Here is a 54793-nt window from a genome sequence, read left to right as displayed (position 1 = left end):
GCGCGGGGTGCTCGTGCGGGCGGCCGCGGCGGCGGTGAAGACGGGCGTCTCGGTGGTGCGCAGCCGCACCCACAGCCCGACCCCGATCAGCAGCGCGCTGAGCACGAACGGCACCCGCCAGCCCCAGCTGACGAACGCCTGGCTCGTCTCGCCGATCCCCAGGTCGACGGCCAGGAAGGTGGCGGCGGCCAGGGCGAACGCGAGGGTCGCGCCGACCTGTGGGTAGAGGGCGAACCGCCCGCGCCGTCCGTCGGGGGCGTTCTCGGAGGCGAACAGGGCGGCCCCGGCCCACTCCCCGCCCACGGCCAACCCCTGCACGGCACGCAGGACGACCAGCAGGATCGGGGCGGCGACGCCGATCGTCGCGGCGCCGGGCAACAGTCCGACCGCGACGGTGCACGAACCCATCATCATCAGGGTGAGGATCAGTGTGCGCTTGCGGCCGAGGCGGTCGCCGATGTGGCCGAACAGGACGGACCCGACGGGCCGGAACACGAACACGACGGCGAAGGTCCCGAACGCCGCGAGCGCGCCGACGACGCCGCCCATGTTCGGGAAGAAGACCTTGCCGAACACGAGTGCGGCGGCCGTGCCGTAGATGAAGTAGTCGTAGTACTCGATCGTGGTGCCCGCCATGCTGGCCAGGTTGATCCGGCGGACGGCGGCCCGGTCCGGGATCCCGGCCGGGCCGGCGGGGGAGGGTGGAGTGAGGACTTCGGTGGACATGGTGCCTTCTTCCGGTTCGCTGAGGTGGTGTGGCCTCAGCGTCGACCGGGGGAGGGGGCACCGGGATCGACCGGCCGGCCCGCCCCCCGGGTGACACCGCGCTCGGGTGATCGGGGGACGGGACCGTCCGTCGGAGGGGGCGGACGTGGAGCGGGGGCTCAGCCGAAGGTCGCCTCGCGCCCGGCGGCGGGCCGCGACCCGTTGCCCGCCCGCTTCGCCGCCCACTCGGCCTCGTGCTTGTCGAACATCGCCCGCGCCGCGGCGGTGCGCTTCTCCGTGAGCTCCGCCTGGTGGTGCGTGACCCAGCGGTACGAGTCCTGGCGGGGGGCGTTGGACCGCTCGAAGTGGGGGATGACGTAGCGGGCGTAGAGCTCGTACGAGCGCTTCGTGTTCTCCCAGGTGGCCCAGTCGTGCGCGTTGAGCAGGACGGCGCCGAACCCGGGCATCTTCTCCTGCAGGCGCTCGATGCGGGCGATGGCGTCGTCCGGGGTGCCGATCACCCCCGCACCCTGCTCGACGTACCACTCCACGGGGTCGACGCCGTCCGGGAGGAACAGCCGCGGCATGTTGTTGTTCAGGTAGTCGATCTGCGCCTCGAGCCCGTGCCGGGCCTGGGCCATGGCCTCCTCGCGGGTCTCCGCGAGGTGCATCCCGACCACCAGCCGCAGCCGGCCCGGGTCCATGGTGCGGCCGTGCTCGGCGGCCACCTCCTCGGCGACCCGCCAGTTGACGTCGAGCGCGTCGAACCCGGCGTTCTCGCCGGCCGCGACGCACAGCATCCCGAGGTCGTACCGCCCGGCGAGCCGCCCGCCCGAGGGGGTCACCGCGCTCGCCACGCACACCTCGGGGTGCGGGTGCGAGTACGGCGGCAGGTGCAGGCGGGCCTCGACCAGCTCGTACCAGTCGGTCTTCTCGGTGACGACCTCGCCGCGGAACAGGCGCAGGATCACGTCCAGCGCCTCGGCCATCCGGTCGCGCTGCACCGACGGGTCGATGCCGAGCATCAGGGCGTCGGAGGCGAGCAGGCCGGGTCCGGCGCCGAACATCACCCGGCCCCGGGTCATGTGGTCGAGCTGCACGATCCGCTCGGCCACCATGAACGGGTTGTGGTACGGCAGCGACACCACGCCCGTGCCGAACCGCAGGTGGCGGGTCCGCTCGGCCGCGGCCGCGATGAACAGCTCCGGCGAGGCGATGGTCTCCATGCCCGCGGAGTGGTGCTCGCCGATCCAGGCCTCGTGGAAGCCCAGGTCGTCGAGCAGGTCCATGAGCTGCAGGTCCTGCCGGAGCAGCAGGGTCGGGTTCTCGTCGGTCTGGTGGAACGGGGCCATGAACACGCCGTGGCGGAGCTTGACCGCCATCACCTCACCTCCAGGTCGGTCGGGTCCGGATGCCGCAGGCGCTCCCAGATCTCCGTCCCCTCGAACGGACAGTTGGAGGCCGAGCGGCCGTGCGCGTTGCGGTAGTAGTTGTCGGCGCGCGGGTCGCTCCACGTCCGGAGCGCCTCCCGTTCGTCGAGCTCGCGGTTGTAGCGGCGGTAGGCCTCGGGAGTGACCGCCACGGAGCGCCGGTCGCCGAGGACCAGCTCGGCGATCCGCTCCAGGGCGAATCGGGTCGTGATCTCGGAGAACGTGACGACCCCCAGGCTGAACGGGTTGGTGTTGGGGCCGTAGAGGAGGAAGAGGTTGGGGAAGCCGGGCAGCATCGTGCCGACCCAGGCCCGGGCGCCGTCCTCCGCCCAGAGGTCCGCCAGGCTCCGCCCGTCCCGGCCGCGGATCTCCATCGGCCACAGGAAGTCGTTGGCGCGGAAGCCGGTCGCGTAGACGACGACGTCCGCCGGGTGTTCCTCCCCGTCCACCGTCTCGATGCCCCGTTCGGTCAGCCCGGCGATGCCCTCGGTGACGAGGGTGACGTCGTCGCGCAGCAGGGCGTCGTAGATCCCGTAACCGGAGTCGACGGCGACGGGGCGCGCCGACATCGGCGGGTGCGGCGGCAGCATCCGCTCCAGCAGGTCCGGCCGGGAGCCGAGCTTGCGCCGCATGAACTCCAGCCGGCCCTCGCGGATCCGCGCGTTCATCGCGCTGCGGCTCAGCGGGTCCGTCCACTCCGGGTCGACGTCGAAGGCCCGGCTCTGCACGTGCGGTCCGGTCAGCCAGCTGGTGCGGAAGCGCAGGAAGTGCGGGTACCAGGGGAGGTTGCGGTCCAGCCAGGCGACCTGCCCGGGGTAGCGGCTGCGGTACCCGGGACGGTCGAAGACCCACTGCGGCGTCCGCTGGTACAGCTCCACGTGTCCCGCGAGGTCGGCCAGCTCCGGGACCATCTGGTAGCTGGTGCAGCCCGACCCGATCACGGCCACGCGCTTCCCGGTGAGGTCCAGGTCGGCGGGCCAGCGGGCGGTGTGGAACGCGGGCCCGGTGAAGCGCTCCGCGCCCGGCAGCTCCGGGACGTTCGGCCGCGACAGGAACCCGACGGCGCTGATGACCGCCCGCGGCCGCAGCGTCCGTTCCCCCTCGGGGTCCCGGACCCGCACCACCCAGCAGGCGCCCGGCTCGTCCCACTCCGCGGAGACGACCTCGGTGTCGAAGGCGATGTCGCCGCGCAGGTCGAAGGTGTCCGCGACCCAGTTGAAGTACTTCTCGTTCTCCGCCTGCTCGCAGAAGGGGCCGGCGTACTCGTAGCCCAGCCCGTAGAGGTGCGTGTAGGCCCGGCTGGGGGTGTCGACCCGCGCCCCGGGGTAGCGGTTCTCGTGCCAGGTGCCGCCCACGCCCGGGTTCTTCTCGACCACCGTGAACGGGATCCCGGCCCGTTCGAGCTGCACAGCGGCGTTGAGCCCGCCCAGGCCGGCCCCGATGACCAGCACGGAGAACCCGGCCAGCCGCTCGGCCGGCGGTTCCTCGGGCCAGCGCAGCGACCGCGCCCAGGGATCGAGGGCGAGCTCCTCGAGCCACAGCTCCAGCTCGGACTCCGGGACCTCCTGCCCGGCGGCGAGGCTCATGCTGCGGCGCAGCCGTTCCGGCGGTCCGATCGGCAGGTCGCCCGCCCCCGCGTCCCGGTAGGAGCGCAGGAAGGCCGCCGCCTTCGCCCGCAGCAGGGCGGCGTCCCGGCGGTCCGCCAGGCCCATGGCCTCGGCGACCCCCGCGTGGAACGGCGCGACCGGGATCGCCGCCACCTCCTCGTCCCCGGTCAGCTGGTACAGCCATCCCCGCAGCGCCATCGGGTCGGCGTGCTCGAGTGCGTCGTCGAGCGTCTCGTCGGTGGCCGTGCGCAGTTCGGTCCGGATCGTCGTCGACCCGTGCATCCGTGTCGCCCCCTTCCGCGGCAGCCGTCGGGATGCGATGGTAGCTGAACGATCGTTTAGCTGGACGACTTTCTCGCCCGGCCGGACGAGACCCGTTCCGCCCCGCGCGCCGGCCGACGTCGGCCACGAAGGAGGTCGGTATGAGGATCCACGACGTGGTGGCCTTCACCGCCGCCCGCACCCCGCAGGCCGTCGCCCTGCACTTCGAGGGGGAGGCCTGGACCTACGAGCGGCTCGACGACGGCGCCCGCAGGCTCGCCCGCGGACTGCGGGGCATCGCGGAGCCCGGCGACCGGATCGCGATGCTCACCGAGAACACCCCCGAGTACGTCCTCGCCTACTACGGGGTGCCGCTGGCCGGGATGGCGCTGGTGTTCGTGAACTACCGGCTCACGCCCCGCGAGGTCACGGCCAACCTGTCCGACTCGACCCCATCGGTGCTGATCACCGAGCGGAAGTTCCTCGACACGGCGCGGGCCGCGGCCGCCGCCGTGCCGTCGGTCCGCACGCTCGTGTGCGTCGACGACCCGGGCCCGGACGAGGGTGGCGGCGCACCCGAGCCCCTCCCGTTCGCCGCGCTCGTCGCCGAGCCGCCGGTCCCGCTGCCGGAGCCCGACGAGGACGCCCCGGCCTGGCTGATCTACACCTCCGGCACCACCGGCCGGGCCAAGGGCGCGGTGCTGACCCACCGCAACGTCACCGCGGCCGTGCTCAACTCGGTCGCCAGCTGGGAGTTCGACGACGCCCCGGGGATCTCGCTCATGCCGTGGCCGCTGTGCCACATCGCCGGCTACGGCGTGCTGGTCTCGCACCTGCGCGGCGAGACCGTCGCGGTGCTGCGCCGGTACGACCCCGTCGTGTTCCTCGAGACCCTGCAGGAGCTCCGTGCGACGAGCACGACCATGGCCCCGACCATGCTGGCGATGCTGCTGCGGCACCCGGACTTCCCGCGCTACGACACCACGTCGATCACCAGGATCGGCTACGGCTCGGCCCCGATGCCCGCCCAGGTGCTGCGCGAGGGCATGGCGGCCTTCCCCCGCGCCCGGTTCCAGACCGGGTTCGGGATGACGGAGCTGGCCGGAAACGTGCTCGTGCACGGCTCGGCCGACCACCTGCGCGCCGCGCAGGACCGGCCGGACCTGCTCACCTCGGTCGGGAAGCCGATGCTGCTGTCCGCCGTCCGGGTCGTCGACGAGAAGGGCGAGGACACCGCGCCCGACGAGGTCGGGGAGCTCGTGATCCGCGGGGACCAGGTGTGCGCCGGGTACTGGCAGCGGCCGGACGCGACCGCCGAGGCCTTCCGCGACGGCTGGTTCCACAGCGGCGACCTCGCCAGACGGGACGCCGAGGGCTACTTCTCCATCGTCGACCGGAAGAAGGACATGATCCTCACGGGTGGCGAGAACGTGTACTCGCGGGAGGTGGAGGAGGTCCTCCACCAGCACCCGGACGTGGCCGCCGCGGCCGTCGTCGGGCAGCCGGACGAGGTGTGGGGCGAGCTGGTCGTCGCCGTGATCGAACCCCGCGCGGGCTGCACGCCCACGACCGAGAGCATCCGCGAGTTCTGCACCGGGCGGCTCGCGGGCTACAAGCGGCCGCGCCGGGTGCTGGTCGTGCCGGAACTGCCGCGCAACACCGTCGGCAAGGTGCTCAAGCGCGAGCTGCGCGCGCAGGTGGCCGCGGAGGCGGACGACGCCGGGTCCCGGGCCACGGGATGACCCGCCCCGCCGGGGTGATCGGCTCCGCCGGGGTGGGCGTCCCCGGTGGAGCGGGTAGGTCTCCGGGCATGTGCACCGCCCGCCCGAGCTCGATCCTGCTGTGGGACGCGGAGGAGCTGCGCGACCCGCCCACCGCGCCCTGCTGCCTGCGCTCCACCCGGCTCGGGGAGCGGGCCGTGGTGTACCGGACGGGGCCGGGCGGGGGTGCGGTCGCGTTCGTCGACTTCACCTCCGACGCCGAGCCGCGCCCGGGCGGGGGCTGGCACGCCACCGCGGTCGTGCGGCCGTTCCGGCGTCCCCTGCCCCGCGCCGAGCTCCTCGTCGACGACCTCCTCGCGCCGGTGTTCCGCCACCTCCGCGGCCGGCGGCGGCTGCCGGAGGCGGCGGCGGAGCGGCTCGGGGCGCTGGTGGACCCGGAGGAGGCCGGGTAGGGCTCGGGACCGACATCTCACGGTTCCGCGAGGAGGACCCCGAGCCCGAACCGTGGTCAGCCGTCGTGCCCGGCCTGATCGCGCGCCCCGCCGTCCGGAGGCAGCTGGGAGCGGGGGCTTCAGACCGCTTCGCGGGCGTCGGCCGCGGTCCGGGTGTCGGCCTTCGCCGTGTGGTCGGCGAGCTCCCGCATCAGGGCCCGGCGGATCTTCGGTTGCTGGGACAGGGCGACCGCGAACACGGTGAGCAGGAACCACATGGCGAGGCTGCTCAGCACGATGAGCAGGATCGGGACGATCTCTCCGCCCATCCGCGCGGCGAGCCCCTGGGCGGCGAGGACGCGCCACAGGAGCATGAGGTTGACCAGGTAGCCGATCGCGTAGGCGACCACGAACGCGATCGCGAACTGCTTGAGGCTGCCGGACTGGCGGCGCCGGCGGATCGGCTCGTCCCGGACGGGCAGGAGCACCGACAGGACGTTGCCGACCCCGAGCCACAGCAAGGTGAAGCAGACGACCAGCGCGCAGGCCTTGCCGAAGGCGCCCACCTCACCGGCCCGCCAGGCGAGCAGGCCGCTGAGCAGGAAGCCGACCGGCGCGACGAGCGTGGCGACCGCCAGGTTCTTGATCACGAGCAGGTGCCACAGGCGGGCGCCGCTCCCCAGCGCGGCGCGGACCCGCTCGGCGTCGAAGCACATCGCGTTGATGCACACCGCCCCGCCCAGCATCACCGAGATCACCCAGAGCCCGAGGTAGGGCAGCCACCTCTGGTCCCGGTCCCACTCGAACACCCGGATGAAGCCGAGGTAGAGCAGGCCCAGGGCCAGGCTGACGGCCAGGCTCTTGACCGCGGTGTGCGGCCGGCGCCGCAGGACGTACGCGATCTCGCCGCGCAGGCCGTGGGCCAGCGCGGGCCCGTGTCGGGCGAGGGCGTTGCGCCCCTGCAGCGGGGCGTGCCCGTCGACGGCCGCGGCACCGGACTCGTCCTCGCCGGCGTCGAGGCGGGCGAGCCGCGCGTCGAGGACGGCGAGGTGGGCCTCGAGCAGCGCCAGCCGCGCGACGGCCACGGCGGCCGCGGCGTCGGCCTCGGCGCGGGCCGCGTCGGCGTGGGAGACCGGGGCCGGAGCGCCGTCGGCCGCCGACGTCCCGTCGACCGGCTCCGCCCGAAGGGCGTCGTCCGGAAGGGGGTCGTCGGGCAGGGGGTGGTCGGGCAGGGGGTGGTCGGGGAGCGGCGCGCCGCCGCGGGGGTCGTCGAGGAAGGCCTGCCGCAGGCCCGCCCGGCGCGGGTCGAGGCCGGCGGCCCGGCCGGACCGCCGCTCGGCCTCGCGGTGCTCGGCCAGCACCCGGCGGACCTTCTCGCGGAGGGCGGCGACCTCCGCCCGGCCCTGCCACGTCGAGGCGAAGGCGGCCCGCTCGGCCGCGCCCGCGCGCTCCACGAGCTCGGTCAGGTCGTCCACCGCGGACATCGATCACCCCTGCACCTCGGCCACCCCGGCGGGGCGTGTTCGGTGTCGACCGTCGGCGAGTCGGGGCCGACCGGCACCGCCCGCCGTGGGTGAGTCCGACGAGGCGCCGGCCGCGTGCTGTCGGCAGGTAGTCTGTCGACAGTCGGAGGGAGTCCCGTGTCCGTCGAGCCGTTGCCGAACATCGACCGCAGCACCTTGCGGGAGCGCGTGTTGAAGGCGCTGCGCTCGGCGATCACCTCGGGTGCCTACCGGCCGGGGGACCACCTCGGCGAGGTCGAGCTGGCCGGCCGGCTGGGGGTGAGCCGGGGGACCGTGCGGGAGGCGCTGCGGCACCTCCAGCAGGAGGGCCTGGTGACCGCCGGCAACCGCGGGATGCTGCGCGTCAACGTCCTGTCCCCCGAGGAGATCCGGGGGCTGTTCCGGGTGCGGGCGGCGCTGGAGGGGCTGGCGGTCCGCGAGATCGTCGCCCGGCCGGACCGGTCCGCGGCGGTGGCCGCACTCCGGGCCGCGGTGGGGGAGCTGGCCGGGGCGGGGGAGGACTTCGCCGCGAAGGTCGAGGCCGACCTGGGCTTCCACGTGCGGCTCTGCGAGCTGTCGGGCAACCCGATGCTGGTGGAGTCCTGGCGGCACCTCGAGGGCCGGATCCGCGTGACGATCATGAACCGGGACCCGGAGGAGGCTCCGGCGATGATGACGCCGGGCCGTCACGCGCCGATCATCGACGCCGTCGAGCGGGGCGACCTCGATGCGGCGATCGCGGTGGTGGAGGAGCACATGGCCGCCGCCGCGGACCACTTCACCGGCACCGCCGCGCCCTGAGACCGGTCTGAGTCCGCCCCGATCCCGCGCACCGCGGCGTCGTCATCCCTGAGGTTTCTCTCCGGTAACCGTTGACAGCGGGCCGACGGCCCTTCATGGTTCTCCCATCACTGCCGAGTGTTAACAGTCGGACTGTCGGGAGTCGGGAGTCCCGCACTCGGTGTCGACGGATCAGCGGAGATCACATGTCAGCAGAGCACGTGCCGCCGGGGGCGACGGTGCAGGGGACGCCGGCCCGCAAGCGGGTCGCCCTCGGCTCGTCGATCGGGGCGACGATCGAGACCTACGACTTCATCGGCTTCGGCACGGCCGCGGCCCTGTACTTCAACCACGTCTTCTTCCCCTCGACCGACCCGTTGTCGGGGACGCTGCTGTCCTTCGCGACGCTCGGGATCGGGTTCGCGGTCCGGCCGCTGGGCGGGATCGTCGGCGGCTACCTCGGCGACCGCATCGGGCGCAAGCCCGTGCTGGTGGGCTCGCTGCTGCTGATGGGCATCGCGACGGTCCTGATCGGCCTGCTGCCGACGTACCAGCAGGTCGGCGTCTGGGCCGGCATCCTGCTCGTCGCGGTCCGGGTCGTGCAGGGGCTGGCGTTCGGCGCCGAGTGGGGCGGCGCGATCCTGATGACCTTCGAGCACGCGCCGTGGCGCAAGCGCGGGCTCTACACCGGGATCACGCAGGCCGGGTTCCCGGTCGGGCTGCTGCTGGCCAACGCCGCCTTCCTGTTGTCGGTCCCGCTGGGTGACCAGTGGGCGTGGCGGGTGCCGTTCCTGCTGTCCGCGGTGCTGATCGTGGTGGGCATCGTGATCCGACTGAAGGTCGAGGAGTCCCCGGAGTTCGAGACGCTCAGGTCCGAGGGCGAGGTCGCGAAGAACCCGCTGCTCGAGGTCCTGCGTGACGACTGGCGCAACGTCCTGCGGGCCTTCTGCCTGCGGATCACCGAGACCGCCGGGTACGCCATCTCGGTCACCTTCGTGCTGTCCTACCTGGCGAGCGAGAAGCTCGCGGACCGCTCGGTGACGCTGTTCGCGCTGATGCTCGCGGCCGGGCTCGGCATCGTCGCGACCACGCTGTGGGGCGCGTTGACCGACCGGATCGGGCGCCGCCCGGTCTACCTGCTCGGCACCGCGCTCACCCTGGTCTGGGGCCTGCCGCTCTTCCTGCTGCTCAACACCGGCCGCGCGACAGCCATCGTGCTGGCGTTCGTCGTGAGCTACGCGGTCTGCCAGAACTGCCTGGCCGGGGTGCAGGGCGCCTGGTTCTCCGAGCTCTTCAACGCCCGCACCCGCACCAGCGGCGCGTCGCTGGCCTACCAGCTGTCCGCGGTCGTCTCCGGGTTCACCCCGCTGATCGCGACCGCGCTGTTCGCCCGCACCGGCTGGCTCGGCCCGGCCCTGCTGTTCAGCGCCTACGGCCTGCTCGGCCTGGTCGCGACGCTGCTGACCCGCGAGACCTGGGGCCGCGCCGAGCGGGCCGAGGTGGCCGCGCTGGAGCGTGCCCTCACCGACCCGCCGGCCGCCGGGCCGTCCCTGACCACCACGGCGTCCACGAAGGAGACCCGATGACGACGACCGCACTCCCGACGCGCGTCGAGAAGATCGCCCGGCTGGAGGCGGCCGCGGCCCGGATCCGCCGGTACGCCCTGACCATGGGGGAGGTGCAGGGGCAGGGCTACATCGGCCAGGCCCTCGGCGTCGCCGACGTCCTCGCGGTGTTCTACGCCAAGGGTGACGGCGAGCTGCGGCTGCGCCCCGAGGACCCGGAGTGGGAGGGCCGGGACCGGTTCCTGCTCTCGATCGGCCACTACGCGATCGCGCTGTACGCGGCACTGGCCGAGGCCGGCACCATCCCGCTGGAGGAGATCGAGACCTACGGGTCCGACGACTCCCGGCTGCCGATGTCCGGCATGGCCTCGTACACCCCCGGCATGGAGATCTCGGGCGGTTCGCTGGGCCACGGTCTGGGCGTGGCCTGCGGGATGGGCCTGGGGCTGCGGCACCGCGGCAACCCGGCGCGGGTCGTCAACCTGCTCTCCGACGGCGAGCTCGACGAGGGCTCGACCTGGGAGGCCGCGCTGGCCTGTGCCCACCACGGGCTGGCCAACGTCACCGCGGTCGTCGACGTCAACGGCCTGCAGGCCGACGGCCCGACCCCGGGTGTGCTGCGCACCGAGCCGGTCACCGAGAAGTGGCGGGCCTTCGGCTGGCACGCGGTGCGCGTCGACGGCAACGACGTCGGTGCCCTGCTCGCCGGGCTCGACGAGGTCCGGGACCACACGGGCGGCCCGTCCGTGCTGATCTGCGACACCCGCACGGGCCGCGGCGTGCCGTTCCTGGAGACCCGCGAGAAGGCCCACTTCATGCCCGTCGCCGCGCACGAGTGGCAGGCGGCCCGGGACGCGCTGGAGGGATCCCGCTGATGACCGCACCCACCGCTCCGAAGAAGAAGCTCACCACCTCGGCGATGATCGCGTCGTTCGCCGACCCCGGGCAGCGCACCACCCCGGCCCCGTTCGGGCACGCGCTGAACCGGCTGGCCGAGGAGCGGCCCGATATCGTCGGGCTGTCGGCGGACCTGGCGAAGTACACGGACATGCACGTCTTCCGGGACGCACACCCGGACCGGTTCTTCCAGATGGGCATGGCCGAACAGGCCATGCTCGGCGCCGCCGCCGGGCTGGCCGAGGTCGGGCTCGTCCCGTTCGCCTCGACCTACTCGGTGTTCGCGACGCGGCGCGCCTACGACTTCCTCTGCCTCGACATCGCCGAGCCCGGGCTCAACGTCAACGTCGTCGGGGCGCTGCCCGGCCTGACCACCGGCTACGGCCCGAGCCACCAGGCCACCGAGGACCTCGCGATCCTGCGGGCCTGCCCGAACCTCACGATCGTCGACCCCTGCGACTCGGTCGACATCGAGCAGGCCGTGCCGCAGCTGGCCGACCACGGCGGGCCCACCTACCTGCGGCTGCTGCGCGGCAAGGTCCCCACCGTGCTCGACGAGTACGACTACCGCTTCGAGCTCGGGAAGGCCGCGCTGCTGCGCGGCGGGCGGGACGTCCTCTTCGTCTCCACCGGCCTGATGACCATGCGCACTGTGCAGGCCGCGGCCCGGCTGGAGGCCGACCACGTCGACGCCGCCGTGCTGCACGTCCCGACGATCAAACCGCTGGACACGGCGGCGATCCTGCGCGAGCTGCGCACCGACCGGCTGGTGATCACCGCGGAGAACCACACGGTCGTCGGTGGGCTGTCCGAGGCCGTCGCCGCGACCGCCGCGTACGCCGGCATCGCCACCCGCATCCGGCCCGCCGCGCTGCCGGACGAGTTCCTCGCCGCCGGCGCCCTGCCCACCCTGCACGACCGCTACGGCCTGTCCACCGACGCGCTCTGCGCGCGCGTCAAGGCCGCTCTCTGACCCTCGAGGAGACCCCATGACCGTCACCGACCTCACCGCCGTGGTCACCGGCGCCGCCTCGCGGCGCGGGATCGGCCGCGCCACCGCCCACGCGCTCGCCGCCACGGGCTGGAACGTCGCCGTGCTCGACCTCGACGAGGCCGCCGCCAAGGACACCGCCGACGGGATCGCCGCCGCGCACGGCGTGCGGGCCGTCGGCCTGGCCTGCGACGTGACCGACGAGACCTCGGTCGCCACCGCCGTCGACACCCTCACCGCCGACGCCCCGCCGGTCGGAGCACTGATCAACAACGCCGGGATCACCTCGCCCACCCGCTTCCTCGACGTCGCCGGCGCCGAGTGGGACCGGATCTTCGCGGTGAACGTCCGCGGCGCCTACAACATCACCCGCCGGCTCGCCCCGGGCATGGCCGAGCGCGGCTTCGGCCGCATCGTGTTCCTCTCGTCGGTCTCGGCCGAGCGCGGCGGCGGGGTGTTCGGCGGCGTCGCCTACTCGGCCGCCAAGGCCGCCCAGCTCGGGTTCGCCCGCGCGCTGGCCCGCGAGCTGGGTCCGCAGGGTGTCACCGTCAACAGCGTGGCCCCCGGCCTGATCGACACCGACATCACCGGCGGCGCGCTGGAGGGCGAGCGCAAGGAGGCGCTCCTCGCCGGGATCCCGGTCGGCCGCAACGGCCGGGTCGCCGACGTCGCCGACCTGATCACCTACCTGTGCCGCCCGGAGTCCGGCTACATCACCGGCGCCACCTACGACGTCAACGGCGGCTCGCACATCCACTGAGCGCATCCACCGAGCGCATTCACCGAGCGCATCCACCGAGCGCATCCACCGAGCGCATCCACCCGAGCACATCCATCGAGCACGACCACCGAGTCACTCGCTGCCACCGAGCCGGTCCGGCCCGCGCCGGGCCGGCTCCGTGGTCAGCTGCCGGTGCGGCGGCGTTGCGACCACATCTGCGTGGCCCGCTCGAACTCGACGGCGGCGTCCCACCCGATCGCGGGTGGGCCCAGCTCGGTGCGGAAGGACCGGACGGCCTCGCGGGCCAGCGCGGGGTCCTGCGCCGGTCCGGCGGCGAGCCGGTGGGCCGTGTCCTCGACCTCGTCGTCGGGGACGGCGGCCCAGGCGAGGCCGATCTCGACGGCCCGCCGGCCGTCGATCTCCTGGCCGAACAGGCCCATCGCGGCGGTCGCCTCCCGGCCGGCGGTGCGTCCGGCGAGGGTGAAGAACCCCCCGCCGGGGTGCAGGCCGATGCGCAGGAACCCGGCGAGGAGCCGGGCGTCCTCGGCGACGACCCGCAGGTCGGCGGCCAGCATCAGGTTCATGCCGGCTCCGACGGCGGCGCCGCGGACCGCCGCGATCGTGGGCACGGCCAGCTTCCCCACCCGCACGAAGGACTGGTAGACCGCGCCGGTGTCCCGGTAGGTCGAGTCCTCGGCCTGGTCGGCACCGGGCCGCCAGCGCCGCCGGTCGGCGCCCGAGCAGAACGTCCCGGCCGCGCCCCGCACCACCGCCGCGCCGATCGCCGGGTCGGCGTCGATCTCCTCGCACGCCGCGACCAGCTCCCGGCCCATGTCCGGGGTCAGCCCGTTGCGCACCTCGGGGGAGTCGACGGTGAGCGTCGCGACCCCCTCCGCCTTCTCCAGCACGATCCGGCCCATCAGCGCGCCTCCCGGTCCTGCGTCGTCCTGCGGACGAGGACGTCGACCGCCGTCACGCCCTCGCGCCCGACGATCAGCGGATTGATCTCCAGTTCGGCGATCGCCGGGTCCGTGGCCGCACGGGACACGGCGACGACCGCCTCGACGGCGGCCTCGACGTCGAGCGGGTCCGCGCCCCGGTGCCCCGCGAGCAGCGGCCAGCTGCGGAGGTTCCGCAGCAGGTCGCGGGCGGCGGCGCGGTCGAGCGGGGCGAGCGCGGTCGCGAGGTCCCGGTGGATCTCCGTCGCGACCCCGCCGAGCCCGACGGTCACGACCGGCGGCCAGCCGTCGCCGCCCGAGGTCGCAGCCACGAGCAGCTCGAGGCCCGCCGGCGCGCGGCGTTGGACGAGCACGGACGGCGCCAGCCGGAGCAGCTCGGCGGTCACGTCGCCGACCTCGTCGAGCGGCACGCCGACCCGCACGGCGCCGAGCTCGGACTTGTGCGCCGGGCCCTCGGCCTTGAGCACCACCGGCCCGCCCAGCTCGCGGGCGATCGCCGCGGCCTCCGCCGACGTGCCGGCGGAGCGACCCTCGGGACGGGGCACGCCGATCGCGTCGAGCAGCTCCCAGCCGTCGCCCGGCAGGGGACCCGGTGGTGCGGGGGCGGGCCCGTCGGCGTCGGGCCCCGGGTCCCGGACCACCTCCGCCAGCACCCGGGAGGCCACCGCCACGGAGGCGAACACCGGGATCCCGGCCGCCGTGAGCAGGGCGCGGGCCTCGGCCGTCCGGTCCGGGCCGGCGAGCCAGGCGACCGCGCACGGCACCGTGCCGCCCTGCATCGCGGCGGCGAGGTCCTCGGCGAGGGCGACCGCCTCCCGCCCGGTGACCATGGTGACCAGCACCAGCAGCGACTCCACGGACGGGTCGGCGCAGACGATCGCGCACACCTCGCCGAACGCGCGGTCGCCCCGGTTGAACAGCTGGGCGGTCACGTCGACCGGGTTGGCCAGGGCGCCGAACTCCGGCACCAGGCGGGAGAGCTTCTCCTGGGTCTCCGGGGCGAGCTCGGGCAGGTGCAGGCCGAGGGCCTCGCAGCGGTCCGCGGCGAGGATGCCCGCGCCGCCCGAGGTCGTCACCGCCGCGACCCCGCGCCCGGACGGCCGGGGCTGGCCCCGCAGCATCGTGGCGGCCGCGAGGAGCTCCTCCACGTCGTCGACGAGCACCACGCCGTGCCGGCGGGAGACCAGCCGGAAGGCGGTGTCGTCGCCCACCATCGCGCCGGTGTGAGACACGGCGGCGCGCCTCCCGGCGGCCGAGCGGCCCGCGCGCAGCACCACCAGGGCGGTGTCGTGTTCGGCGGCGGTCGCCGCGAGCCTCTCGTACGCCGTGCCGTCGCGCAGGTTCTCCGCGTAGGCCGCGAGCACCGAGATCTCGGGTCGGCGGACCAGGTACCGCCCGATCTCGGTGAGGTCGACGTCGGCCTGGTTGCCGGTGCTGACCCAGGTGGTGAGGTCGAGGCCGCGTTCCGCCGCGAGGTCGAGGACGGAACCGCCGATGGCGCCGCTCTGCCCGACGTAGGCGATGCCGCTGCTCCCGGTCAACGGCCGCTCGGCCGCCGCCGAGAAGCTCGCGAACAGCCGGCTGGGCGTGTGCACGATGCCCTGGCAGTTGGGGCCGAGCACCCGAACGCCGGACTCCCGGGCCGCCGCGACCAGCTCCTCCTGCAGGGTCGCACCCTCCGGCCCGACCTCGGCGAAGCCCGACGCGAACACGATCACTGCGGCCGCCCCGGCCCGGCCCGCCTCCCGCACGGCCGCCACCGCCTGCGCGGCCGGGACCATCGCGAGGACGAGATCCACGGGCCCCTCGACCTCGGCGAACGAAGCGGCGCACGGCAGCCCGGCGAGCTCCGGGTACTTCGGGTTGACGGGCACGACGCGCCCGGCGAACCCGCGCTCGGCGAGCCAGCGCAGCGGGCGGGCCATGGGATTGTCCGCCCGGCCGGAGGCGCCGAGGACCACGACGGTCCGCGGGTTCAGGACCCGGTCCCAGTCGGTCTCCGTCGTGGCCCGGGGAGGGGCGGACGCGTCGGTGCCGGTCGCGGTGTCGCCCAACGGGGCGGTCCTCCTCGTCGTCGAGGTCCGGGCGCACACCCGGCGTTCACGCAGGTCACGGCCCTGATCCGCCCGCACCCGCGGTCTCACCCTAAGTTGACGATGACGTCGACGACAAGGCCCCTAGGCGAGGCAGGTCAGGGGCCGGCCCCCGTTGTAGGCGACCATGTCGCCCAACGCCGCGACGACGTCGATCGGCGCGCCCCGCTCCGCCCCGCCCAGTTCCGCGTACGCGCGGTGCAGGTTGCCCACGATGCGCTCGGCGTCGGGCCACTCCGCGAAGCGGCCGAGGCCGGTGTCCCGGGCGGCCTGCAGCGGCGGGACGCCGGCGGCCCGGCCGCGTTCGGCGAGGTCGAGCACGAACCGCAGGTAGTCCAGGGTGTCCTCCAGCGGGGCGCGGTCGTGGAAGACCGGGCCGTGGCCGGGGACGGTGGTGGCCGCGCCGAGGGGCGCCACGACCGTCTCCAGCACCTCGATCGCCCCCGCGACCGAGCCCATGAGCAGGAACGGGGTGCCGCCGTGGAACACGAGGTCGCCGCAGAACAGCGTGGACCGCTCGGGGAACCAGACCAGCGAGTCGTTGGTGGTGTGCGCGGGCCTGCCGACGTGCAGGACCTCGGCCCGTAGGTCACCGACGTGCAGCGCCACCCGGTCGGTGAAGGTGAGGAAGGGCGGGTCGAGCGGCAGCGAGCCCCAGTCCGGGTTCTCCCAGAACGGCAGCTCGCGCGGCGGCCCGAACGCGATCATCTCGGTGCGGGCGCGCTCGTGCGCGACGATCGTCGCGGTGCCGAACAGGGCGTTGCCCCAGGTGTGGTCGCCGTGGTGGTGGGTGTTGACCAGGGTGCGAACGGGCGCGGCGCTCACCGAGGCGATCGCCGCGGCGAAGGCCCGGGTGCGTCGCTCGGTGGAGCAGGAGTCGACGGCGACCACGCCCTGCGGCCCGACGGCGAAGCCGGTGTTGTTGATCCACCACGTGCCGTCGGGCTGGACGTAGGCCCAGATCCCGTCCGAGACCTCCTCCAGCCGTGGCGGGCCGGGAACGGTGATGTCGTACGGGCGCGCGCTCATGCTGGGGCCTCCGTCCGTGGTTCTCGCACCCACCCTGGCAGCGCGACCCGGGCCGGTCGATCGGCCGCCTCCGCCGGGTCGGTCCGTGCGTCTCGGAGAGCCGGAGGTGCGCGGCGGAAAGCAGGACCGTTGGGCGGCGGGTGATCTCCGATTCTGCCGCCTTGAGCTGCGGACTTTACCCTGTGTTCGAAGAGACGTTCGAGTAGGCTCCGATCATGCTCCCCGACCCGGTCGCCGACGCGCGCCGCCTTCTCGACCAGGCGGTCGAGGCGCTGGCGGCCACCGCCGGGCCCGGCGCGGGTGCGGGACCGCGCTGGGCAACCTGGTCATGCTGTGCAGGCCCATCACCGCCAGATCCACACCACCGACTGGGCGGTGCGCCTGCGCGACGGCCTGCCCGAGTTCATCCCCCCACCCTGGATCGACCCCGAGCGCCGACCACGACGACGACCCCGAACCTCGACCCTCGACCGGGAGCTCGAGAACACCCGGGTCGTCGAGTTCGCGTAGGCGCCCGTGACCGAGGCCGAGACCGGACATCGGCGCCGGGCTAGCGGTCGCCGTTCGATGACGCACCCCCGGTCGGTGCCTCAGCGGCGGTACAGCCGCCGGCGGTTCGCGGTGACCGTGCGGTGGACCGGGGTGAGGCTCTCCGACAGCACGAGGCTCGCGGCCCGAGGCACGGCCCAGGCCGAGGCGACGGCGGCGCGGGTGAAGGCGGTGCCCTTCTCCTCGATCATCCGCCGGTACTCGCGGCGGTCCCGTGCGCTCGGCGGCCAGCCGCCCGTCGCCATCCGGGCCGTGCGGTGGGCGACGACCTGGGGCGCCGACCACGCGATCTCGGCGAGCTGCCGCCACGGGTCGAGCACCTCGGCCCACCCGTTCCTCCTCCGCGCCACCGGATCACCGTAGCCCCTCGGCCGCGGCATCCGGTGCCTCCAGCGCCTCCAGCGCTTCGGTCCACCGGCGCTCCCGGGTGTCCGGGTCCTGCTCCCACCACGGCTCGCCACGCTCGCCCAGGCCGTGCTTCGCGAGGGCGACCCGGCGGCGGGCGGCCCGGACGGCGTCGGGATCGTCGGCCGCGCGGCCCGTCCGCACCGCGGCCCGCGCCCGGCCGAGGTGGCGCTGCAGTTCCGCGCGCACCTGCTCGGGCAGCTCGGGGTCGGCCGCGCGCCAACGCCGACCGCGAACGACGATCCAGCGGCCGTCGGCGGTGCGTTCGGGAGACACGTGCCGAGCTTCCGGTACCGGATGCACCTGCGCAGGTCGAGCGGTCCCGCCACGCCCGGATCGGATCGACGCCGGGTTGGAGCGGACCGTGCACGGTGTCCCGTGAGAGCGACCGCACCCCCCGAGGAGCAGCGCACGACCCTTCGCCGCCGCGGAGGGCGCGGGCGACCACTGCGAGGCCGGCGCCCGCACCCTCTCTCCACGCCCGCGCCTTCGCCCGGCTCGACGGCGTGCGGCGGGGAGGGGCGTGAGCCGGCTCAGCCTGCGACGGCCCCGGCCTGCTCCCGGGCCCGCAGGTCCTTGCGGAGGATCTTCCCCGACGCGGACTTCGGGATCGCGTCGACGAACTCCACCACGCGGACCTTCTTGTACGGGGCGAGCCGCTCGGCCACGTACGCCATCACGTCCTCGGCGGTCAGCGTGACCCCCTGCTGGACCACGACGAACGCCTTGGGCACCTCCTCGCCGTCCGCGTCGAGCACCCCGATGACGGCGGCGTCGGCGATCCCGTCGTGGGTGAGCAGCACGGCCTCCAGCTCCGCGGGCGGCACCTGGTAGCCCTTGTACTTGATCAGCTCCTTGACCCGGTCGACGATCCGGAAGAAGCCGTTCTCGTCGACCGTCGCGACGTCGCCGGTGTGCAGGAAGCCGTCGGCGTCGAGCGTGGCGGCGGTCGCCTCGGGGTTGTTGAGGTAGCCGGACATGACGTTCGGCCCGCGCACCCACAGCTCGCCGCGCTCGCCGGGCCCGACCTCGCGCCCGGTCTCCGGGTCGACGAGCTTGCTCTCGACGTTCGGGATCGCGTAGCCGACGCCGTTGAGGTCGTCGTCCGGGCGCCGCTCGTCCATCGAGTGACTGACGGGTGAGAGCTCCGTCATCCCGTAGCCCTGCAGGACCACGCAGCCCAGCCGGCGGGCGACGGCGTGCCCCAGCTCGGCGTCGAGCGGCGCGGCGCCCGAGAAGATCACGTCGACGCAGGACAGGTCGTACGAGTCGACCAGCGGGTGCTTGGCCAGGCCGACCGCGATCGGCGGGGCGATGTAGAGCCGGTTGAGCCGGTACTCCGCGACGACGCGCAGGAACTCGGCCATCTCGAAGCGCGGCATCGTGACGACCGTGGCACGGCGGTGCAGGCCGTGGTTCATCATCACCGTCATGCCGTAGATGTGGAAGAACGGCAGGACGGCGAGGATCCGGGTCGTCTCGTCCGTGGTCCCCAGCGGGGTGAACTGCAGCAGGTTCGCCACCAGGTTGCGGTGGGTGAGGACCACGCCCTTCGCCAGGCCCGTCGTGCCCGAGGAGTAGGGGAGCACCGCGGTGTCGCCGGGGCCGACCTCCGGGACCGGCGGCTCCGCGGTGCTCGCGAGCAGGTCCGCGAGCGAGGTGCGGCCCTCGACCGGGTCGAGGGTGACGACGGCGTCGTCGGGCAGCCCGGCCTCCGCGGCCGCCGCCGTGGCCCGGTCCAGGAAGGGGGACACCGTGACCAGCATCCGCGCGCCGGAGTCCGTGAGCTGGTGGGCGAGCTCGGCGGGGGAGTAGAGGGAGTTGGCGCTGGTCACGATGCCGTTGGCGCGCAGCACGCCCTGGAACACCGCCACCCACGCCGGGGAGTTCGGGGCGAACAGGGCCACGACGTCTCCCCGGCGCAGCCCGCGCTCGTGCAGCACGGCGGCGATCCGGACGACCATGCCCGTGAGCTCGTCGAAGGTCACCGACGTGCCGGTCGCGCCGTCGATGAAGGCGGGGGCGTCGGCCCGGTCGCCGAAGCCGGCGCCGAACAGGAACTCCGGCAGCGAGACCTCGGGGATCTCGACGGCGGGGTAGGGGCTGTCGACGATCACGACGCCTCCAGGACGCGGTAGATCTCGCGCACGTACCCGGCGCTGCGTTCGGAGCCGATGATGCCCGGCGCCATCCGGTTCATCATGTAGGAGATCGTCAGGCGCCGGCCGACGTCCATGATGATCATCGAGCCGCCCCAGCCGCCCCAGAAGCAGATCCGCTCGTCGGGGATGTACGGCAGGGTGTCGCGCTGGGGCAGGGCGAAGCCGATGCCGAACCGCAGCGGTACGCCGAGCACCACGTCGACGCCGTTCGCCTGCTCCTCGAAGATCAGGTCGATGGTCGGCGGCGAGAGCAGCCGGACGCCGTCGACCTCGCCGCCGCGCGCGATCGCGGACAGCATCCGGGCGACGGACCGGGCGTTGCCGTGCCCGTTCGCGCCGCCGATCTCGGCGCGGCGCCAGGCCTCGGTGTTCGCGTCCTCGGCGTTGACGAGCGGGCCGGTGAGCGTGCGCACCGCCGGGCTGGTCGGGTCCGCGGTCGACAGGTCGACGGGCAGCGGCGGAGGCGGGACGACGTCGGCGATCCGGCCCCACGCCTTCTCGGGCGCGCCGATGGTGAAGTCGGCGTCGAGCGGACCGGCGATCTCCTGCGCGACGAACTCGGTCAGCGTCCGGCCGTCGACGCGCCGGATCAGCTCGCCGAGGAGGTGGCCGTAGTTGAGCGCGTGGTAGCCCGACGCCGAACCCGGCTCCCACCAGGGTGCCTGGGCGGCCATGCGGGCGGCGGCCCGTTCGGCGTCGTACATGTCCTGCACCGACGCCGGCTGCTCCAGACCCGAGACGCCGGAGGTGTGCGAGAGCAGGTGCCGGACCTGCACCTCCTCCTTGCCGGCGGCCGCGAAGTCCGGCCAGTACCGCGCGACGGGCGCGTGGACGTCGAGCTGCCCCCGGTCGACGAGCATCAGCGTGGCGAGCGCGGTGACGGTCTTCGTGGTGGACCAGACGTTGACGATCGTGTGCTCGTCCCAGGCCGTGGTGCGGGCCGGGTCGCGGTACCCGCCCCAGAGGTCGACGACCTGCTCGCCGTCGAGGTCGACGACCATCGAGGCACCCAGCTCCTCGCCGCTGTCGAGACGGGTCTGCAGCTGCCGGCGCAGCGGGTCGAAACGGGCCTCGCAGGTGCCCTGGAGCTCGGCCATGATCGTGCTCTCCTCGTCGAGTGCGGATCGTGCGGGGATCTGGTCAGGTCAGGGTGCGGACGACGCCGCGGTGGCCCGGGGATCGGCGATGCGGGCCGCGCCGTGCAGCAGGGCGGCGACCGCGAGCTCGACCTTGGCGGCGTCGGGCGGGTCGCCGGTGAGCAGGTCGGCGTAGATGAAGGACTCGGCGATCCGGACCACCAGGTAGGCGAGGTCGCCGAGCGGGATCGAGGCGGCCAGGTGCCCGCGGCCGCACTCCTCGGCGAGCAGCCGCTCGACGGCGCCGACGACGTGCTGCTGCAGCGGGCTGGCCTTCGTCGTGATCAGCCGCAGCGCGCGTTCGGTGTCGCGCTGCAGGAAGGAGCGGTAGTACGGGGCGTCGATCAGGGCCTGGGAGAACTCGCGCAGGATCCGGCCGATCCGTTCCGGTCCGCAGCCGGGAGCGGCCGCCGCGGCGTTCCGCAGCGTCGGGTCCGCGAGCGAGGTCAGCACCGCGACGAGCAGCTGGTCGCGGTTGCCGACCCAACGGAACAGGGTGGTGCGGTCGACACCCAGCTCGCCGGCGATGCGCTGGGCGTCGATGCGCTCACCGGCCAGGAACGCCCTGCGGGCCAACCGCACCGCCTCGCGCGCGTGCGGGTGCGCCCCGCGCGAGAGGTGATCTGCGACACCCACAGATGCAGCATATGGGCAGGATGTTGCAGCGGACAAGGAGAACGTTGCGGGGACGGGCCGCGGTCGACCCCACGCCGTCGATCCTGCCCGACCGGCGGCCCGCGACGCCGCCGGACGATGGGGTGGGGTCGCCGAACCACCGATCGGCCCGGACCGATGGGCCCGGACGGGCGCCCGATCGGCGATGATGATGTGATCTGCTGGTTCCGCGGACCGGGACGGACCGCGACACTGCACACGGGACACAGTGGAAGGAGTGACAGGTGGCCGAGGGGCAGTCCGATCTGCCGAAGTCGATCCAGGGCGAACAGCTGGCGGAGACGGGGATCGTCCGCGCGTCGGACGAGGACGTCGATCTCTACGTCGACCGGGTCTCCGACGAGGTGCTGGCCTGCCGGGAACGCGGCCGGCACCTGTTCCCGACGATCCGGCAGGCGGGGATCCACTTCACCGAGGTGGACGACGAGGGGCTGTTCGTCCGCCGCCTGACCTGCACGTGCTGCCAGCTCGCCGTGAAGGTGGAGCGGTGGGAGGGCGTGCGGCAGCGGGGTCGGACCCGGTTCCACCGGGTCGCGTCGAACCTGGAGTACCGGACCGGTCCGGACGGCCAGAGCTACCTCGCGGAGACCGGCCGCGGGCGCATGACCCCGCGCCAGATCGGCGACTCGGTGGCCTCGAAGGCGCTCTCGGGGCAGACCCTCGCCGCGCTGCGCAAGGCCGCGAACCAGGCTGCGCGGGAGGCCGCGAAGGAGGCCGGTGGCGCGCCGCGGCAGACCCGCGCGCGCCGGACCACGACCGAGGCGGGCTGATCGATGGGAATCCGGGAGATCCGGTTCTGCGACCTGACGGGCTCGGAACAGGACGTCGAGTCGCACGAGCTCAACATCGACCAGATGCGGGTGCAGATCGACCTGGCGGGGCCGGAGTACCGCAAGCTCCTGCAGCTGCTGCAGCCCTACATCGAGGCGGGCCGGGTCGACGCGTCGATCCCGGACCTGCGGTCCTCCGCGCGGCGCGCCGGGCACGCCCCGGTCAGCACCAGCACCGGGCTCACCGCCGAGGAGCGCGAGCAGCTGCGGCAGTGGGCGGAGGAGAAGGGGATCGAGGTCCCCTCCAACAACCGGTTCAAGCGGTCGTTGGTCGAGCAGTGGCGCGAGGAGACCAAGGCGGGCTGACCGCCCGCCGCACGGCCGAGCGGCGGGAGGACCGCCGTCGGGCCGCTCCGGAACCGCCACGGAGCGGTGCCCGGCGACCGTGGTCGCCGCGCACCGCTCCGAGGGGTTCCGCTCAGGTGCGGGCGGCGGGGACCGCGGTCTCCGCCGAGTCGCCCAGGTCGATGGTGGCGGTCTCGCGGAGCGCGAGGATGCAGGCGACCGTCAGCACGCAGCCGGCCGCGATGATGACCGAGACCGTGAGCGTGCCGGCACCCCCGGCGAGCACCGAGGCGAAGACGACGGGGCCGATCCCCGCCCCGATCCCGGCGATCTGGTAGCCGAGCGAGGCGCCCGTGTAGCGGGCCCGGGTGGAGAACAGCTCGGTGTAGAGCGCGGCGAGCGGGCCGTACATGCACGCGTGCACCACGCCCTGCCCGACGACGACGGCGACCACGAGCAGGAAGGTCGAGCCGCTGTCGATCAGCGGGAACAGCAGGAACGCCCAGACCGCCATCGCGACGGCACCGGCGAGGACCAACGGACGGCGTCCGAAGCGGTCCGACAGCGCGGAGAAGCCGATGATGCCGAGGATCGCGGCGACCGAGGAGACGGTGAGCGCGTTCAGTACGGTCTGCCGGGGGAAGCCGGCCTGGACGGCGTAGGAGATGACGAAGGTCGTCAGCGTGCCCTGCGCGATGAACGCCCCGAAGCCGACGCCGATCGACAGCAGCAGGTTGCGCGGGTGGTTGCGCAGCACGTCGAGCAGCGGCGGCGCCGCCGGCTCCGACCGTGCGGCCTCGGCGAACACCGGTGTCTCGGTGACCCGTGCCCGGACGAAGAGGCCCACCGCGAGCAGCACGATGCTGAGCAGGAACGGGATCCGCCAGCCCCAGGCGAGGAAGGCCTGCTCGCCGGTGGCGCTCGCGGACACCGCCAGGACCAGCGTGGACAGCACCATGCCGCTGGGCGCGCCGGCGTTGGTGAAGCTCGCCCACAGCCCCCTCCGCGAGGTGGCGTGCTCGGCGGACATCAGCACCGCGCCGCCCCACTCGCCGCCGACCGCGACGCCCTGCAGCACGCGGAGCACGACGAGCAGGACCGGCGCCCAGGCGCCGATCTGCGCCGAGGTGGGCAGCAGGCCGATGAGGGTGCTGCCCACGCCCATCGCCGTCATGCTCAGCACGAGCATCCGCTTGCGGCCGATCCGGTCGCCGAAGTGTCCGAACAGGACCCCGCCGAGGGGCCGGGCGAAGTACCCGGTGGCGAGCGTGCCGAAGCTGGCGACGGTCCCGACCAGGGGGTCCAGGTCGGCGAAGAACACCTTGTTGAACACCACCGCCGAGGCCGTGGCGTAGAGCAGGAAGTCGTAGTACTCGATCACGCTGCCGAGGTAGCTCGACAGCACTGCGCGGCGCAGCTGGCTGCGCGACCGCGGCTGCGGGTGGGGGTGCGTCATTGCGGTGCCCTGTCTGCTGGGTGGCCTGACTGCGGTGTCTGCGTGACTGCGGTGTCCGGCGGTGTCCGGCGGTCTCCGGCGGTCTCCGGCGGTGTCCGGCGGAGACTGCGGGGTGGTGCGCGTGGTGCGGGTGGTGCGGGTGGTACCGGCCCGGAACCGCGGCCGTCGATGGGCGCTGATGGTAAGGAACTTGATACCTGCGGTCAACGGCTGACCCGTCTCAGGTTTGCGAATACGCTCGCGGCATGACACGGATCGCGGCCCGTCCGGCCGGCCGGCGCGGTCAGCGCCTGACCTACCTGGTGAAACGCCTGGAGATGGCGGAGCGTGCCCGCATGGAGGAGGTGCTGCGCCCGCTCGGGGTGACGCTGCACCAGTACACCGCGCTGAGCATCCTCGAGGCCCGCGAGGGGCTGTCGTCGGCCCAGCTGGCGCGCCGGCACGTCGTCACGCCCCAGGCGATGCACCAGCTGATCGCGACCATGGAGCGGGACCGGCTCATCGAGCGCCGCCCCGACGAGGCCAACCGGCGGATCCTGCGCGCCTGGCTCACCGAGCACGGGGTCCGGGTGCTGAAGGAGTGCCACCGGGTGGTCGACGACGTCGAGGAGCGGATGCTCTCGATGCTCACCCCCGAGGAGGCGGTGGCCTTCGGCGGCGCGCTGGAGCGCTGCCTCGAGGCACTCACGGTGCCGGCGGAGGAGCTGAGCCGGTACGGGAACCCGACGGCTTGACTCGATATCAAGCTCCTTGCTACTAATTCGGTGTCAAGGAGCCTGAGACACCCGGGCTCCACGGTCCCGATCGGCCCAGCCGCACCAACGGTGGTGGACTCATGAACCCGACACTCGTCGCCGGCCCGAACGCGGGCCTGGGGACCTGGCCCGTCCGGCGCGCCCGGATCTCCCCGGACCGGCCGGCGCTGCGCGACCCGCACCGCGCACTCACCTACGCCGAGCTCGCCGACCGCGTGGTGCGCTACGCCGGGGCGCTGCGCCGGCTCGGCGTGGGCCCGGGGGACCGGGTGGCCCACCTGGGCGTGAACGCCGTCGAGGTGTTCGAGACCTTCTTCGCGACCTGGCTGCTCGGGGCGATCTCGGTCCCCCTCAACCACCGGCTCGCCGCACCGGAGATCCGGTTCATGCTGGAGGACGCCGGTGCCTCCGTCCTGGTGCACAGCGCGGACGCGGACGCGCTGGTCGACTCGGCGATCGCCGCGCGGCCGGCCGCGCTGCGCCACGTCGTCGCGGTGCACGGCGGCGCCGACCGCCTGGACTACGAGACCGAGATCGCGGCGGGCCCGGTGCTGGAGGCCGAGCCGGCGGTCTCGCTCGACGACCCGGCGTTGATCCTCTACACGTCGGGGACGACGGGCCGCCCCAAGGGCGCCGTGCTCACCCACGGCAGCATGACCTGGAACACCGTCAACTTCCTGGCCCACGTCGACGTGCTGAGCACCGACCGGGCGCTGTGCATCGCGCCGCTGTTCCACTGCGTCGGGCTGGGGCAGGTCACGCTGCCCACGCTGTTCAAGGGCGGCAGCGTGGAGGTGCTGCCCAAGGCCGATCCCGGCCTCGTGCTGGAGCGGATCTCGGCCGCCGGGATCACCGGCTTCTCGGCGGTGCCGACGATGCTGCAGATGATGTGCGAGCACCCGGGCTGGGCGACCGCCGACCTGAGCTCGCTGACCCTGGTGCAGTACGGCGGCTCGCCGGTGCAGGAGCGCGTGGCGCGGGCGTGGCTGGACCGCGGGGTCCGGCTGATCCAGGGCTACGGCATGACCGAGGCCTCGCCGGGGGTGTACATGAGCACCCCCGCGGGCACCGCCGCCCACCCGACGGCGGTCGGCGTGCCGCACTTCTTCACCGACGTCGCCCAGCTGCGGGAGGGGCGCCCCGAGGTCCCCGGCGGGGAGCCGGCGGAGCTGGTGGTGCGCGGCCCGCACCTGTTCGCCGGGTACTGGAACCTCCCCGACGAGACGGCCGCGAGCCTGGTCGACGGGCAGTGGTTCCGGACCGGCGACGTGCTGCGGGTCGACGGCGACCGCTGGGCGCACGTCGTCGACCGGGTCAAGGACATGTACATCTCGGGCGGGGAGAACGTCTACCCCGCCGAGGTGGAGGCCGTCGCGGTGCAGCTCGACGCGGTGGCCGAGTGCGCCGTCGTCGGGGTCGCCGACCCGCGCTGGGGCGAGGTCGGGGTCGCCTACGTGCAGGTCCGCGAGGGGGCGGACCTGACCGAGGCCGTGCTGCGCGCCCATCTCGAGTCCGGGCTGGCCCGGTACAAGGTTCCGAAGTACGTCGAGTTCGTGGCGGAGCTGCCGCGCAACGCCACCGGCAAGCTCCGCCGGGTGGAGCTGCGCCGGCGCGCGGCGGACGAGCATCCGATCGAACGGGTCGCGGCGGGGCCGCGGCCGGAGGGAGCGTCATGACCACCGCCGCACCGCAGCCCGCGCAGCCGCCGGGCGAGGGGGTCGAGGCCCTGCTGCCGAAGTCGTTGCAGGTGGAGCGGCACGACGACGTCGCCGTGCTCCGGCTGACCCGGCCCGCCAAGCGCAACGCGCTCGACGACCCGACCGTGCTCGGCATCGAGACCTTCTTCAGCGCCCCGCCGGCCGGGGTGAAGGCCGTGGTGCTCGACGCCGAGGGCGACCACTTCTGCGCCGGCCTCGACCTGTCCGAGCTGACCGAGCGGGACGCGTTCGAGGGCCTCGAGCACTCGATGATGTGGCACCGCGCGTTCGAGCGGATGGAGCGCGGCCGGCTCCCGGTCGTCGCCGTCCTCAAGGGCGCGGTGATCGGCGGCGGGCTGGAGCTGGCGTCGGCCACCCACCTGCGGGTCGCCGAGCCGAGCGCGTTCTACGCGCTGCCGGAGGGGCAGCACGGCCTGTTCGTCGGCGGCGGTGGGTCCGTGCGGGTGCCGCGGCTCATCGGGGCGCACCGGATGGCCGACATGATGCTGACCGGCCGGGTCCTCGCGGCCGAGGAGGGGCAGGCGCTGGGGCTGTCGCACTACCTCGTGGCGCCGGGGGAGGGCCTGGCCAAGGCCGTCGAGCTGGCCCGGAAGATCGCCGGGAACTCGTCGGTCACCAACTTCGCGGTGCTGCAGGCGCTGCCGCGAATCGCCGAGGCCAACCCGGCCGAGGGCTACCTGATGGAGTCGATGGTCGCCGCCCTGGCGGGCAGCAGCGAGCAGGCGCAGGAGCGGATGCGCGCGTTCCTGGCCGGCCGCGGCGGGCGGGTCCGGCGATGACCGCCGCGACCACGGCCGGTGTGCCCGAGCTGCTGCGCCCGGTGGCCGACGACGTCCGGGAGACCACCGAGATCGGCCGGTTCCTGGGGTGGCTGGAGCGCGAGCGCGGGCTGGCGTTCGAGGACTACCCCGCGCTGCACCGCTGGTCGGTCGACGACCCGGAGGCCTTCTGGTCGGCCGTCGCCGGGTTCTTCGGCGTCCGGTTCGCGACCCCGCCGGAACGGGTGCTCGGCCGGCGGGAGATGCCGGGCGCGGAGTGGTTCCCGGGTGCGACGCTGAACTACGCCGAGCACGCCGTCGGCCTGCTCGACACGGGGGCCGACGACGCCGAGGTCGCCGTGCTGGCCTACTCGCAGACCCGGGACCGGCAGGAGCTGACCTGGGGCCGGCTGCGCGAGCAGGTGGCCCGCGCGCGGGCCGGGCTGGAGCGGCTGGGCGTCGGCCGGGGCGACCGCGTGGTCGCCTACCTGCCGAACGTCCCGGAGACGCTGATCGCGTTCCTGGCCACTGCGAGCCTGGGCGCGGTGTGGGCGAGCTGCGCGCCCGAGTTCGGCGCGCGCAGCGTGGTCGACCGGTTCGGGCAGATCGAGCCCACCGTGCTGCTCACGGTGTCGGGGTACGGCTACGGCGACAAGGAGATCGACCGCCGCGCGCAGGTGGCCGAGATCCGGGCCGGCCTCCCGACCGTCGTGCACGTCGTGCACGTCCCGTACGGCCCGCACGACCTGCCGGACACGCTCGGCTGGGCGGAGCTCCTCGGCGAGCCCGGAGACCTCACCTTCGACCCGGTGCCCTTCGCGCACCCGCTGTACGTGCTCTTCTCCTCCGGGACCACCGGCAAGCCCAAGGCGATCGTGCACTCGCACGGCGGGATCCTGCTGGAGCACCTGAAGAACCACGGCCTGAGCTGGGACCTGCGGGCGGGCGACCGGATCCTCTGGTTCTCGACCACCGCGTGGATGATGTGGAACGCGCTGGTCTCGTCCCTGCTGGTGCGCGCCTCGATCGTGATGATCGACGGCAACCCGCTCCACCCGGACCTCCGCCGGCAGTGGCGGCTCGCCGCCGAGACCGGGGCCACGCTGGTGGGCGCGAGCCCCGGCTACCTGATGGCCTGCCGGGCCGAGGGCGTGCACCCGGCGCGCGAGTTCGACCTGTCGCGGGTGCGCCAGATCGGGGCGGCCGGCAGCCCGTTGCCGCCCGAGGGCTACCGCTGGGTGGCGGCGGAGTTCGGGCCGGACGTGCTGCTCAACGTCGGCAGCGGCGGCACGGACGTCTGCTCCGGCATCGTGCAGGGCGGCCCCCTGCAGCCGGTCCGGGTCGGCGAGATCTCCGGCCCCTGCCTCGGCGTCGCCGCGCAGGCCTTCGACGAGAAGGGCGAGCCGGTCGTCGGCGAGCTCGGCGAGCTGGTCATCACCACGCCGATGCCGTCGATGCCGGTGGGCTTCTGGGGCGACCCGAACGGCACCCGCTACCGCGACACCTACTTCGACCGGTACCCGGGCGTCTGGCGGCACGGCGACTGGGTGCGCTTCTCGCCCTGGGGCGGCGCGGTGATCGCCGGCCGCTCCGACGCGACGCTCAACCGCGGCGGCGTCCGGCTGGGCACCGCCGAGTTCTACCGGGTGGTCGAGGAGCTGCCCGAGGTCGTGGACAGCCTGGTCGTGCACCTCGAGGACCCGGCCGGCGGCAGCGGGGAGCTGCAGCTCTACGTCCAGCTCCGCGAGGGCGTCGTGCTCGACGACGCGCTGCGCCGCCGGATCGCCACCGCGCTGCGCACCGAGCTCTCGCCCCGGCACATCCCGGACCGGGTCGAGGCGGTGCCGGTGGTGCCGAAGAACCGGACCGGCAAGAAGCTGGAGCTGCCGGCGAAGAAGATCCTGCTCGGCGCGGCGCTCGACGACGTCGCGAGCCGCGACGTGCTCGCCGACCCGACCGCGCTGGACCCGTTCGTCGCGTTCGCCCGGAGCCGGGCGTGAGCGCGGCCGGGGTGGACCGGGTCGCCGTCGTCGGCACCGGGGTGATCGGGATCAGCTGGGCCGCGCACTTCCTCGCCCGCGGGCTCGACGTCGTCGCGACCGACCCGTCGCCCGGTGCCGAGGAGCGGGTGCGGACGGAGGTGGCCGTGCTCTGGCCGACACTCGCGCCGGTCGCGGGCGCCTCGCCGGAGCGGCTGAGCTTCACCGCGGACCCGGCCGAGGCCGTCGCGGACGCCGACTTCGTCCAGGAGAACGGCCCCGAGCGCGAGGCCGTCAAGCACGAGCTGTTCGCGGTGCTCGACGAGGCCGCGCGACCCGACGTGGTGCTGGCGTCGAGCTCGTCGGGGCTGCTGCCGTCCGCGATCGCGCGCGGCTGCCCGGTGCACCCGGAGCGGGTCGTGATCGGGCACCCGTTCAACCCGCCGCACGTGATCCCGCTGGTCGAGGTGGTGCCGGGGGAGAAGACGGCCGAGGAGACGGTGCAGCGCGCGCTCGCCTTCTACGCCGCCGTCGGCAAGAAGCCGATCCGGCTGCGCCAGGAGCTGCCCGGGCACGTGGCGAACCGGCTGCAGGCGGCGCTCTGGCAGGAGGCGTACTCGCTGGTCGAGCGCGGGGTCGCCACGGTGGCCGACATCGACACGGCGATCTCGCAGGGACCGGGACTGCGCTGGGCGGTGCTCGGGCCCTTCGCGAACCAGCACCTGTCCGGCGGGCCGGGCGGGATCGCGCACGTCCTCGAGCACCTCGGCCCGCCCACCGAGAAGTGGTGGCGGGACCTGGGGCAGGTCACGCTCACCCCCGAGCTGGTCGAGACGCTCGTCGCCGGGGTCGACGCCGAGCTCGCCGGCACCGATCCGACCGAGCTGGCGGCCCGGCGGGACGCCGTCCTGCACACCCTGCTCGCCGCCAAGGAGCGCACCGAGCTGCCGTGACGGGGGCCGGTCGGCACCTACCCGGCCGGTGGACGGGTGGCCAGACTGGCCGGATGACGACCGTCCGGGACGTGCAGCCGGTCCTCACCGGCTCGAAGGTCCGGCTGCGCCCGTGGACCGCGGACGACGCCGACGTGGTGTTCGCCGCCTGCCAGGACGCCGAGATCCAGCGGTGGACCACGGTGCCGTCGCCCTACACCCGCGCCGACGCGGTCGGCTACGTCACCACGTTCGCGCCCCGGGCGTGGGAGCAGGGCGACGCGGTGTTCGCCGTGGTCGACGCCGCGAGCGGCGAGCCGGTGGGCAGCATCGGCGCCCACGGGATCCCCGACGGGGTCGCGCACGTCGGCTACTGGGTCGCGGCCGCCGCGCGGGGCCGGGGGCTGGCCCGCGACGCCCTGCGCACCCTCGCGCGCTGGTGCCTGCGGGAGGCGGGCGTCGCGCGCGTCGAGCTGGTGGTGGATCCCGCCAACACGGGGTCGCTGCGGGTGGCCGAGGCGGCCGGGTTCACCGCGGAGGGCACGCTGCGGCAGCGTCTGGTCGTACGTGGCCGCCGGATCGACGTCGTCATGTACTCGCTGCTCCCCGGGGACGCCGCGGCACAGGACCTGTGACCGGCGTCCTCCCGGCACGGCGAGCAGCAGGTCCGGCAGCTCCCCTCGGAGGGCACCGGCCTCGTGTCGGCGGGTCGCGAAGGACGGTCCGCACCGCAGGGGCCCGGCGCGAACGGGTCGGGGAAGGTGCGCGAACGGCCCGGCTCCGGCCCGTCGCGGCAGCCGTCCACGCGGCGCTCAGGAGGGGGCGCGGACGCGCCGGGTNGGAAGGTGCGCGAACGGCCCGGCTCCGGCCCGTCGCGGCAGCCGTCCACGCGGCGCTCAGGAGGGGGCGCGGACGCGCCGGGTGCGGACCGCCTCGCCGCCGCCCGCCCACTCCAGGGCCGCCCGCGCCGCGGACCGCAGCTCCGCGGCGCGGCCGGCCCCGAGGGCCGCGGCCAGCTCCTCCTCCATCTCCGCGCGGATCCGCCGCGTGTCCTCGACGAGCGCCCCGCCCCGTGCCGCGAGCCGCACGAGCCGGACCCGCGCGTCCCGCGGGTCGGCGGTCCGCTCCAGGTAGCCGAGCCGCTCCAGCTCCGCGACCGCCTTCGAGGCCGCCTGCTGGGTGACGCCCATGCGCCCGGCGATCTCCCCGATCGGCCGCGGCCCCTCGACGACGTGCTGGAGGACGAAGCCGTGCGACTCACGGACCTCGGGGTGGCCGACGGCGTGCAGCCGGCGCAGCGCTTCGGCGTTCAACGCCAGGCCCGCCAGGTGCACCGCGGTCACGAGGTCGATCTCCATGAGCACAACCGTAGTTGTGCAACTGCGGTTGTGCATCTACCGTCTGCGTCATGTCGCCCTCCGCGCCCCTGCCCGCGTCCCCCTCCGAGCTGGCCGACTTCGTGGAGATCGCGCACCGCGTCGTGTGGTGCACGCTCGCGACCGTCGACGCCCGGGGGCGGCCCCGCTCGCGCCTCGTCCACCCCTTGTGGACGATCGAGGCCGACGGCGGTCTCGTCGGGCGGGTGACGAGCCGGTACTCCTCACCGAAGGCCCGGCACCTCGCCGCGCACCCCTACGCCTCCTGCTCGTACTGGGACCAGCGGCACGACGTCGCGGTCGCGGAGTGCCACGCGGCCTGGGATCCCGACCCGGCCCGCTCCTGGCACCTGTTCCGGGAGCCGGAGCCGCCCGTCGGGTTCGACCCGGCCGCGCTGTTCGCGGGTGGGCTCACCTCGCCGGACGCCGGGATCGTCGTGCTGCGGCCGTGGCGGCTGCGATGGGGACGGGCCGCGGACCTGGCGACGGGCGCCAGGCCCACCGTGCGGAGTCTCCGCGCCGCGGCGAGTGACAGGTGTCACCGCTGACGTAACGCGCGTAGCCCCTTTCCGGAGCGTCTCCCTGCGGGGAGCGGAAGGGCGGCGATGGCGACGAGCGAACGTCCGGAAGGACGGGACGAGGGCGCCCGAGCCGGCGATTCGCAGGCGCGGCGGGACTCGCGCCGCCGCACGGCCCAGGCCCGGCGCAGCCGCACCCGCGCCGCCCTGATCGTCGCGGCCCGCGAGGTGTTCGGCGCGCAGGGGTGGGCCGAGGCCCGGATGGAGGAGGTCGCCCGGGCCGCCGGCGTCAGCGCCGCGACGGCCTACAACCACTTCCCGAGCAAGTACGCCCTGATCGGCGCCGCGTTCGCCGTCGCGTGGCAGGAGGGGCTCGACGACGGCGCCGCCGCGCCGGGCGACGCGCCGGGCGTGCCCGGCCTCCAGGGTGCCCGGACCCGGGAGCTCGCCGCCCACCTGCGGCGGATCAGCCACATCGCCCGCCGCCACCAGCCGCTCACCGCGGCCTTCGCCGGTGCGGTGCAGGAGTACACCGCCCGCGTGCAGCGCCGACCGTCGGCGAGGGACTTCGACGACCCGCGGCTCAGCACGCCCGTGCCCGACCGGATCGCGGTCCTGCTGGACGCCGCCCAGCGCGAGGGCGAGCTCGGCCGCCAGCGGGACCCGGCGGACCTGGCCGAGCAGCTGACCTTCCTGCTGTTCCTGCGCTGCTCCACCCACCCCGAGGAGGACGCGGCCGCCACCGCCGAGATGCTCCTCGCCATCGCCGTCGGCGTGCTGCCCGCCGGCCCGGGCTGACCGGCGGGACCCACGAGGAGCTCCGCCGAGCCGCCCTCAGGCCGGGGACAGCCGCAGGGGCAGGGACGCCCAGGCGCGGAGGGTGTTGTTGTGGTGGCGGCGGGTCGGGCCCGCGGGCTCGAGCGTCTCCACCCGCCGCGCCAGCGCGGTGAGCAGCGCCTCGGCCTCGAGCCGGGCGACGTGCTGGCCGACGCACTGGTGGATGCCCATCCCGAACCCGACGTGCCCGGAGGGGTCGCGGGCCAGGTCGAAGGCGTCGGCCTCGGGGCCCCAGCGGGCCGGGTCGCGGTTGGCGGCGCCGAGGAACAGGAGGATCTTGTGCCCGTCGGGCACCACGTGCCCGCCGATCGCGACGTCCCGGGTCGCGGTGCGGAAGAAGGTCTGCACCGGCGACTCCCAGCGCACCGCCTCGTCGAAGGCGACGCGGGCCAGGCCCGGGTCCTCGCGGAGCCGCCGCCACTGGTCCGGGTGGGTGGCGAAGGCGTGGAGCACCGCGGACAGGCCGTGCACGGTGGTGTCCACCCCGGCGGTGAGCAGGGACCGGACGACCAGCGGCGCCTGCTCGGGGGTGATGTCCCCGCGGTCGGAGGCGGCCCAGACGTCGGCACCGAACCCCTCCGGGGCGAGCGTCTCGCGGGCGCACTGCGCGGCGACCCAGGCGGACAGCTCCCCGACCCGCGGCGCCCCCTTCGCCACCAGGTCGTTGGCCGGGCCGAAGGCGTTGAAGGCGTGGTCGCCGTAGGGAAGCAGGTTCTCCCGGCCCTCCTGCGGGATCCCGACGGCGTCGGGGAAGACCCGCAGCGGGAAGGCCTCGGTCAGGTGCGGGACGGCGTCGAGCTCCGGCCCGTGCGTGGCGAGGACCTCGTCGACGAGCCGCTCGGCGTCGGCGGCCCAGCCCTCCCGCAGCTTCCGCAGAGCCCGTGGGCCGAGGATCTTCTGCAGCACCCGGCGGGGGGCGTCGTGCCGCGGCGGGTCCGCCTCGAGCAGCAACGACGGCGGCCGCCACGGCTTCTCGTGCCGGAAGTTCGACAGCCCGACGCCCGCGGCCGAGCCGAAGCCCTGCCAGTCGACGAGGGCGGCGTGCACCTGCTCGTAGCGGGCGAAGGCGAAGACGTCGTGGCGGGTGAGGTACACGACCGGCCCGGCCTCGCGCAGCGCGGCGTGCAGGGGCAGCGGATCCTCCAGGACGTCGTGCCCGAACGGGTCGACGTCGCTCGTCGGAAGGTCGTGGACGGGCTCGGCGGCGAGCGTCACGGCGGGCTCCAGGTGGTGGATGGCGGATCAGAGGTCCAGGACGAGGCGGTCGCCGAGGGACCGGGACACGCAGGGGAACAGACAGTCGCCGCCGGCGCGCTCGTCGTCGTCGAGGATCGAGTCGCGGTGGTCGGGCTCCCCGGCGAGCACCCCGGTCTCGCAGGTCCCGCAGGTGCCGCGGCGGCAGGAGGACAGCACCTCCACCCCCGCCTCGGCGATCGCGGCCAGCAGGGAGCGGTCCGGCGGGACGGTCACGGTGCGGCCGGTGCGGGCGAGCTCGACCTCGAAGGGGGTGTCCCGGGCGGGCGCGCCGAGCTCGCGGGCGACGAACCGCTCGGTGCGGACGGCGTGCCGGGGCCACTCGGCGGTGGCGCCCGCCAGCGCGGCGAGCATCGGTGCGGGGCCGCAGGCGTAGACCCGGGTGCCGGGGTCGGGCGCGCCGAGGAAGCCGGCGAGGTCGAGCAGGCCGTGCTCGTCCTGGGGCACGATCCGGACCCGCCCGCCGTCGGTCCCGCCGTCGATCCCGGCGAGTTCGTCCACGAACGCCATCGACGCCCGCGTCCGGCCGCCGTAGAGCAGTTCCCAGTCCGCGCCGAGCAGCGCGGCCTGCCGGATCATCGGCAGCAGCGGGGTGATCCCGATGCCGCCGGCGACGAACCGGTAGCGGCCGGCCGGCACGAGCGGGAAGTTGTTGCGCGGGCCGCCGAGGCCGACGACGTCGCCCACGGCCAGGTGGTCGTGCACGTAGGCGGAGCCGCCGCGCCCGGCGGGCTCGCGGAGCACGCCGATCCGGTAGCGGTGGGCGTCCCACCGGTCGCCGCACAGCGAGTACTGGCGGGTGGTCCCGTTCGGCAGGACCAGGTCGACGTGGGCGCCGGGGGCCCAGTCGGGCAGGCGCCCGCCGCCGGCGGCCTCGAGCTCCAGGGACACCACGCCGTCGGCCTCCACCCGCTTGGCGGCGACGCGGACCGTCGCCGCCGTCCCCACGGCGGGGACGGGTTCCGCGGGGCGCGGTGCGGCGGACAGGGGATCGGCGGTGATCACGGGTCGGTCCTCCCGGCGGTGGGTTCGGGCGCGCCGGCTCGGGGCGAGCACGGTGGACAGAGGATGCGGACCGGCGCCGACCGGGCAGAAGGCCGTTCTCAATGAATGAGAGGCAAGTCGCGGATCCCCGCTCGAGGGCCGACTCAGGAGGTCGGCGCGAGGGCCCGGCCGATCCCGCGGGCGGCCGCCTGGAGGACCGGGACGACGGTGAACGCCTGGCCGTCGTTCGGGACGATCGCCGAGAGCGCGGCGACGACCTCGCCGCGGGCGTCGCGCACCGGCACGGCGGTCCCGGTCGCGTCCGGGTGGATGTGCCCGGGGGTGATCACGTGCCCGTCGCGGCGGATCCCGGCCAGCACCGCCCGCAGCCGCGCCGCGTCCGTGATCGTCCCGGCGGTGAAGCGCTCCCGCGGCCGGGCGAGCACCCGCTCCTGCAGCTCGCGCGGCCCGAACGCGGTGAGCACCAACCCGGACGACGACGCGTGCAGCGGCAGCCGGCCGGCGATCCGGGTGTAGTTGATCACCGCGCCCGGGGCCGACAGCCGCTCCAGGAACAGCACCTCGTCCCCGTCGAGGACACCGAGCTGCACGTGGTGCCCGACGACGGCGTGCAGGTCCTCCAGGAACGGCATGGCGGCCTCGCGCAGCGACAGGGTGGGGGAGGCCCGCTGGGCGAGCTCCCACATCCGCACCCCGATCCGGACCCGGCCGTCGTCCCGCCGCGCGAGCAGGCCGTGCCCGACGAGCTCGGCGACCAGCCGGGAGGCGGTGGCGACGTGCAGGCCGGTGCGCCGGGCGATCTCGGTGACGGTGAGGTCCGGCTGCGCCGCACTGAACACCTCGAAGATCCGCACCGCGCGGGAGAGCACGGACTCCCCGGTGGCCACCCGTGGCATGCCGCCCAGCCTGTCACCCCTCCCGGCTCACGCCCTCCGGCCGTGCAGGCCCGCGCCACGCGCGATCCGGTGCACGGTCCAGCCGAGCGCGGCGAGGCTGACGATCGCCACGATCGCCGTGCCGATCAGCGAGGACTGGCTGTCCCACAGCGTGTGCAGCGCGACGGCCAGCACGAACGCCCCGACGAACCGGCCGATCGCGCGGCCGGTCCACCCCGCCTGGGCGGCGGCGAACAGGGCGGCGGCGGCGATCCCGGTCCAGGCCATGTGCCCGGCGGGGCTCATGATCCCGCGCAGCAGCAGGACGTCGACCGTCGCGATCAGGCTGCCCTTGGACTCGAGGAGGGTGACGAACGCGTAGCCCATCGTCTCCAGGGCGGCGAAGCCCGCGCCCGCCGCGACGCCGACGAGCAACCCGTCGGAGGCGGTGCGGTAGCGGCGGAAGAAGATCAGCACCGCGAGGGGGATCAGCAGCTTGCTGGTCTCCTCGATCAGCCCGACCGCGACCATCGGCAGGAAGCCGAGGTCGCGCTGGGCGTCGTACTCCAGCGTTCCGGCGACGACCGTGCCGATCACCCCGCCCAGGAAGGCCGCCGTGGCGACCACCGGCGCCGCGACGTCGTAGGGCAGCCGGCGGCCGTAGACGAAGCTGAGGAACGCCGCCGGCACGATCGCCGCGCCGAGCAGGATCGACGAGGGCACGAAGTTCGGGTTGCCGGTGGCGACCATCGTCCGTTCCACCGCCAGGAACAGCGCGGCGCCGACGACGAGCACGCCGATCCAGGCGTGCCGGCGGGCGAAGGAGGGCGGCGTGGGGCTCACGCTCGCCGGGTCGTCGGTTCTGAGGGACATCGGGTTCTCCTCACGGGGTGTGCCGGGCGATCTCGGGTCCTGCGGGGCAAGGGTGGCGTGACCCTCGCCAATCCGTCTCCAACGCGCCGCGTCAGGCCGGGACGTGCTCCTCGAGCCGGTCGAGGATCCGCTCGCCGCGCAGGCCGCCGGCGGCGGGCTCGCAGTGCCCGTCGGCACCCTCCGCCGCGGTGAACGGCATGAGGGTGACCTCGCAGGTCAGCGCCTGGGCCAGGCGCGCGGGCTGGCCGGGCCAGAACTGCTCGTGCTCGGGGTCGGTGACGAGCAGCGGGCAGGTGATCGCGGCCAGCTGATCGTCCGTGAGCACGTAGGCGCGGGCGGCGGTGAAGAAGTCGAAGGGCGAGGTCACGCCGTAGGGCCGCATCCGCCACCGCAGCGTCCGGCGCAGCCGCGGCGAGAGCTCGAGCGCCCACCCCATCTCCCGGTCGAACTTCTCCCGCTCGCCCGCGTCGAGGAGCTTCACCATCGAGTGCGACAACCGGTCGAGCATGGTGGTGGAGACGTCGACGACGCCCGGGTCGGCGAACTGGAAGTCGGGGTCCTTGGAGAAGGCGTGCACGGCGGCTCCTCGAGCGGCTGGTGTCCGGTGTGGTGCTCGGTGCCCTGTCCCTGCCGCTACACGGCTGCGGCAGGACCGAGTGTGCCCTCACGTTCGCGTCCGCGTCTGCAAGTGTGCTCCACCGTGCGGACGGCACGGCTGGAGCGGAGTTGGAGCGGTCCGCGCGAGGGTGGGCCCCACACCGACACCGTGGAGGACACCGTGACCGTCTACATCGAGGACCTGGTCGCCGCGCTGGAGGCCGCGGGGGACCGGCCCGTGCTGCGCCGCGACGACGTCGACACGACCGCTGCGGGTCTGCTCGCCGCCGTCCGCCGCGCCGCCCGCGCGCTCGCCGGGCTCGGCGTCGGCCGCGGCGACCTCGTCGCGCTGCTCGCGCCGAACCGGCCGGAGGCCCTGGCCGTGCGGTACGGCGCGCACCTGATCGGTGCCGGCGCGGTGTACCTGTCGGTGCCGCCCGACCCCGAGCGCCGCGCGCAGATGATCACGCAGTTCGACCCGCGGCTCGTGGTGGTGTTCCCCGGGACGGCGGCGCTGCTGCCGCCCGGCGTCACCGCCCTGGTCGCGGCCTTCGGCCCGGTCCCCGGCGTCGACCTGCGGCTCGACGAGCTCGCGGCGGCCGAGGACGCCGGCCCGCTGCCGTGCCGGGCGCGCCCCGGGGACCTGGCCGTGGTGATCTCCTCCGGCGGCACGACCGGCGTCCCGAAGGGGAGCCGGCGCGACTTCGCCCTCTACAGCGCCATGACCGCCGTCGCGCCGGCCCCGGAGCGGCGCCAGCTCGCCAACGGCAAGCTCGCCTACCTCACCCAGATCCTCGTCGACCAGACCCTGCTCGGCGGCGGCACCGTGGTGCTGCAGGACCACTACGAGCCGCTCGCCACCCTGGCGGCGGTCGAGAAGGAGCGGATCACGCACCTGTTCCTGGTCGAGCCGCAGCTGTTCGACCTGATGGACCGCCCCGAGGTCGCCGACCACGAGCTGAGCTCGCTGCGGGCGCTGACCCACATCGGGGCGATGGCCGCGCCCGTCCTGCGGGAGCGGGCCCACGACCGGCTGGGTCCGGTGATCATGCACACCTACGGCGCCAGCGAGATCGGGATCGTCAGCGCGCTGCTGCCCGCCGAGCACGACCGCCCGTCGCGCTTCCGCTGCGCCGGCCGGATCTTCCCGGGCGTCGACGTCCGGTTCCGCGGCGCGGACGGCGCGCTCGACCCGCGGGCCGGGGCGATCGAGGTGCGGTCGCCGGCGATGGCCCAGGGCTACCGGCACCGCCCCGCGGAGGAGGCCGAGCACTTCGTCGACGGCTGGTACCGGACCGGCGACCTCGGCGAGCTGGACACGGAGGGGATGCTGCGGGTGCTCGGCCGCGAGGCCGACATCGGCCGGCCGGGCGCGGTCCCCACGGTGGACCTGCAGGACACGCTGTGCCGGCTGCCGTCGGTGCGCTACGCGGTGCTGGTGGCCGACCTCGAACAGGACGTGCGGGTCGCGGCGGTGGAGCCCTGGCCGGGCCGGACCGTCGACCCCGAGGAGTGCCGTGCCGCGGTGGCCGCCGGGCACGGGGCGGAGGTGGCGGCGTCGCTGCGGGTGCTGCCGGTCGAGCGCGTCCCGCTCACCGAGCAGGGCAAGCCGGACCGGCCGGCCATCCGGGCCGCGGCGCTCACCGGCTGCGTCTGACCGGCGGACCGAGCGGCCTGCGTGGTCAGGCGCGACGGGCGCGCACGACGCCCGCCCCGGTGACCACCACGGCCAGCGCGAGGGCGAGCAGGACCGGGACCACGAGCGCGCCCGGCCCTGCCCCGCGTTCGAGGGCGTGGACCGTCGTCCCGACCGGTGGGAGCCACGGCTGCACCGCCGTCGCGATCACCACGACCGCGCCGACGAGCAGGGACCTCCCGATGCGGCGGATCCACGGTCGCGCGCACAGCAGCCCGACGGCCGTGCCGGTCGCCCCGGCCGCCAGGTGCGCCAGCAGGCCGGTGACGACGACCGCGGGCGAGGCGGTGTAGGGCGTCGCCACCAGCGGCCACCCCACGCCGAGCACCGCGAGCGCGAGATCGCCGACCAGCGCGACCAGCAGGATCCCGGCCGCGACGGGTGCGGGGCCGCCGGCCGCGGCGACGGTGACGCTGCGCTGCACGGGGTCCTCGGTGTGCGCGAGCGTGAGCGCGAGCCAGGCCGCGACCGGGTAGAGCGTGAGCACCGAGGCGCCCCACGGCTCGGGCAGCCGGCCGGGATCTCCGCCGAAGAGCACAGCGAGCACCGCCACCTGCAGCACGACCGGGAGCAGCACGCGCTGCGAGCGCAGGGCGTCGGCCAGCAGGTAGCGGGCCACGGCGACCGCGGTCACGCGGGCCCCACCGACTCGACCGAGCAGCCCAGCCGCAGCGCGCTCAGCAGCACCGGATCGGACTCGGTCGGCGCGGCGCGCAGGTGCAGCCGCCCGTTCTCCACCCGGCCGGCCACGCCGAGCCGCCGCCGGACCTGCTCCGGATCGGGGCAGCGCAGCACGATCGCGACCGCCGACGCCGTCGGCGGGGGAGCGGGCGCCTCCGCCACCCGCCCCTCGGCCAGCCGCAGGTGCCGGGCGCCGGGAAGGCCCGCCGCCCGTCCGGTGTGGTCGGTGACCAGGACCGTCGCCCTGGTGGCCGCGTCCCGAAGCAGGGCGGCGAGGGTGTCGGCGGCCGCGACGTCGAGGCCCGCCCACGGCTCGTCGAGCACGATCAGGCCCGCCCCGGCGCCGAGCGCCTGCGCCAGCCCGACCTTCTGGGTGTTGCCCTTGGACAGCGTGGCCATCGGCTCCCGGCGCGGGCCGGTGAACCCCAGCCGGTCGAGCAGGCCGGGCTCGGGACGGGTGCCCCGGATCCGCGCGAGGTGGCGGAGGTAGGCGTCGGCGGGCAGGCGCAGCTGGGCGGGGAAGCGGTCCGGCAGGTACCCGACGACCGGCGGCCGGCCGGTCACCCGGCCCGCGGAGGGCACGGCGCACCCCGCCACGATCCGCAGCAGGGTGGACTTGCCCGACCCGTTGCCGCCCGCCAGCACCACCGGCGCCCCCGGCCCGAGGGCGAGGTCGACCCCGGCCAGGACCGGCGCACCGCGCCGGTACCGCTTGTGGACCCCCTCCACCCGCACCACGGGCGACAGGTTTCCACGTGCGCCGGGACGGTCAGGCGGCGGTCCGGCCGAAGTCCTTCCCGACGGTCTCGGCCCGCTCGTGTGCCTGCGCCCGCACCTGTGCGGCGAGGGGGCGGAGCTCGGCCATCGCGGGCTGCACGTCGGCGAGGGTCAGCTCGGCCTCGATGAGGGTGACGTCGGCCCCCCACACGTCGGCCAGGATCCGCACGATCCAGCCCGTGGCGTGGTCCCAGCCCTCGCGGGGCGTGCCCGCGCCGTAGCCGCCGCCGCGGGCGACCACGAGGGCGACCGGCCGGCCGGCGAGCGGCGAGGTGCCGGGGGCGAAACGCGGGTCGGTGATGAGCAGGTCGATCCAGGCCTTGAGGTGCTGGGACACGCCGAAGTTGTAGAGCGGGGTGGCGAGGACGAGGGCGTCGGCGCCGAGCACCTCGTCGGCGAGCCGGGCGGCGAGGCCGAGCGCGGCCCGCTGCGCGTCGGTGCGCTGGTCCTCGGGCGTGAAGCCGGCGAGCGCGGCCGTCGGCCAGGCGTCGGCGGGGAGCGGGTCGGCGACGAGGTCGCGGCGCACGACCGCACCGCCCGGGTGCTGGTCGAGGTAGGCGCGCTCGAGGGTGTCGGCGACCTCGCGGCTCACCGAGCCCTCGGTGCGGATGCTGCTGTCGAGGCGGAACAGGGTCACGGGGTCCTCCAGTGAAGTGCGGTCCGGAAGATGTTCTGCCTTGCAGACTATCTTGTCAACAGAGCGCCCGCGGCCGGTAGGCTCGTGGTCGTGACCACCCCGCAGCGCGTCGACGCCGACCTCGGCTGGGCGTTGGGCCGGGTGACGCGCGCGCACCTGCGCACGGCGCAGGAGGTGGTGTCGGGCCTGCCCGGTGGCCCGCGGGGCTACCAGGTACTGGCCGCCGCGAACGACGGCGAGGTCAGCACCCAGCTCGCGATCGCCCGCATGCTGGGCGTGGACCGGACGGTGATGACCTATCTGCTCGACGAGCTGGAGGGCGCCGGACTCGTCGAGCGCCGGCCGGACCCGGCCGACCGCCGCGCCCGGCGGATCGTCCTCACGGCCGCCGGCCGCGAGCGGCTCTGCGACCTCGACCGCAGGCTCCGTGAGGCCGAGGAGCGGCTCCTCGCCCCGCTCGAGCCCACCGAGCGCGACACACTGCGGGAGCTCCTGCGCCGGCTCGCCACGGGCGCCGGGCAGGACGGTGCCTCCGCCTGCCAGGTCGCCGAGGAGATCGCGGCGACCGACGGCTGCTGAGGGCGTCCGCTCTACCGGAGGGGGATCTCCAGGTCGCGCTCGGCCTCGGTGCGCGGGCCGAAGATCCGCCGCTCGGACTCCGCGATCACGAGGTCGTTGATGCTCGCCTCGCGCCGGACCATCAGCCCGTGCTCGTCGAACTCCCAGTTCTCGTTGCCGTAGCTGCGGTACCAGGTGCCGGCGGTGTCGTGGCACTCGTACTGGAAGCGCACGGCGATGCGGTTGCCGGCGAAGGTCCACAGCGACTTGCGCAGCGCGTAGTCGAGCTCGCGCTCCCACTTCTCGGTGAGGAAGGCGACGATCTCGGCGCGGCCGCGGAGGAAGCGGTCCCGGTTGCGCCACACCGAGTCCTCGCTGTAGGCCAGCGACACCTTCTCCGGGTCCCGGGTGTTCCAGGCGTCCTCGGCGGCCTGGACCTTCTTCCGCGCGGTCTCGAGGGTGAACGGGGGCAGGGGCGGGCGGTCGGCCACGGCAGCTCCTGACGTCCTCGGGCCGGGAACGGTCTTCCCCACGCTACCGCCAGGGCCGCGCCCCTTCCCCGAAGGTCATTCCACTCCGTACTCTCCGGCACGGGTCGGGAACGCCAGGGAGGCACCATGGCCGCTGCTCGGCCTCCGCGCCGTGGGCTGCCCCGGCACGGCGGCGCCGGACCCGGCCCGCGGCGCCGGCGATGAGCGGCTCACGGGACGGCCGGGTCCTGACGATCTCGCTGTGGGCCTCGGCCGGGTTCGCGGTACTGGCGCTGGTGTGGGGCGCGCTGACCGGCTCGCGTCTGATCGTCTTCGACGGCCTCTACTCCTTCGCCAGCGTCGGGCTCACCCTGCTCGCGGTCCTGGCCCTGCGGACCGCGCGCCGCGGCCCGGACGAGCGGTACCCGTGGGGGCGCGAGGCGTGGGAGCCGCTCGCGGTCGTCCTCAAGGCGGCGGCCATGGCGGGGCTGTGCGTGTACGCGCTGGTCGGTGCCGTGCTCGAGCTGATCGCCGGACCCTCCGCGATCGCCGTGCGCGCGGCGGTGCTGTACGGCGTGGTGTCGACCCTCGGCGGGGTCGTGGTCACCGTGCTGCTGCGCCGCCTGTCCGCGCGCGGCGCCGACCTGGCGCGGGCGGAGGCGGCCGAGTGGGCGGGGGACACGCTGCTCAGCGTGGGGGTGCTGGTCGGGTTCGCCGTCGCCTGGGCGCTGGAGGCGACCGGCCGGGGCGACGCGGCCCGCTACGTCGACCCGGCGATGGTCGTGCTCGCCTCGGCGGCGTTCCTGCCGGTCCCGGTGCGGCTGATCCTGCGCAGCGGCCGCGAGATCCTCGCGATGGCGCCCTCGACGGAGGTGCTCGACCGCATCCGGGCGGAGGTCCGCGCGGTGGAGGCCGCCCACGGCTTCGCCGAGTCCTTCGTGCGGGCCGGGAAGGTCGGCGGGCGGCTCGACCTGGAGATCGACTTCGTGGTGGACGCCGCGTCGACGGCCCGCACGGTCGAGGACCTCGACGGCGTGCGGGCCGAGCTGGACCGCCGGCTGCGCGACCTCGACCCGCCGCCGTCGATGTCCGTGGGGTTCACCGCCGACCGCGGCTGGGTCGGTTGACCCGGGTCAGCCCTGGGCGCCCGTCGGGTCCATCCACACGACCTCCCAGTGGTGGCCGTCCGGGTCGAGGAACGAGCGGCCGTACATGAACCCGTGGTCCTGCGGGTCCTGGGCCTTCGCGCCGCCGTGCGCGAGCGCGGCGTCGGCGATCCGGTCGACCTCCTCGCGGCTGTCCACGCCGAGGGCCAGGATCGCCTCGGTCGCGCTGCCGTCGGCGATGGGCTTGACCGTGAACTCGCCGAAGTGCGAGTGGGACAGCAGCATCGCGGAGATCCCGGGCCCGATCTCGAGCGCGAGCGAGTGCTCGCCGGAGAAGTCGGCGTTGAACGTGTAGCCCAGCGCGCTCCAGAAGGCGCGGGTGGTGTCGAGGTCGCTGGTCGGCAGGTTGACGAAGATCTGCGTGGTGGCCATCGGGGTGCCTCCTCGGGCGTCGTGGTGTCGCAGGGGAGACCGGGGACCGGGCGCGGGCTCATCGGCGTCCCCGTCGTCCGATCCGGTGAACCGGATCACGGTGCGCAGCCGGGGAACGACGAGGGCGGGCCCGACGCGTGCCGGACCCGCCCCCGAGGTCGAGCGTCAGGCGACCGGTGCCGGCTGGGCGGCGTCGCGGCGCAGGCCGTGCCGCGCGGCGTCCCGGTCGGGACGCACCACGAGCATCGCGGTGAGCCCGCCCAGCACCATCAGCACGCCCGCGATGTCGAAGGCGCGCGAGTACCCGGCGACGGGGGTGGGCGCCGCGTCGACGAGCACGCCGGTGAGCAGCGGGGACACGACGCTCGCCACGGACACGATGGCGTACCAGATGCCCAGCGTGGCCCCGCGCTGGCGGACCGGCGTCACGTCGGCGACGGCGGCCTGCGAGAGCGGGGTCTGCGAGTTGCCGATCCCGAACGCCAGCGCGACGAACGGCAGCAGCAGGATCGGCGCGTCGACCCGGGTGATCAGCAGCATGCTGATCCCGGCGACGAGGGCGAACGCCCCGCCGAGCACGCCCTGGGCCAGGTGGCGGGACAGCCCGCGGCGCAGCAGGCGCTGCGACAGCCAGCCGCCGAGCAGCATGAACACGATCGAGATGTAGGCGGGGACGGTCACGACGAAGCCGAGCGCGGTGCCGCTGAAGCCGGCCTGGCCCAGGTACAGCGGCAGGAACGCGATGGCCAGCGCGAGGCCCCAGTAGACCGTGAAGCCGGAGAACATCGTGCCCAGCCAGGTGCCCGAGGTGAGGAGCCGACGGTAGGACACCCGCGGCTCGTCGACCACGGCCGGCCTGACCGGGGCGGACTTCTGCGCGGTGGTCGCGAACGGTCCGTCGCCGCCGACGACCATCCAGGCGATCGCCCAGAGGAGGCCGATGCCGCCGAGGATGCCGAAGGCCGAGCGCCAGCCCCACTCCGCGATGGCCGCGTTGAGCAGCGGGGCACCGATGATCACGCCGAGGCCGGACCCGACGGTCAGCAGGGCCGCGGTGAAGCCGCGCTTGCGCTCCTCGACCCAGCTGAAGGCGACGTGCATGCCGAGCGGGATGCCGGGGCCCTCGCCCGCGCCGAGCAGCACGCGGGTGAGCAGCAGGACCGCGAAGCCCGCGGCGGGCACGAGGATCGGCAGCTGCGCGGCGGACCAGATCACCGCGAGCGCCACCAGCATCCACTTGGCGGAGAAGCGGTTGCCGAGGAAGCCGAACACCACGGCGGAGACGCTGAACAGCAGGTAGAACGAACTGGCGATGGTGCCGTACTCGGTGGCGCTGAGCCCGAGCTCCTTCATCATCGGGGCCGCGGCGAGCCCGATGATCGACTTGTCGGCGAAGTTGATCGCCACGAACAGCATGAGGAGGGCGACCACCCAGCGGGTGCGGGTCTGCGGGGTCAAGTGGTCTCCTGACGTCGTCGTCGAGGTGACAGGGGGCACAGTGTCGCGGGGACCTTAACGTACGTTCGGCAAGCTTTGTCCAGCTTTCGTGCGGCTCGAGCGGGCCGTCCGGGACGCCCGTTCGGCGTCACCCGCCGGCCCCCTCCGTGATCCTTCGCCCGGTGTCCCGGCCGACGCTGCCGATCGGCCCTATCCGGGCAGGTCCGGACCGCAGTACGGTTGCCGCCCATCGAACCGGCACCGGCCTGCCGAGGGGGAGCGATGACCGCTGTCGCACCGCGCCCGATCGAGACGCGGCCCTATCCCGCCCGCCGCACGGGCAAGGGCTCGACGTTCCTCAAGATGCTCAGGACGACGGACCCCAAGGACATCGCGATCCTGTACCTGGTCACGTCCTTCGGGTTCTTCATGGCGGGCGGGGCGATGGCGCTGCTGATCCGCGCCGAGCTGGCGCGCCCGGGACAGCAGTTCCTGTCGAGCGAGCAGTACAACCAGCTGTTCACCATGCACGGCACGATCATGCTGCTGCTCTACGCGACGCCGATCCTGTTCGGGTTCGCGAACTACATCGTGCCGCTGCAGATCGGCGCCCCGGACGTCGCGTTCCCGCGGCTCAACGCCTTCTCCTACTGGCTGTTCCTGTTCGGCGGGCTGATCGTGCTGTCCGGCTTCCTCACCCCGGGCGGCGCGGCGGACTTCGGCTGGTTCGCCTACACGCCGTTGTCGAACGCCATCCACTCCCCGGGGGCCGGGGGGGACCTGTGGATCGCGGGCCTGATCGTGGCCGGGCTCGGGACGATCCTGGGCGGCGTCAACTTCATCACCACGATCGTCTGCCTGCGGGCGCCCGGCATGACGATGTTCCGGATGCCGATCTTCACGTGGAACATCTTCGTGACGGCGCTGCTCGTGCTGATCGCCTTCCCGATCCTCACCTCGGCCCTGTTCGGGCTGCTGATGGACCGCCACCTCGGCGCGCACGTGTTCGACCCGGCCAACGGCGGGGCCATCCTGTGGCAGCACCTGTTCTGGTTCTTCGGCCACCCCGAGGTCTACATCGTCGCGCTGCCCTTCTTCGGCATCATCACCGAGATCATCCCGGTGTTCAGCCGCAAGCCGATGTTCGGCTACAAGACACTGGTCTTCGCGACGATCGCCATCGGCTTCCTCTCGGCCGCGGTGTGGGCGCACCACATGTACGCCACCGGCGCCGTGCTGCTCGCCTTCTTCTCGCTGACCACGTTCCTGATCGCGATCCCGACGGGCATCAAGTTCGTCAACTGGATCGGCACGATGTGGAAGGGCAAGCTGACCTTCGAGACGCCGATGTTGTTCGCCGTCGGTTTCCTCGTGACGTTCCTGTTCGGCGGCCTCACCGGCGTGCTGCTGGCCTCCCCGCCGATCGACTTCAACGTGTCCGACACGTACTTCGTGGTGGCGCACTTCCACTACGTGCTGTTCGGGACGATCGTGTTCGCGACGTACGGCGGCATCTACTTCTGGTTCCCGAAGATGACCGGCCGGATGCTCGACGAGCGGCTGGGCAAGCTGCACTTCTGGCTCACGTTCCTCGGCTTCCACACCACCTTCCTGGTGCAGCACTGGCTGGGCAACGAGGGCATGCCGCGCCGCTACGTCGACTACCTGCCGACGGACGGGTTCACCGCGCTCAACATGGTGTCCTCGATCGGCGCGTTCCTCCTCGGGCTGTCGGTCCTGCCGTTCGTCTACAACGTGTTCCGCAGCTACCGCTACGGCCGCGTCGTGACCGTCGACGACCCGTGGGGGTTCGGGAACTCGCTGGAGTGGGCGACCTCCTGCCCGCCGCCGCGGCACAACTTCACCGAGCTGCCCCGCATCCGCTCCGAGCGTCCGGCCTTCGAGCTGCACTACCCGCACCTGGTGGAGCGGGCGCGGGCCGAGGCGCACGTCGGTGGGCACGCGGCGCCCTCGGAGCACGCCGCGCAGAGCGTGGGGCACGAACAGCAGCCGGACGAGGACCCGCGCTCGCGCTGAGCCGGGAGAACCCGAACGGCCCGCATCCCGGGCCGACGGACAGGAGGAGTCGGGGAGGCGACCGATGACTCTCGACGACCGGGGCGTCCGCCCGCTGACCGCGCGCGAGCGGCGTATCCTGGCCCGCCTCGAGCGGAGCCTGACGGGCGACGGCCCGGTGCTGAGCGACCCGTGCACGGACGAGCGCCGCACCGACGAGCGCCGAGCCGACGACCGCCGCACCGACGAGCGCGCGGGTCGTCGCTCCGACGCCGCCCGCACCGGCGACGTCCACCCCGGCGCCCGGCGCGCCGGCGGCCCGGGCACCGATCCCGGCCTCGATCCCGGCCTCGATCCCGGCCTCGACGCCGGGGTCGACGCCGGGGCGCTGCACCGCGCGGACGGGGTGGCCGGGGTGATCGGCCTGCTGATCCTCTGCGGGATGACCGCCGTGGCCGCGGTGGCCGGCGGCCCGGTCCTCGGCGTCGCCGTCGGCGGCGCCTTCCTCGCCATGGTCGTCGCCCTCGTCCTGGTGGTCCGCCGTCCGAGGTGACGCGGGCGGTCAGCCCGAGGCGCGCACGACGGCGTCGACGACCGCCGGTCCGTACCCGAGCTCCGGGTCGTTGTGGCGCGCCCCCGGCACCTCGACGGGCGTGCTCCGGGCGGCCGCGGCGACCGCGCGGCTCTGCTCCACGGGCACGATCTCGTCCTCGCCGCCCGCCACCACGGTGACCGGGACGGGCACCGCGCCGACCGTCGCGACGACCGGGAAGCGGTCGCGGAGCAGGGCCCGGACCGGCAGGAAGGGGTACAGCCGCGTGGCCACGTCGGCGAGCTCGGTGAAGGGGCTGCGCAGGACCACGGCCCGGACCGGCCGCTCCCGGGCCAGGCGGGTCGCGACCGCCCCGCCGATGCTCTCGCCGAACACGACGAGCCGCCGCGGATCGAGATCCCGGTCCACCGTGAGGGCGCGGTGCGCGGCCCGTGCGTCCGTCGCCAGCCCCTCCTCGCTCGGTGAGCCCGGGTTGCCGCCGTAGCCGCGGTAGTCGAGCAGGACCACGTCCAGCCCCTCGGCGGCCAGCGCCCGGGCCAGCGGCACCCGGTCGGCCCGGCTGCCGGCGTTGCCGGGGAGGACCAGCACCGTGACCCCGCGCGCCGGCCCGGTGGCGGGGGCGTGCCAGGCGTCGAGGACGAGCCCGTCGTCCGTCCGCACCGCGAGCCGTGTCCCGCCGGCCAGCACCTGCTCGGGCGCGACGGCCGGCGCTGCCCCCGGCAGGAACACCAGCCGCCGCTGGACGGCCCAGAGCAGCCCCACCACCACCGCGACGACCACGACCGCGCCGATCACGAGCCGTAGCGCCGTGCCCATGCGGCTCATCGTGCCAGTGGTCCGGAACGGCCGACCGGCTGAGGCGCAACCGCACTTGCGTTGAAGCACCCACCGGAGTGATGTAGACCACACGATGGGGCGCGGAGGGGGTCGTCGGGATGGCACCGGAGGGTGCCGGTGTCATCCCGCGGCGCCCCCGGACGGGCGGGGGTGGCGGATGACGATCCTGCGCGGGGGCTCGCTCGCGGTCGAGGCGCCGCGGCCCGGGGTGTGCGTGGTCTACGTGACGGGCCTGCTCGACCGGGCCCTGGCGACGCGCCTGGCCCACGTGCTCGAGGAGCGCCTGCAGCCGGCCCTGCGGCACGTGCTGGTGGACCTCGCCGGGGTGGACCGGATGGAGCCCGGCAGCGTTCCCCTGCTGCGCACCGCGATCCGGGTCGCCGCGCGGCGACGGGTCAGCGTGCACCTCACCGGCGCCGGCGCGCTGGGGGCCCACCTCGGGGTGCGGGACCGGCAGGTCCTCGCCGAGTTCGCCGCGTTCCCCACGGTCCCGGCCGCGCTCGCGGTGCTGGCGGCGACACACCGGCCCGGTCACCCGCGCCATCCACCCGGGTCGCGCTGACCGGGCCGCGCTGACCGGGCCGCGCCGACCGGGCCCGTCACGGCACCCCGGCCGGCTCCGTGAGCACCGTCAGCATGCGGCGCAGCGGACGCCGGACGAGGCCACCCAGCGGCGAGTGGTCCGCGGCCGAGTGCGCGCGCAGCGCCTCCGCGGCGCGGGCCAGCGCGTCGCCGTCCGGGGTGCCGCGCAGACCGGCCGCGACCGCTTCCGCCAGCGGCAGCACGATCTCCCGGTTCCGTGCGGCCGAGGCGGCCCACCACTCCCGGGTGTCCGTGCGTCGGCCGAGCTCGACGACGTCGGCGACGTGCGCGCGCACCAGCGCCGTGATCTCCGGCGCGGCGGCGGCCGGCCCCTCCAGCGCGGCCAGCCCGGCGGTGTGGCGGCGGCGCCAGAGCGGGTGCAGGCGCACCGCGCGGCGGGCGGAGGCGAGCTGGTCGGGGAGCCGGCGGGCGGCGTCGTCGCGCCCGTGGGTCCGGTGCCGCAGCCGGGCGGCCAGGTCGTCGCGGGCCGGATCCGCCGGATCCCCCGGCAGGTCCGCGGCCAGGAGCAGGTCCTCGGCGGCCCCGTCGGCCACGTCGCGCAGCGCCGCGACGAAGGACCGCGCCGGGTTCGTCGGCAGGAGCAGCGGCGAGAGGACGACGGTGACGACGGCCCCGACCGCGGTCTCCCACAGCCGGGCCACGGCGTAGGACGCGGGATCGGCGTTCGCGAAGACGAGCAGGGCGGACACCGCGACCTGCACGTTCAGCGTGTCGCCGATGCGCAGCACCATCCCGATCGCGAGGGCCACCGCGAGGACCAGCGCGACGGTGAGGGCCGAGGGCCGCAGCCACGCCAGCACCCCGATGCCGACGGCGAGCCCGGCGACCACGCCGACGAGCCGGGCCAGCGACACGTTGAGGGCGGAGCCGGGGGCGTCCCGGACGGCCACGAGCGGGACGACCACCGCGTAGACCGGCGGCTGGGTCGCCCCGAGCCACACGCAGACCTGCCAGCTCACGGCGGCCGCGACCACGATCCGCACCACGGACGGGCCCTCACGCGGCAGGGCGGCCCGCACGGTGCTCCAGGGGTGGACGTCGCGCAGGGCCGGCACCGGCTGAGCAGACCAGGTGGGCGGAGCACGGTCACGCCCTCCGGTGGGTGGTTCACGCCGCGTCGCCGCGCCCGTCACCGTCCGTCGCACGTCCGGCCGGGTTCCGCGTCGACCCGCCGGGAGAGGGTGCGCGGGCGGATTCGGCTCCGCCGGACCGGTTCCGCCGACCGGCGCGCGGTGGGACCGTAGTGCGGGTCGGGGCGCTGGTGCGGCAGGGCCCCGACCACCCGCCGGACCCCGCGGACCCGCGCCGGGGTCCGGCCCGCCGGCGTTCGGGAAGGTGGTGGTCCCCGTGACCGATCCCTCGTTCAGCGACCTGCGCGACACCGACCCGGGTCACGCCGAGACGACCCTGGCGCCGCCCGGCGACGCCGGACCCTTCGTCCGGCGGCGGTCGGAGTCGCCCTTCGCCCTGTGCGTGCGGCGCACCGTGCGCGGGCCCCTCGACGCCGAGGTGGTCCGGTGCACGGACGACGTGCGGCTGCGGTTGGCGAGCGACCCGCGGCACGTCGTCGCCGTCCCGCTGCGCGGGATGCTGCACGTGCACTACCGCGGGACGGAGATCGACGTCATGGCCGGTGGCGCCGCCGTCCTGGTCCCCTCGGACGAGGCGACGGTGCTGGTCCCGGCGGACTCGGCCGTCGCCCTGGTCCGCGTGCCGGGCGACGTGCTGTGCGAGGACCTGGAGGCCCTCCTCGGCCGGACGGTCGTGCGGCCGCTGCAGTCCGGCGTCCCCGTCCCCGCGGCCACGGCGGCCGACGCCCTGGGGCCGCTGGCGCCCTTCCTCGGCGACGTGCCGGGCCCCGGCTCGGTGCTCGGCAACGCGCTCACCGCCGAACCCCTCGAGGAGGCGATCCTCGACGGGGTCCTGCACGCGGCCGACGAGCCGGCGCGCGAGGCCCTCGACGCCACCGCCCCCTCCTGGGGTCCGCGGGCCGTCCGCGCCTGCCTGGACCTGATCGAGACGTACCCGGAGCGGCCCCACACCGCCCGCACGCTGGCCGACGGGGCGGGCCTCGGTGTGCGCGCGCTCCAGGCCTGCTGGCAGCGTCACCGGGGGTGCAGCCCGGAGGCGGACCTCGCCCGGGTGCGGCTCGCACGGGCACACCGGGACCTCGCGGAGCTGCGGCGCGGGGAGGCCACCGTCGCCTCCGTCGCGACCGCGTGGGGGTTCCGGCCGGAGGACTTCACCGACCGGTACGAGGCCCGCTACGGCCACGGCCCGGAGGTGACGCTGGGGTCGCCGGCCTTCGCCTGAGACCGGTCGGCCCGGTCGAACCCCCGCTCAGCGCGGGTCCAGGGTCGGGTGGCACGTGCCGTCGTCGGGCCCGGTCGCCGCCGCCCGTGGTCCGCTCGTGGCGCTGAAAGCCCGTCGCGTGGTGACCGGCCGGTTACCCGGTCGTCAGACCGCGATCTCCTCCGGCTGTGCCGCCAGCAGCTCCCGCACCCGCGGCGCGACGACCGTGCCGTACAGCTCGATCGACTTCATCAGCTCGGCGTGCGGGAGCGTGCCGGTCGTGTACTTCAGGTCGAACCGCTGCAGGCCCAGCGCCCGGACCGTGCGGGCGATCTTGCGGGCCACCGTCTCCGGCGACCCGACGTGCTGGGCGCCCCCGCGGACGTCGGCCTCGAAGCGGGCGCGGGTCAGCGGCGGCCAGCCGCGCTCGCGGCCGATCCGGTCGAGCGCGACCTTCGCGTGCGGGAAGAGCGTCTCGACGGCCTCCTCGTCGGTCTCGGCGACGAAGCCCGGCGCGTGCACCGCGACCGGCAGCGGCGCGTGCCCGAGCTGCTCCAGGCTGCGCCGGTAGAGCTCGGCGTAGGGCGCGAAGCGCACCGGGTCGCCGCCGATCACCGCGAGGACCAGCGGGAGGCCGTGGCTCGCGGCCCGGACGACGGACTGCGGGCTGCCGCCCACGCCGACCCACGCCGTGATCCGGCCGGACTCGGTCTTGGGGTAGACCTGCTGGTCGCGCAGCGCGGCGCGGACGGTGCCCTCCCAGGTCACCGGACCCTCCTCGAGGAGGTGGGCCATCAGGTCGAGCTTCTCCTCGAAGAGCGTCTCGTAGTCGGCGAGGTCGTAGCCGAAGAGGGGGAAGGACTCGGTGAAGGAGCCGCGGCCCAGCGTGATCTCCGCGCGGCCGTTCGAGACCGCGTCGAGGGTGGCGAAGCGCTCGAACACGCGCACCGGGTCGTCCGAGCTGAGGACGGTGACCGCCGTGCCCAGCCTGATCCGCTCGGTGCGGGCGGCGATCGCGGCCAGCACGACCTCCGGCGCGGAGATGGCGTAGTCGTCGCGGTGGTGCTCGCCCACGCCGAACACGTCGATCCCGACCCGGTCGGCGAGCACGGCCTGCTCGACGACGTTGCGGATGACCTGGGCGTAGGACTGCCGGTCGCCCTGCCCGTCGACGGTCACGTCGCCGAACGTGTCCAGCCCCAGTTCCACCCGGTCGATCCCCGGCCTGTCCATGTGCGCCTCCTGCGGTCTCGCCTGCGACCCTACCGCCAACGATTGAGCGCTCAACGTTATGCCCCGGGAGCAACGGGGTTACGGCGTGCGACAGGGGGTACCCGGGGGCACCACCCACAAGGAGGACGTCATGGCCATCACGGGCATCATCTCGGCGATCGTCGTCGGACTCGTCATCGGAGCGCTCGGGCGGCTCGTGGTGCCCGGCCGGCAGCCCATCCCGATCTGGCTGACGCTCCTCATCGGCATCGTCGCCGCGTTCGTCGGCGGCTTCATCGCCAGCGCGCTCGGCTACGGCAACAGCAACGGCGGCTTCCCGTGGATCCTGCTCGTGATCCAGGTCGTCGTGGCCGCGATCGGCGTCGCGATCGCGGCGAACGCCTACGGCCGGCGCCGCCGCGGGATGCTGCGGCGCTGACCCTCGGTCGCAGACCCGTCCCGACACCCGCCCTGCGCCGACCCGGCGCCCGATCCGAGCGGACCCCGGCGCCCACCGGCGCCGGGGTCGGCCTCGTTCGGGGCCCGGCCCACGCTCACCACGCCCGGGTCACGGCACCCAGGTCGTCAGGTCCCGCCAGGTCAGTCGCGGCTGCGCGCGCATCGGGGCGGGTGCGGCGGGTGCCGGATGCCCGAGGCAGACGACCAGCTCCGGCACCCAGCCCTCCGGCAGCCGCAGGACCACGCCGACGGCCGCCCGGCTGAACGAGGTGACCGGTCCGGCGCCGAGGCCGATCGCGTGCGCCGCCAGCAGCAGCGTGGCGGCCGCGGTGCCGACGTCGACGTGCAGGCCGGCTGCGTCGGGCGGAAACCCGAACGCCGCGGCGCGGGGGCGGTCGGTGCAGATCGCGATCGCGGCCGTCGGGCGCTGGATCATCCCGGGCGACACCATCCGCAGGACGCGCAGCGTGGCCGGGTCGTCGGTGGCGACGAAGCGCTGCAGGTGCCGGTTGCCGGCCGTCGGGGCCCAGCGGCCGGCGTCGAGGACGGTCTCCAGGGCCTCGCGGGACACGGGCTCGTCGGTCATCGCGCGCACCACGCGGCGGCTGCGGATCGCGGCGAGCACGGCCTCGGCCGTGTTCGGCCGGGTGGCGGTCACGGGCCGTCCGCCGTGAAGTGTCCGGTGAGGTGGGCGGCGAGGGCCCGGCACAGCTCGTCGAGCCGGGCGGTGTACTCCGCCCGGCCGTCGCGGGGCACCGCGAGCTCCGGGACCGCGTCCAGCGGCCCGGCGACGAACGCCGCGGTCGCCTCCGACGCCCGCGGCGCGATGGCCGCGCCGAGCCGCCGGGCGGCGGTGAGCAGTCGCATCGGCCCGTACTCCGCGGCCTCGTCGACCTGTGTGCGGGCGGCGGTGACGAGGTAGGCGAGCAGCTCGAGGGCCTCGTCCTCGTCGAGCACCGCCCGGCTGCCCGGGTTCTGTCCCATCGGCACCTCCTCCGCCCGGGAATCGCTCGGCGTGGCCGGGGGGTTACGGGCGGGCCCGCCACGGACCGGGGCGTGATCGTCGGCGGGGTCGGCGACGCAGGGCGTCACCGTGGCGGATGTCGGCCCGGGTCCGATCGGGACGCCGCGCGGACGAGCGAGCGGACCCGGCGGGGTCAGTCCCGGTCGAAGGGGCCGTCGAACCGGTCGTGGTGGTGGTGCCAGCGCGAGACCCCGGGATCGGACGAGGCCACGCCGATGCCGCCGAGCGCCATCCCGGTGAGCCCGCCGGCCGCGCCGAGCCCGATCACGGCGGCGGTCAGCACGATCACGGGCCGGCGGAGCAGGCGGGCGGGGCGGGGGCGGCCGCCGGCGGCGC

57 protein-coding genes (1 of these 57 only partly in view) are annotated in these 54793 nt (G+C 74.7%); 26 read left to right on the top strand and 31 right to left on the bottom strand.

Going from position 1 to position 54793, the window contains the following annotated elements; translation table 11 throughout:
- The 3 genes from ACFQH9_RS11325 to ACFQH9_RS11315 all read right to left on the bottom strand — a co-directional run.
- Positions 1 to 726, bottom strand: the 5' portion of a protein-coding gene (locus ACFQH9_RS11325) for an MFS transporter (protein ID WP_379565943.1). 615 nt of this gene lie to the left of the window's left edge; 726 of the gene's 1341 nt are visible here — the first part of the coding sequence; its start codon is at positions 724 to 726; its stop codon lies off the left edge, out of view.
- Positions 727 to 884: 158 nt separating this feature from the next.
- Entirely contained in the window at positions 885 to 2087 is a 1203-nt protein-coding gene (locus tag ACFQH9_RS11320) for an LLM class flavin-dependent oxidoreductase (RefSeq protein WP_379565942.1), read from the bottom strand.
- Positions 2087 to 4024: a flavin-containing monooxygenase gene (locus ACFQH9_RS11315; protein ID WP_379565941.1), complete on the bottom strand. Its 1938-nt coding sequence runs from the start codon at positions 4022 to 4024 to the stop codon at positions 2087 to 2089. The genes ACFQH9_RS11320 and ACFQH9_RS11315 overlap by 1 nt, the downstream gene beginning before the upstream one ends.
- Before the next feature lie 140 nt (positions 4025 to 4164).
- Here ACFQH9_RS11315 and ACFQH9_RS11310 point away from each other — a divergent pair, with 140 nt between their 5' ends.
- Together ACFQH9_RS11310 and ACFQH9_RS11305 are read left to right on the top strand one after the other, a co-directional pair.
- Complete coding sequence (locus tag ACFQH9_RS11310; protein ID WP_379565940.1) at positions 4165 to 5745, top strand: class I adenylate-forming enzyme family protein; 1581 nt, start codon at positions 4165 to 4167, stop codon at positions 5743 to 5745.
- Positions 5746 to 5813: 68 nt separating this feature from the next.
- The gene (locus tag ACFQH9_RS11305; RefSeq protein ID WP_379565939.1) at positions 5814 to 6176 is read left to right on the top strand and encodes a hypothetical protein; all 363 of its coding nucleotides are present in this window, start codon (positions 5814 to 5816) and stop codon (positions 6174 to 6176) included.
- Between the two features lie 119 nt (positions 6177 to 6295).
- Here ACFQH9_RS11305 and ACFQH9_RS11300 read toward each other — a convergent pair whose 3' ends face one another.
- Complete coding sequence (locus ACFQH9_RS11300; RefSeq protein ID WP_379565938.1) at positions 6296 to 7639, bottom strand: hypothetical protein; 1344 nt, start codon at positions 7637 to 7639, stop codon at positions 6296 to 6298.
- Between the two features lie 156 nt (positions 7640 to 7795).
- On the opposite strand from ACFQH9_RS11300, the gene ACFQH9_RS11295 reads away from it, so the two are divergent.
- From ACFQH9_RS11295 to ACFQH9_RS11275, 5 genes are all read left to right on the top strand, one after another.
- On the top strand, positions 7796 to 8458 hold the full coding sequence (locus ACFQH9_RS11295; RefSeq protein ID WP_379565937.1) for a GntR family transcriptional regulator: 663 nt from the start codon (positions 7796 to 7798) through the stop codon (positions 8456 to 8458).
- A gap of 185 nt (positions 8459 to 8643) precedes the next feature.
- Complete coding sequence (locus ACFQH9_RS11290) at positions 8644 to 10023, top strand: MFS transporter (protein ID WP_379565936.1); 1380 nt, start codon at positions 8644 to 8646, stop codon at positions 10021 to 10023.
- Positions 10020 to 10877 carry a transketolase gene (locus tag ACFQH9_RS11285; protein WP_379565935.1) on the top strand — a complete coding sequence of 286 codons (858 nt, stop codon included), beginning with the start codon at positions 10020 to 10022 and terminating at the stop codon, positions 10875 to 10877. The genes ACFQH9_RS11290 and ACFQH9_RS11285 overlap by 4 nt, the downstream gene beginning before the upstream one ends.
- Positions 10877 to 11872, top strand: a complete 996-nt coding sequence (locus tag ACFQH9_RS11280) for a transketolase family protein (RefSeq protein WP_379565934.1) — start codon at positions 10877 to 10879, stop codon at positions 11870 to 11872. The genes ACFQH9_RS11285 and ACFQH9_RS11280 overlap by 1 nt, the downstream gene beginning before the upstream one ends.
- A gap of 16 nt (positions 11873 to 11888) precedes the next feature.
- Positions 11889 to 12650: an SDR family NAD(P)-dependent oxidoreductase gene (locus tag ACFQH9_RS11275; RefSeq protein WP_379565933.1), complete on the top strand. Its 762-nt coding sequence runs from the start codon at positions 11889 to 11891 to the stop codon at positions 12648 to 12650.
- A 143-nt stretch (positions 12651 to 12793) separates the two neighbouring features.
- On the opposite strand, the gene ACFQH9_RS11270 is transcribed toward ACFQH9_RS11275, so the two are convergent.
- The 3 genes from ACFQH9_RS11270 to ACFQH9_RS11260 all read right to left on the bottom strand — a co-directional run bounded on the left by ACFQH9_RS11270 (position 12794) and on the right by ACFQH9_RS11260 (position 16692).
- Positions 12794 to 13531 (bottom strand): enoyl-CoA hydratase-related protein, encoded by a 738-nt coding sequence (locus tag ACFQH9_RS11270; protein ID WP_379565932.1) that lies wholly within the window; start codon positions 13529 to 13531, stop codon positions 12794 to 12796.
- The gene (locus ACFQH9_RS11265; protein WP_379565931.1) at positions 13531 to 15624 is read right to left on the bottom strand and encodes an acetate--CoA ligase family protein; all 2094 of its coding nucleotides are present in this window, start codon (positions 15622 to 15624) and stop codon (positions 13531 to 13533) included. Before ACFQH9_RS11265 ends, ACFQH9_RS11270 begins: the two co-directional genes overlap by 1 nt.
- Before the next feature lie 123 nt (positions 15625 to 15747).
- Positions 15748 to 16692 carry an MBL fold metallo-hydrolase gene (locus ACFQH9_RS11260; RefSeq protein WP_379565930.1) on the bottom strand — a complete coding sequence of 315 codons (945 nt, stop codon included), beginning with the start codon at positions 16690 to 16692 and terminating at the stop codon, positions 15748 to 15750.
- Between the two features lie 333 nt (positions 16693 to 17025).
- Here ACFQH9_RS11260 and ACFQH9_RS11255 point away from each other — a divergent pair, with 333 nt between their 5' ends.
- Complete coding sequence (locus ACFQH9_RS11255) at positions 17026 to 17202, top strand: hypothetical protein (RefSeq protein WP_379565929.1); 177 nt, start codon at positions 17026 to 17028, stop codon at positions 17200 to 17202.
- Between the two features lie 80 nt (positions 17203 to 17282).
- On the opposite strand, the gene ACFQH9_RS11250 is transcribed toward ACFQH9_RS11255, so the two are convergent.
- The 5 genes from ACFQH9_RS11250 to ACFQH9_RS11230 all read right to left on the bottom strand — a co-directional run bounded on the left by ACFQH9_RS11250 (position 17283) and on the right by ACFQH9_RS11230 (position 21580).
- Positions 17283 to 17591 (bottom strand): hypothetical protein, encoded by a 309-nt coding sequence (locus ACFQH9_RS11250; RefSeq protein WP_379565928.1) that lies wholly within the window; start codon positions 17589 to 17591, stop codon positions 17283 to 17285.
- A 4-nt stretch (positions 17592 to 17595) separates the two neighbouring features.
- Entirely contained in the window at positions 17596 to 17922 is a 327-nt protein-coding gene (locus ACFQH9_RS11245) for a hypothetical protein (protein ID WP_379565927.1), read from the bottom strand.
- 257 nt (positions 17923 to 18179) lie between these two features.
- Positions 18180 to 19763: an AMP-binding protein gene (locus tag ACFQH9_RS11240; protein WP_379565926.1), complete on the bottom strand. Its 1584-nt coding sequence runs from the start codon at positions 19761 to 19763 to the stop codon at positions 18180 to 18182.
- A complete protein-coding gene (locus ACFQH9_RS11235) occupies positions 19760 to 20905 on the bottom strand; it encodes a serine hydrolase domain-containing protein (RefSeq protein ID WP_379565924.1) in 1146 nt (381 codons plus the stop codon). The genes ACFQH9_RS11240 and ACFQH9_RS11235 overlap by 4 nt, the downstream gene beginning before the upstream one ends.
- Positions 20906 to 20953: 48 nt before the next feature.
- Positions 20954 to 21580, bottom strand: a complete 627-nt coding sequence (locus ACFQH9_RS11230) for a QsdR family transcriptional regulator (RefSeq protein WP_379565922.1) — start codon at positions 21578 to 21580, stop codon at positions 20954 to 20956.
- A 263-nt stretch (positions 21581 to 21843) separates the two neighbouring features.
- On the opposite strand from ACFQH9_RS11230, the gene ACFQH9_RS11225 reads away from it, so the two are divergent.
- Positions 21844 to 22389: a hypothetical protein gene (locus tag ACFQH9_RS11225; protein WP_379565921.1), complete on the top strand. Its 546-nt coding sequence runs from the start codon at positions 21844 to 21846 to the stop codon at positions 22387 to 22389.
- 3 nt (positions 22390 to 22392) lie between these two features.
- Positions 22393 to 22755, top strand: coding sequence for an Lsr2 dimerization domain-containing protein (locus ACFQH9_RS11220; protein ID WP_379565920.1), 363 nt, complete (start codon positions 22393 to 22395; stop codon positions 22753 to 22755).
- Between the two features lie 112 nt (positions 22756 to 22867).
- Here ACFQH9_RS11220 and ACFQH9_RS11215 read toward each other — a convergent pair whose 3' ends face one another.
- On the bottom strand, positions 22868 to 24190 hold the full coding sequence (locus tag ACFQH9_RS11215; RefSeq protein ID WP_379565919.1) for an MFS transporter: 1323 nt from the start codon (positions 24188 to 24190) through the stop codon (positions 22868 to 22870).
- Between the two features lie 245 nt (positions 24191 to 24435).
- Between ACFQH9_RS11215 and ACFQH9_RS11210 the strand changes: the two genes are divergently transcribed.
- From ACFQH9_RS11210 to ACFQH9_RS11185, 6 genes are all read left to right on the top strand, one after another.
- A complete protein-coding gene (locus tag ACFQH9_RS11210; RefSeq protein WP_379565918.1) occupies positions 24436 to 24924 on the top strand; it encodes a MarR family winged helix-turn-helix transcriptional regulator in 489 nt (162 codons plus the stop codon).
- Positions 24925 to 25025: 101 nt separating this feature from the next.
- A complete protein-coding gene (locus ACFQH9_RS11205) occupies positions 25026 to 26621 on the top strand; it encodes an acyl-CoA synthetase (RefSeq protein ID WP_379565917.1) in 1596 nt (531 codons plus the stop codon).
- The gene (locus ACFQH9_RS11200) at positions 26618 to 27442 is read left to right on the top strand and encodes a crotonase/enoyl-CoA hydratase family protein (protein ID WP_379565916.1); all 825 of its coding nucleotides are present in this window, start codon (positions 26618 to 26620) and stop codon (positions 27440 to 27442) included. Before ACFQH9_RS11205 ends, ACFQH9_RS11200 begins: the two co-directional genes overlap by 4 nt.
- Complete coding sequence (locus tag ACFQH9_RS11195; protein ID WP_379565915.1) at positions 27439 to 29421, top strand: acetoacetate--CoA ligase; 1983 nt, start codon at positions 27439 to 27441, stop codon at positions 29419 to 29421. The genes ACFQH9_RS11200 and ACFQH9_RS11195 overlap by 4 nt, the downstream gene beginning before the upstream one ends.
- The gene (locus ACFQH9_RS11190) at positions 29418 to 30353 is read left to right on the top strand and encodes a 3-hydroxyacyl-CoA dehydrogenase NAD-binding domain-containing protein (RefSeq protein ID WP_379565914.1); all 936 of its coding nucleotides are present in this window, start codon (positions 29418 to 29420) and stop codon (positions 30351 to 30353) included. The genes ACFQH9_RS11195 and ACFQH9_RS11190 overlap by 4 nt, the downstream gene beginning before the upstream one ends.
- Positions 30354 to 30406: 53 nt before the next feature.
- Positions 30407 to 30967, top strand: a complete 561-nt coding sequence (locus ACFQH9_RS11185) for a GNAT family N-acetyltransferase (protein ID WP_379565913.1) — start codon at positions 30407 to 30409, stop codon at positions 30965 to 30967.
- A gap of 261 nt (positions 30968 to 31228) precedes the next feature.
- Here the strand turns inward: ACFQH9_RS11185 and ACFQH9_RS11180 are convergent, their stop codons facing one another.
- Positions 31229 to 31690, bottom strand: coding sequence for a MarR family winged helix-turn-helix transcriptional regulator (locus tag ACFQH9_RS11180; RefSeq protein ID WP_379565912.1), 462 nt, complete (start codon positions 31688 to 31690; stop codon positions 31229 to 31231).
- A gap of 50 nt (positions 31691 to 31740) precedes the next feature.
- Between ACFQH9_RS11180 and ACFQH9_RS11175 the strand changes: the two genes are divergently transcribed.
- Both ACFQH9_RS11175 and ACFQH9_RS11170 read left to right on the top strand, forming a co-directional pair.
- Positions 31741 to 32256 carry a pyridoxamine 5'-phosphate oxidase family protein gene (locus tag ACFQH9_RS11175; RefSeq protein ID WP_379565911.1) on the top strand — a complete coding sequence of 172 codons (516 nt, stop codon included), beginning with the start codon at positions 31741 to 31743 and terminating at the stop codon, positions 32254 to 32256.
- A gap of 57 nt (positions 32257 to 32313) precedes the next feature.
- Positions 32314 to 33024 (top strand): TetR family transcriptional regulator, encoded by a 711-nt coding sequence (locus ACFQH9_RS11170; protein WP_379565910.1) that lies wholly within the window; start codon positions 32314 to 32316, stop codon positions 33022 to 33024.
- A gap of 36 nt (positions 33025 to 33060) precedes the next feature.
- On the opposite strand, the gene ACFQH9_RS11165 is transcribed toward ACFQH9_RS11170, so the two are convergent.
- The 5 genes from ACFQH9_RS11165 to ACFQH9_RS11145 all read right to left on the bottom strand — a co-directional run bounded on the left by ACFQH9_RS11165 (position 33061) and on the right by ACFQH9_RS11145 (position 37647).
- Positions 33061 to 34278: a cytochrome P450 gene (locus tag ACFQH9_RS11165; protein WP_379565909.1), complete on the bottom strand. Its 1218-nt coding sequence runs from the start codon at positions 34276 to 34278 to the stop codon at positions 33061 to 33063.
- A gap of 27 nt (positions 34279 to 34305) precedes the next feature.
- Positions 34306 to 35322 (bottom strand): PDR/VanB family oxidoreductase, encoded by a 1017-nt coding sequence (locus ACFQH9_RS11160; protein WP_465269520.1) that lies wholly within the window; start codon positions 35320 to 35322, stop codon positions 34306 to 34308.
- A gap of 143 nt (positions 35323 to 35465) precedes the next feature.
- Positions 35466 to 36218 (bottom strand): IclR family transcriptional regulator, encoded by a 753-nt coding sequence (locus ACFQH9_RS11155; protein ID WP_379565908.1) that lies wholly within the window; start codon positions 36216 to 36218, stop codon positions 35466 to 35468.
- Positions 36219 to 36245: 27 nt separating this feature from the next.
- Positions 36246 to 37070, bottom strand: coding sequence for a PrsW family intramembrane metalloprotease (locus tag ACFQH9_RS11150; protein ID WP_379565907.1), 825 nt, complete (start codon positions 37068 to 37070; stop codon positions 36246 to 36248).
- 91 nt (positions 37071 to 37161) lie between these two features.
- Positions 37162 to 37647: a hypothetical protein gene (locus ACFQH9_RS11145; protein WP_379565906.1), complete on the bottom strand. Its 486-nt coding sequence runs from the start codon at positions 37645 to 37647 to the stop codon at positions 37162 to 37164.
- 201 nt (positions 37648 to 37848) lie between these two features.
- Here ACFQH9_RS11145 and ACFQH9_RS11140 point away from each other — a divergent pair, with 201 nt between their 5' ends.
- Positions 37849 to 39324, top strand: coding sequence for a class I adenylate-forming enzyme family protein (locus ACFQH9_RS11140; protein ID WP_379565904.1), 1476 nt, complete (start codon positions 37849 to 37851; stop codon positions 39322 to 39324).
- A 25-nt stretch (positions 39325 to 39349) separates the two neighbouring features.
- Here ACFQH9_RS11140 and ACFQH9_RS11135 read toward each other — a convergent pair whose 3' ends face one another.
- Genes ACFQH9_RS11135 through ACFQH9_RS11125 form a run of 3 tightly spaced genes read right to left on the bottom strand, consistent with a single transcriptional unit; the run spans position 39350 to position 41458 of the window.
- Positions 39350 to 39997 carry a hypothetical protein gene (locus ACFQH9_RS11135; RefSeq protein WP_379565903.1) on the bottom strand — a complete coding sequence of 216 codons (648 nt, stop codon included), beginning with the start codon at positions 39995 to 39997 and terminating at the stop codon, positions 39350 to 39352.
- Positions 39994 to 40782, bottom strand: a complete 789-nt coding sequence (locus ACFQH9_RS11130) for an ABC transporter ATP-binding protein (RefSeq protein WP_379565902.1) — start codon at positions 40780 to 40782, stop codon at positions 39994 to 39996. Before ACFQH9_RS11130 ends, ACFQH9_RS11135 begins: the two co-directional genes overlap by 4 nt.
- A gap of 31 nt (positions 40783 to 40813) precedes the next feature.
- The gene (locus ACFQH9_RS11125; protein WP_379565901.1) at positions 40814 to 41458 is read right to left on the bottom strand and encodes an FMN-dependent NADH-azoreductase; all 645 of its coding nucleotides are present in this window, start codon (positions 41456 to 41458) and stop codon (positions 40814 to 40816) included.
- Between the two features lie 90 nt (positions 41459 to 41548).
- Between ACFQH9_RS11125 and ACFQH9_RS11120 the strand changes: the two genes are divergently transcribed.
- The gene (locus ACFQH9_RS11120) at positions 41549 to 42037 is read left to right on the top strand and encodes a MarR family winged helix-turn-helix transcriptional regulator (RefSeq protein WP_379565900.1); all 489 of its coding nucleotides are present in this window, start codon (positions 41549 to 41551) and stop codon (positions 42035 to 42037) included.
- 11 nt (positions 42038 to 42048) lie between these two features.
- Here the strand turns inward: ACFQH9_RS11120 and ACFQH9_RS11115 are convergent, their stop codons facing one another.
- The gene (locus ACFQH9_RS11115; RefSeq protein ID WP_379565899.1) at positions 42049 to 42507 is read right to left on the bottom strand and encodes a nuclear transport factor 2 family protein; all 459 of its coding nucleotides are present in this window, start codon (positions 42505 to 42507) and stop codon (positions 42049 to 42051) included.
- A gap of 200 nt (positions 42508 to 42707) precedes the next feature.
- Between ACFQH9_RS11115 and ACFQH9_RS11110 the strand changes: the two genes are divergently transcribed.
- Positions 42708 to 43613, top strand: a complete 906-nt coding sequence (locus ACFQH9_RS11110; RefSeq protein WP_379565898.1) for a cation diffusion facilitator family transporter — start codon at positions 42708 to 42710, stop codon at positions 43611 to 43613.
- 6 nt (positions 43614 to 43619) lie between these two features.
- Here ACFQH9_RS11110 and ACFQH9_RS11105 read toward each other — a convergent pair whose 3' ends face one another.
- A complete protein-coding gene (locus ACFQH9_RS11105; RefSeq protein WP_379565897.1) occupies positions 43620 to 44024 on the bottom strand; it encodes a VOC family protein in 405 nt (134 codons plus the stop codon).
- A gap of 165 nt (positions 44025 to 44189) precedes the next feature.
- Entirely contained in the window at positions 44190 to 45482 is a 1293-nt protein-coding gene (locus tag ACFQH9_RS11100; RefSeq protein ID WP_379565895.1) for an MFS transporter, read from the bottom strand.
- Between the two features lie 261 nt (positions 45483 to 45743).
- On the opposite strand from ACFQH9_RS11100, the gene ctaD reads away from it, so the two are divergent.
- Positions 45744 to 47498: an aa3-type cytochrome oxidase subunit I gene (gene ctaD / locus ACFQH9_RS11095; protein ID WP_379565894.1), complete on the top strand. Its 1755-nt coding sequence runs from the start codon at positions 45744 to 45746 to the stop codon at positions 47496 to 47498.
- 64 nt (positions 47499 to 47562) lie between these two features.
- Complete coding sequence (locus ACFQH9_RS11090) at positions 47563 to 48030, top strand: hypothetical protein (protein WP_379565892.1); 468 nt, start codon at positions 47563 to 47565, stop codon at positions 48028 to 48030.
- 9 nt (positions 48031 to 48039) lie between these two features.
- Here the strand turns inward: ACFQH9_RS11090 and ACFQH9_RS11085 are convergent, their stop codons facing one another.
- A complete protein-coding gene (locus ACFQH9_RS11085) occupies positions 48040 to 48846 on the bottom strand; it encodes an alpha/beta hydrolase (protein ID WP_379565891.1) in 807 nt (268 codons plus the stop codon).
- A gap of 178 nt (positions 48847 to 49024) precedes the next feature.
- Here ACFQH9_RS11085 and ACFQH9_RS11080 point away from each other — a divergent pair, with 178 nt between their 5' ends.
- Positions 49025 to 49429, top strand: a complete 405-nt coding sequence (locus ACFQH9_RS11080) for an STAS domain-containing protein (RefSeq protein ID WP_379565890.1) — start codon at positions 49025 to 49027, stop codon at positions 49427 to 49429.
- A gap of 37 nt (positions 49430 to 49466) precedes the next feature.
- On the opposite strand, the gene ACFQH9_RS11075 is transcribed toward ACFQH9_RS11080, so the two are convergent.
- Complete coding sequence (locus tag ACFQH9_RS11075) at positions 49467 to 50525, bottom strand: aromatic acid exporter family protein (protein ID WP_379565889.1); 1059 nt, start codon at positions 50523 to 50525, stop codon at positions 49467 to 49469.
- A gap of 292 nt (positions 50526 to 50817) precedes the next feature.
- On the opposite strand from ACFQH9_RS11075, the gene ACFQH9_RS11070 reads away from it, so the two are divergent.
- Complete coding sequence (locus tag ACFQH9_RS11070; protein ID WP_379565888.1) at positions 50818 to 51783, top strand: AraC-like ligand-binding domain-containing protein; 966 nt, start codon at positions 50818 to 50820, stop codon at positions 51781 to 51783.
- A 144-nt stretch (positions 51784 to 51927) separates the two neighbouring features.
- On the opposite strand, the gene ACFQH9_RS11065 is transcribed toward ACFQH9_RS11070, so the two are convergent.
- The gene (locus tag ACFQH9_RS11065) at positions 51928 to 52995 is read right to left on the bottom strand and encodes an LLM class flavin-dependent oxidoreductase (protein WP_379565887.1); all 1068 of its coding nucleotides are present in this window, start codon (positions 52993 to 52995) and stop codon (positions 51928 to 51930) included.
- Between the two features lie 130 nt (positions 52996 to 53125).
- On the opposite strand from ACFQH9_RS11065, the gene ACFQH9_RS11060 reads away from it, so the two are divergent.
- The gene (locus ACFQH9_RS11060; protein ID WP_379565886.1) at positions 53126 to 53413 is read left to right on the top strand and encodes a GlsB/YeaQ/YmgE family stress response membrane protein; all 288 of its coding nucleotides are present in this window, start codon (positions 53126 to 53128) and stop codon (positions 53411 to 53413) included.
- Between the two features lie 129 nt (positions 53414 to 53542).
- Here the strand turns inward: ACFQH9_RS11060 and ACFQH9_RS11055 are convergent, their stop codons facing one another.
- The 3 genes from ACFQH9_RS11055 to ACFQH9_RS11045 all read right to left on the bottom strand — a co-directional run.
- Positions 53543 to 54091, bottom strand: a complete 549-nt coding sequence (locus tag ACFQH9_RS11055; RefSeq protein ID WP_379565885.1) for a nitroreductase family protein — start codon at positions 54089 to 54091, stop codon at positions 53543 to 53545.
- Positions 54088 to 54417, bottom strand: coding sequence for a DUF6092 family protein (locus tag ACFQH9_RS11050; protein WP_379565884.1), 330 nt, complete (start codon positions 54415 to 54417; stop codon positions 54088 to 54090). The genes ACFQH9_RS11055 and ACFQH9_RS11050 overlap by 4 nt, the downstream gene beginning before the upstream one ends.
- 173 nt (positions 54418 to 54590) lie before the next feature.
- On the bottom strand, positions 54591 to 54793 hold a 203-nt coding region (locus ACFQH9_RS11045), incomplete at its 5' end, for a hypothetical protein (RefSeq protein ID WP_379565883.1).

The organism is Pseudonocardia lutea (assembly GCF_042658055.1).
In the GTDB taxonomy this organism is placed as follows: domain Bacteria; phylum Actinomycetota; class Actinomycetes; order Mycobacteriales; family Pseudonocardiaceae; genus Pseudonocardia; species Pseudonocardia lutea.
Note: the sequence above shows the minus strand (reverse complement) of the source record. Positions and strands in the feature narration are given on the sequence as shown.

Excerpts from the sequence above, each read along its gene's own strand:
- ACFQH9_RS11280 (WP_379565934.1), top strand. The coding sequence starts at position 10,877 with ATGACCGCACCCACCGCTCCGAAGAAGAAGCTCACCACCTCGGCGATG.
- ACFQH9_RS11215 (WP_379565919.1), bottom strand. The coding sequence starts at position 24,190 with ATGACGCACCCCCACCCGCAGCCGCGGTCGCGCAGCCAGCTGCGCCGC.
- ACFQH9_RS11320 (WP_379565942.1), bottom strand. The coding sequence starts at position 2,087 with ATGGCGGTCAAGCTCCGCCACGGCGTGTTCATGGCCCCGTTCCACCAG.
- ACFQH9_RS11220 (WP_379565920.1), top strand. The coding sequence starts at position 22,393 with ATGGGAATCCGGGAGATCCGGTTCTGCGACCTGACGGGCTCGGAACAG.
- ACFQH9_RS11205 (WP_379565917.1), top strand. The coding sequence starts at position 25,026 with ATGAACCCGACACTCGTCGCCGGCCCGAACGCGGGCCTGGGGACCTGG.
- ctaD (WP_379565894.1), top strand. The coding sequence starts at position 45,744 with ATGACCGCTGTCGCACCGCGCCCGATCGAGACGCGGCCCTATCCCGCC.
- ACFQH9_RS11050 (WP_379565884.1), bottom strand. The coding sequence starts at position 54,417 with ATGGGACAGAACCCGGGCAGCCGGGCGGTGCTCGACGAGGACGAGGCC.
- ACFQH9_RS11300 (WP_379565938.1), bottom strand. The coding sequence starts at position 7,639 with ATGTCCGCGGTGGACGACCTGACCGAGCTCGTGGAGCGCGCGGGCGCG.
- ACFQH9_RS11060 (WP_379565886.1), top strand. The coding sequence starts at position 53,126 with ATGGCCATCACGGGCATCATCTCGGCGATCGTCGTCGGACTCGTCATC.
- ACFQH9_RS11185 (WP_379565913.1), top strand. The coding sequence starts at position 30,407 with ATGACGACCGTCCGGGACGTGCAGCCGGTCCTCACCGGCTCGAAGGTC.
- ACFQH9_RS11260 (WP_379565930.1), bottom strand. The coding sequence starts at position 16,692 with ATGAGCGCGCGCCCGTACGACATCACCGTTCCCGGCCCGCCACGGCTG.
- ACFQH9_RS11315 (WP_379565941.1), bottom strand. The coding sequence starts at position 4,024 with ATGCACGGGTCGACGACGATCCGGACCGAACTGCGCACGGCCACCGAC.
- ACFQH9_RS11310 (WP_379565940.1), top strand. The coding sequence starts at position 4,165 with ATGAGGATCCACGACGTGGTGGCCTTCACCGCCGCCCGCACCCCGCAG.
- ACFQH9_RS11210 (WP_379565918.1), top strand. The coding sequence starts at position 24,436 with ATGACACGGATCGCGGCCCGTCCGGCCGGCCGGCGCGGTCAGCGCCTG.
- ACFQH9_RS11065 (WP_379565887.1), bottom strand. The coding sequence starts at position 52,995 with ATGGACAGGCCGGGGATCGACCGGGTGGAACTGGGGCTGGACACGTTC.
- ACFQH9_RS11180 (WP_379565912.1), bottom strand. The coding sequence starts at position 31,690 with ATGGAGATCGACCTCGTGACCGCGGTGCACCTGGCGGGCCTGGCGTTG.
- ACFQH9_RS11235 (WP_379565924.1), bottom strand. The coding sequence starts at position 20,905 with ATGGCCGAGCTCCAGGGCACCTGCGAGGCCCGTTTCGACCCGCTGCGC.
- ACFQH9_RS11150 (WP_379565907.1), bottom strand. The coding sequence starts at position 37,070 with ATGTCCCTCAGAACCGACGACCCGGCGAGCGTGAGCCCCACGCCGCCC.
- ACFQH9_RS11305 (WP_379565939.1), top strand. The coding sequence starts at position 5,814 with ATGTGCACCGCCCGCCCGAGCTCGATCCTGCTGTGGGACGCGGAGGAG.
- ACFQH9_RS11080 (WP_379565890.1), top strand. The coding sequence starts at position 49,025 with ATGACGATCCTGCGCGGGGGCTCGCTCGCGGTCGAGGCGCCGCGGCCC.
- ACFQH9_RS11175 (WP_379565911.1), top strand. The coding sequence starts at position 31,741 with ATGTCGCCCTCCGCGCCCCTGCCCGCGTCCCCCTCCGAGCTGGCCGAC.
- ACFQH9_RS11085 (WP_379565891.1), bottom strand. The coding sequence starts at position 48,846 with ATGGGCACGGCGCTACGGCTCGTGATCGGCGCGGTCGTGGTCGTCGCG.
- ACFQH9_RS11270 (WP_379565932.1), bottom strand. The coding sequence starts at position 13,531 with ATGGGCCGGATCGTGCTGGAGAAGGCGGAGGGGGTCGCGACGCTCACC.
- ACFQH9_RS11155 (WP_379565908.1), bottom strand. The coding sequence starts at position 36,218 with ATGCCACGGGTGGCCACCGGGGAGTCCGTGCTCTCCCGCGCGGTGCGG.
- ACFQH9_RS11290 (WP_379565936.1), top strand. The coding sequence starts at position 8,644 with ATGTCAGCAGAGCACGTGCCGCCGGGGGCGACGGTGCAGGGGACGCCG.
- ACFQH9_RS11090 (WP_379565892.1), top strand. The coding sequence starts at position 47,563 with ATGACTCTCGACGACCGGGGCGTCCGCCCGCTGACCGCGCGCGAGCGG.
- ACFQH9_RS11275 (WP_379565933.1), top strand. The coding sequence starts at position 11,889 with ATGACCGTCACCGACCTCACCGCCGTGGTCACCGGCGCCGCCTCGCGG.
- ACFQH9_RS11285 (WP_379565935.1), top strand. The coding sequence starts at position 10,020 with ATGACGACGACCGCACTCCCGACGCGCGTCGAGAAGATCGCCCGGCTG.
- ACFQH9_RS11105 (WP_379565897.1), bottom strand. The coding sequence starts at position 44,024 with ATGGCCACCACGCAGATCTTCGTCAACCTGCCGACCAGCGACCTCGAC.
- ACFQH9_RS11110 (WP_379565898.1), top strand. The coding sequence starts at position 42,708 with ATGAGCGGCTCACGGGACGGCCGGGTCCTGACGATCTCGCTGTGGGCC.
- ACFQH9_RS11195 (WP_379565915.1), top strand. The coding sequence starts at position 27,439 with ATGACCGCCGCGACCACGGCCGGTGTGCCCGAGCTGCTGCGCCCGGTG.
- ACFQH9_RS11170 (WP_379565910.1), top strand. The coding sequence starts at position 32,314 with ATGGCGACGAGCGAACGTCCGGAAGGACGGGACGAGGGCGCCCGAGCC.
- ACFQH9_RS11200 (WP_379565916.1), top strand. The coding sequence starts at position 26,618 with ATGACCACCGCCGCACCGCAGCCCGCGCAGCCGCCGGGCGAGGGGGTC.